This window comes from Paenibacillus sp. J22P15, from assembly GCF_056269345.1.
Genome location: NZ_JBWDNT010000021.1, coordinates 1 through 57,671, shown reverse-complemented (window position 1 = coordinate 57,671; position 57,671 = coordinate 1). Strand labels below are relative to the sequence as shown.

At 41.7% G+C, this 57,671-nt stretch carries 47 protein-coding genes and 1 pseudogene (1 of these 48 running past the window's edge); 13 read left to right on the top strand and 35 right to left on the bottom strand.

The genetic code is table 11. The annotated features are described in order from the left end of the window. Positions 1-240 carry the 3' portion of a carbohydrate ABC transporter permease gene (locus tag AC0YN6_RS26020; protein WP_475750588.1) on the top strand. The gene continues 633 nt to the left of window position 1, outside the view, so the window shows 240 of its 873 coding nt (coding positions 634-873); its start codon lies beyond the left edge, outside the window; it ends in the stop codon at positions 238-240. A gap of 81 nt (positions 241-321) precedes the next feature. Here the strand turns inward: AC0YN6_RS26020 and AC0YN6_RS26015 are convergent, their stop codons facing one another. From AC0YN6_RS26015 to AC0YN6_RS25985, 7 genes are all read right to left on the bottom strand, one after another. Beyond that, positions 322-711: a hypothetical protein gene (locus AC0YN6_RS26015; RefSeq protein WP_475750586.1), complete on the bottom strand. Its 390-nt coding sequence runs from the start codon at positions 709-711 to the stop codon at positions 322-324. A gap of 78 nt (positions 712-789) precedes the next feature. Next, positions 790-1,494 (bottom strand): ABC transporter ATP-binding protein, encoded by a 705-nt coding sequence (locus AC0YN6_RS26010; protein ID WP_475750584.1) that lies wholly within the window; start codon positions 1,492-1,494, stop codon positions 790-792. Further along, on the bottom strand, positions 1,494-2,591 hold the full coding sequence (locus AC0YN6_RS26005; protein WP_475750582.1) for an ABC transporter permease: 1,098 nt from the start codon (positions 2,589-2,591) through the stop codon (positions 1,494-1,496). The genes AC0YN6_RS26010 and AC0YN6_RS26005 overlap by 1 nt, the downstream gene beginning before the upstream one ends. Positions 2,592-2,772: 181 nt before the next feature. Further along, the gene (locus AC0YN6_RS26000; RefSeq protein ID WP_475750581.1) at positions 2,773-3,063 is read right to left on the bottom strand and encodes a hypothetical protein; all 291 of its coding nucleotides are present in this window, start codon (positions 3,061-3,063) and stop codon (positions 2,773-2,775) included. 57 nt (positions 3,064-3,120) lie between these two features. Further along, positions 3,121-4,266: a DEAD/DEAH box helicase gene (locus tag AC0YN6_RS25995; protein ID WP_475750622.1), complete on the bottom strand. Its 1,146-nt coding sequence runs from the start codon at positions 4,264-4,266 to the stop codon at positions 3,121-3,123. Positions 4,267-4,439: 173 nt separating this feature from the next. Beyond that, positions 4,440-4,916, bottom strand: coding sequence for a GNAT family N-acetyltransferase (locus AC0YN6_RS25990; protein WP_475750579.1), 477 nt, complete (start codon positions 4,914-4,916; stop codon positions 4,440-4,442). Positions 4,917-5,125: 209 nt separating this feature from the next. Next, entirely contained in the window at positions 5,126-5,248 is a 123-nt protein-coding gene (locus tag AC0YN6_RS25985) for a hypothetical protein (RefSeq protein ID WP_475750577.1), read from the bottom strand. A gap of 172 nt (positions 5,249-5,420) precedes the next feature. Here AC0YN6_RS25985 and AC0YN6_RS25980 point away from each other — a divergent pair, with 172 nt between their 5' ends. Then, positions 5,421-6,521 (top strand): GerAB/ArcD/ProY family transporter, encoded by a 1,101-nt coding sequence (locus AC0YN6_RS25980; RefSeq protein WP_475750576.1) that lies wholly within the window; start codon positions 5,421-5,423, stop codon positions 6,519-6,521. Positions 6,522-7,025: 504 nt separating this feature from the next. Here AC0YN6_RS25980 and AC0YN6_RS25975 read toward each other — a convergent pair. Continuing rightward, positions 7,026-7,880, bottom strand: coding sequence for a phytanoyl-CoA dioxygenase family protein (locus AC0YN6_RS25975; RefSeq protein ID WP_475750575.1), 855 nt, complete (start codon positions 7,878-7,880; stop codon positions 7,026-7,028). A 136-nt stretch (positions 7,881-8,016) separates the two neighbouring features. Between AC0YN6_RS25975 and AC0YN6_RS25970 the strand changes: the two genes are divergently transcribed. Together AC0YN6_RS25970 and AC0YN6_RS25965 are read left to right on the top strand one after the other, a co-directional pair. Beyond that, the gene (locus AC0YN6_RS25970) at positions 8,017-8,868 is read left to right on the top strand and encodes an AraC family transcriptional regulator (RefSeq protein ID WP_475750574.1); all 852 of its coding nucleotides are present in this window, start codon (positions 8,017-8,019) and stop codon (positions 8,866-8,868) included. A gap of 372 nt (positions 8,869-9,240) precedes the next feature. Continuing rightward, positions 9,241-9,621, top strand: a complete 381-nt coding sequence (locus AC0YN6_RS25965; RefSeq protein WP_475750573.1) for a hypothetical protein — start codon at positions 9,241-9,243, stop codon at positions 9,619-9,621. 90 nt (positions 9,622-9,711) lie between these two features. Here AC0YN6_RS25965 and AC0YN6_RS25960 read toward each other — a convergent pair. From AC0YN6_RS25960 to AC0YN6_RS25945, 4 genes and pseudogenes are all read right to left on the bottom strand, one after another. Then, positions 9,712-10,033: pseudogene (locus tag AC0YN6_RS25960) on the bottom strand (DDE-type integrase/transposase/recombinase); the annotation flags it as partial. A 38-nt stretch (positions 10,034-10,071) separates the two neighbouring features. Further along, positions 10,072-10,554, bottom strand: a complete 483-nt coding sequence (locus tag AC0YN6_RS25955; RefSeq protein WP_475750620.1) for a DinB family protein — start codon at positions 10,552-10,554, stop codon at positions 10,072-10,074. Between the two features lie 236 nt (positions 10,555-10,790). Continuing rightward, complete coding sequence (locus AC0YN6_RS25950; RefSeq protein WP_475750572.1) at positions 10,791-13,202, bottom strand: glycoside hydrolase family 38 N-terminal domain-containing protein; 2,412 nt, start codon at positions 13,200-13,202, stop codon at positions 10,791-10,793. 165 nt (positions 13,203-13,367) lie between these two features. Further along, positions 13,368-14,084: a GntR family transcriptional regulator gene (locus AC0YN6_RS25945; RefSeq protein WP_475750571.1), complete on the bottom strand. Its 717-nt coding sequence runs from the start codon at positions 14,082-14,084 to the stop codon at positions 13,368-13,370. Between the two features lie 101 nt (positions 14,085-14,185). Here AC0YN6_RS25945 and AC0YN6_RS25940 point away from each other — a divergent pair, with 101 nt between their 5' ends. Further along, complete coding sequence (locus AC0YN6_RS25940) at positions 14,186-14,647, top strand: UTRA domain-containing protein (RefSeq protein ID WP_475750618.1); 462 nt, start codon at positions 14,186-14,188, stop codon at positions 14,645-14,647. A 235-nt stretch (positions 14,648-14,882) separates the two neighbouring features. Here AC0YN6_RS25940 and AC0YN6_RS25935 read toward each other — a convergent pair whose 3' ends face one another. From AC0YN6_RS25935 to AC0YN6_RS25920, 4 genes are read right to left on the bottom strand one after another with little or no spacing between them, the layout of a single operon-like run. Next, positions 14,883-16,232, bottom strand: a complete 1,350-nt coding sequence (locus AC0YN6_RS25935; RefSeq protein ID WP_475750570.1) for an ABC transporter substrate-binding protein — start codon at positions 16,230-16,232, stop codon at positions 14,883-14,885. A 9-nt stretch (positions 16,233-16,241) separates the two neighbouring features. Continuing rightward, the gene (locus AC0YN6_RS25930; RefSeq protein ID WP_475750569.1) at positions 16,242-17,360 is read right to left on the bottom strand and encodes an efflux RND transporter periplasmic adaptor subunit; all 1,119 of its coding nucleotides are present in this window, start codon (positions 17,358-17,360) and stop codon (positions 16,242-16,244) included. 10 nt (positions 17,361-17,370) lie between these two features. Next, on the bottom strand, positions 17,371-18,228 hold the full coding sequence (locus AC0YN6_RS25925) for a carbohydrate ABC transporter permease (protein ID WP_475750567.1): 858 nt from the start codon (positions 18,226-18,228) through the stop codon (positions 17,371-17,373). A gap of 14 nt (positions 18,229-18,242) precedes the next feature. Then, positions 18,243-19,124, bottom strand: coding sequence for a carbohydrate ABC transporter permease (locus AC0YN6_RS25920; RefSeq protein ID WP_475750566.1), 882 nt, complete (start codon positions 19,122-19,124; stop codon positions 18,243-18,245). A gap of 141 nt (positions 19,125-19,265) precedes the next feature. On the opposite strand from AC0YN6_RS25920, the gene AC0YN6_RS25915 reads away from it, so the two are divergent. Beyond that, a complete protein-coding gene (locus AC0YN6_RS25915) occupies positions 19,266-19,955 on the top strand; it encodes a response regulator transcription factor (protein ID WP_475750564.1) in 690 nt (229 codons plus the stop codon). Continuing rightward, a complete protein-coding gene (locus tag AC0YN6_RS25910; RefSeq protein WP_475750562.1) occupies positions 19,942-21,096 on the top strand; it encodes a sensor histidine kinase in 1,155 nt (384 codons plus the stop codon). Before AC0YN6_RS25915 ends, AC0YN6_RS25910 begins: the two co-directional genes overlap by 14 nt. A gap of 157 nt (positions 21,097-21,253) precedes the next feature. On the opposite strand, the gene AC0YN6_RS25905 is transcribed toward AC0YN6_RS25910, so the two are convergent. Together AC0YN6_RS25905 and AC0YN6_RS25900 are read right to left on the bottom strand one after the other, a co-directional pair. Beyond that, a complete protein-coding gene (locus AC0YN6_RS25905; protein ID WP_475750560.1) occupies positions 21,254-21,907 on the bottom strand; it encodes a M48 family metallopeptidase in 654 nt (217 codons plus the stop codon). A gap of 49 nt (positions 21,908-21,956) precedes the next feature. Continuing rightward, positions 21,957-22,514: a GNAT family N-acetyltransferase gene (locus AC0YN6_RS25900; RefSeq protein WP_475750558.1), complete on the bottom strand. Its 558-nt coding sequence runs from the start codon at positions 22,512-22,514 to the stop codon at positions 21,957-21,959. Positions 22,515-22,656: 142 nt separating this feature from the next. Between AC0YN6_RS25900 and AC0YN6_RS25895 the strand changes: the two genes are divergently transcribed. Continuing rightward, on the top strand, positions 22,657-23,022 hold the full coding sequence (locus AC0YN6_RS25895; RefSeq protein WP_475750557.1) for an MmcQ/YjbR family DNA-binding protein: 366 nt from the start codon (positions 22,657-22,659) through the stop codon (positions 23,020-23,022). Between the two features lie 439 nt (positions 23,023-23,461). Here the strand turns inward: AC0YN6_RS25895 and AC0YN6_RS25890 are convergent, their stop codons facing one another. After that, positions 23,462-24,358: a helix-turn-helix domain-containing protein gene (locus AC0YN6_RS25890; RefSeq protein WP_475750555.1), complete on the bottom strand. Its 897-nt coding sequence runs from the start codon at positions 24,356-24,358 to the stop codon at positions 23,462-23,464. 169 nt (positions 24,359-24,527) lie between these two features. Here AC0YN6_RS25890 and AC0YN6_RS25885 point away from each other — a divergent pair, with 169 nt between their 5' ends. After that, positions 24,528-25,370 carry a phytanoyl-CoA dioxygenase family protein gene (locus tag AC0YN6_RS25885; RefSeq protein WP_475750553.1) on the top strand — a complete coding sequence of 281 codons (843 nt, stop codon included), beginning with the start codon at positions 24,528-24,530 and terminating at the stop codon, positions 25,368-25,370. 116 nt (positions 25,371-25,486) lie between these two features. On the opposite strand, the gene AC0YN6_RS25880 is transcribed toward AC0YN6_RS25885, so the two are convergent. From AC0YN6_RS25880 to AC0YN6_RS25845, 8 genes are all read right to left on the bottom strand, one after another. Beyond that, positions 25,487-27,076, bottom strand: a complete 1,590-nt coding sequence (locus tag AC0YN6_RS25880) for a methyl-accepting chemotaxis protein (RefSeq protein WP_475750551.1) — start codon at positions 27,074-27,076, stop codon at positions 25,487-25,489. Positions 27,077-27,125: 49 nt separating this feature from the next. Then, a complete protein-coding gene (locus tag AC0YN6_RS25875) occupies positions 27,126-27,572 on the bottom strand; it encodes a chemotaxis protein CheW (RefSeq protein ID WP_475750549.1) in 447 nt (148 codons plus the stop codon). 288 nt (positions 27,573-27,860) lie between these two features. Continuing rightward, positions 27,861-29,927: a hypothetical protein gene (locus tag AC0YN6_RS25870; RefSeq protein ID WP_475750547.1), complete on the bottom strand. Its 2,067-nt coding sequence runs from the start codon at positions 29,925-29,927 to the stop codon at positions 27,861-27,863. 122 nt (positions 29,928-30,049) lie between these two features. Continuing rightward, positions 30,050-33,904: a cohesin domain-containing protein gene (locus AC0YN6_RS25865; RefSeq protein ID WP_475750546.1), complete on the bottom strand. Its 3,855-nt coding sequence runs from the start codon at positions 33,902-33,904 to the stop codon at positions 30,050-30,052. Positions 33,905-34,093: 189 nt separating this feature from the next. Next, positions 34,094-35,941 carry a hypothetical protein gene (locus AC0YN6_RS25860; protein ID WP_475750544.1) on the bottom strand — a complete coding sequence of 616 codons (1,848 nt, stop codon included), beginning with the start codon at positions 35,939-35,941 and terminating at the stop codon, positions 34,094-34,096. 73 nt (positions 35,942-36,014) lie between these two features. Further along, positions 36,015-37,514 carry an ABC transporter substrate-binding protein gene (locus tag AC0YN6_RS25855; RefSeq protein ID WP_475750542.1) on the bottom strand — a complete coding sequence of 500 codons (1,500 nt, stop codon included), beginning with the start codon at positions 37,512-37,514 and terminating at the stop codon, positions 36,015-36,017. 73 nt (positions 37,515-37,587) lie between these two features. Further along, positions 37,588-38,481: a carbohydrate ABC transporter permease gene (locus AC0YN6_RS25850; RefSeq protein WP_475750541.1), complete on the bottom strand. Its 894-nt coding sequence runs from the start codon at positions 38,479-38,481 to the stop codon at positions 37,588-37,590. Between the two features lie 20 nt (positions 38,482-38,501). Continuing rightward, positions 38,502-39,425 (bottom strand): ABC transporter permease, encoded by a 924-nt coding sequence (locus AC0YN6_RS25845; protein ID WP_475750539.1) that lies wholly within the window; start codon positions 39,423-39,425, stop codon positions 38,502-38,504. A gap of 198 nt (positions 39,426-39,623) precedes the next feature. Between AC0YN6_RS25845 and AC0YN6_RS25840 the strand changes: the two genes are divergently transcribed. Further along, positions 39,624-42,002 carry an AraC family transcriptional regulator gene (locus AC0YN6_RS25840; RefSeq protein ID WP_475750537.1) on the top strand — a complete coding sequence of 793 codons (2,379 nt, stop codon included), beginning with the start codon at positions 39,624-39,626 and terminating at the stop codon, positions 42,000-42,002. 367 nt (positions 42,003-42,369) lie between these two features. Here AC0YN6_RS25840 and AC0YN6_RS25835 read toward each other — a convergent pair whose 3' ends face one another. The 5 genes from AC0YN6_RS25835 to AC0YN6_RS25815 all read right to left on the bottom strand — a co-directional run bounded on the left by AC0YN6_RS25835 (position 42,370) and on the right by AC0YN6_RS25815 (position 47,023). Then, a complete protein-coding gene (locus tag AC0YN6_RS25835) occupies positions 42,370-43,041 on the bottom strand; it encodes a hypothetical protein (protein WP_475750535.1) in 672 nt (223 codons plus the stop codon). After that, a complete protein-coding gene (locus AC0YN6_RS25830; RefSeq protein WP_475750533.1) occupies positions 43,038-43,913 on the bottom strand; it encodes an amidohydrolase family protein in 876 nt (291 codons plus the stop codon). The genes AC0YN6_RS25835 and AC0YN6_RS25830 overlap by 4 nt, the downstream gene beginning before the upstream one ends. Positions 43,914-43,966: 53 nt before the next feature. Next, positions 43,967-45,112 (bottom strand): glycoside hydrolase family 88 protein, encoded by a 1,146-nt coding sequence (locus tag AC0YN6_RS25825; RefSeq protein WP_475750532.1) that lies wholly within the window; start codon positions 45,110-45,112, stop codon positions 43,967-43,969. 14 nt (positions 45,113-45,126) lie between these two features. After that, positions 45,127-46,032: an aldo/keto reductase gene (locus AC0YN6_RS25820; RefSeq protein WP_475750530.1), complete on the bottom strand. Its 906-nt coding sequence runs from the start codon at positions 46,030-46,032 to the stop codon at positions 45,127-45,129. Between the two features lie 139 nt (positions 46,033-46,171). Beyond that, positions 46,172-47,023 (bottom strand): helix-turn-helix transcriptional regulator, encoded by an 852-nt coding sequence (locus AC0YN6_RS25815; protein ID WP_475750528.1) that lies wholly within the window; start codon positions 47,021-47,023, stop codon positions 46,172-46,174. 164 nt (positions 47,024-47,187) lie between these two features. Here AC0YN6_RS25815 and AC0YN6_RS25810 point away from each other — a divergent pair, with 164 nt between their 5' ends. The 3 genes from AC0YN6_RS25810 to AC0YN6_RS25800 all read left to right on the top strand — a co-directional run bounded on the left by AC0YN6_RS25810 (position 47,188) and on the right by AC0YN6_RS25800 (position 49,804). After that, complete coding sequence (locus AC0YN6_RS25810; RefSeq protein WP_475750526.1) at positions 47,188-48,009, top strand: phytanoyl-CoA dioxygenase family protein; 822 nt, start codon at positions 47,188-47,190, stop codon at positions 48,007-48,009. 184 nt (positions 48,010-48,193) lie between these two features. Further along, a complete protein-coding gene (locus AC0YN6_RS25805) occupies positions 48,194-49,072 on the top strand; it encodes a helix-turn-helix domain-containing protein (RefSeq protein WP_475750524.1) in 879 nt (292 codons plus the stop codon). A 180-nt stretch (positions 49,073-49,252) separates the two neighbouring features. Beyond that, on the top strand, positions 49,253-49,804 hold the full coding sequence (locus AC0YN6_RS25800) for a GbsR/MarR family transcriptional regulator (RefSeq protein WP_475750523.1): 552 nt from the start codon (positions 49,253-49,255) through the stop codon (positions 49,802-49,804). Positions 49,805-50,103: 299 nt separating this feature from the next. On the opposite strand, the gene AC0YN6_RS25795 is transcribed toward AC0YN6_RS25800, so the two are convergent. From AC0YN6_RS25795 to AC0YN6_RS25785, 3 genes are all read right to left on the bottom strand, one after another. Further along, on the bottom strand, positions 50,104-54,657 hold the full coding sequence (locus AC0YN6_RS25795) for a galactose-binding domain-containing protein (RefSeq protein ID WP_475750616.1): 4,554 nt from the start codon (positions 54,655-54,657) through the stop codon (positions 50,104-50,106). 679 nt (positions 54,658-55,336) lie between these two features. After that, a complete protein-coding gene (locus AC0YN6_RS25790; RefSeq protein ID WP_475750522.1) occupies positions 55,337-56,416 on the bottom strand; it encodes a HupE/UreJ family protein in 1,080 nt (359 codons plus the stop codon). 97 nt (positions 56,417-56,513) lie between these two features. Then, on the bottom strand, positions 56,514-57,671 hold a 1,158-nt coding region (locus tag AC0YN6_RS25785), incomplete at its 5' end, for an S-layer homology domain-containing protein (protein ID WP_475750520.1).

Here is a 57,671-nt window from a genome sequence, read left to right as displayed (position 1 = left end):
TATTTTGACGGTATCATCTATATGAAGGATGCCGAGAAGCTGCCTCTTGCAAGCTTCATGCAAACCATTATCGTTCAGAAGGATATGACTAAGCTAGATCCGCAAATGGTTGCCAATATGTCGCAGCGAACCATTAGCGCATCGCAGATCTTCATCGGTGCCTTGCCTATTCTGTTGGTCTATCCTTTCCTCCAACGTTACTTTGTCAAAGGTATTGTAATCGGTGCGGTAAAAGAATAACTTCTGTATATTATTTCAGCCAGAGCAAATATAAAAAGCAGCCCGCGTGGCTGCTTTTTATATTTGCTCTGGCTTTGTTGTTTATTTATTCGCAAATATTTTCTTGTCGAAAAATAAAATGATAACAAACAAGAAAATGGCTAGCAGCAATATGCACGCGGGGATAATAAATCCGAGCAATGTTGCTGTGTTTTCCATTTTATTGTACAATAACATCCCTAGTGGCATTAGGCCTCCGCCAATAAGACTTGACCAAGCATGTATTACAGCTGTCTTCTTCATGCTTAACTCTTTAAACACATAATAGAAGATACCATATGCAAAAAGTGTCAGCCAGCCGACAACAAGGATATGGGCATGGGCAGGAACCATCGTGTAATCCTGTCTGCCTGCAAGGTCGGTTCCCATTAATGCTCCAATTAACGCGTAAATTGCTGCAACACGCATTAGCCATTTACTGTAAACTCTCATATTCGATTCACCTCAATTAGTTGTTAACAATAATTATAACCTATAGTGCAGTTTTCATCAGCTATCAACGGTTACCCGTCATTTTGCTGCGATGACTTGCTTCTCTTTTTGCTCAAAGAGCATTCCATCCTTAATCGTTACGATACGATTACATAAATCCAACACACGCTCATCGTGTGTAACCATAACTGCAGCTTTGCCTTTTTGCTTAACCTCTGACGCGATTAGCTCTACCACCGCTCTGCCTCGTTTCGAATCAAGACTAGCAGTCGGTTCATCCGCTAATATAACGCCTGGATCATTCATGAGCGCCCGAGCAATCGCTACCCTTTGGCGTTCACCTCCGGACAGCTTCTCAGGATAATAATCCATACGATGAAGCAAGCCTACCTGCTCTAGCAGCGCTTTCGCCTTCTGCTTCGCTTGTCCACTATCTGTCCCTGCTAATTTTGACACGAGCAGCAGCTGGTCCATTACTTTCAAATAAGGAACAAGATTCGATGCTTGAAAAATAAACCCTAGATTTTTCACTCTAACCTCGCTCAATTCACGTGAGGATAAATTCGTAACATCCTTCTGATTAATGAGAATACGCCCGCTTGATGGAGAAAGTAACGCTCCTGCGATGGAGAGAAATGTGCTTTTACCGGAGCCTGATGGACCAACAACGGCAACAAATTCCCCTGCCTTGACGTTTAAAGAAACCTTTTGCAGTGCTGTAACAGCCGTTTCACCTTCACCATAAACCTTATTCACCTGTTCAAGAATGAGTTTTTCCTTCATTATTCAACCCTCCCAATCGCTTCAATGGCATCCACTTTAGCTATCCGACCTAGTGATAACAACGCACCGATAATCGAAACCAGAATAAGTAATCCGGAATATTGAGACAATATATCTATTCCTAATTCAAACGGCATACTCTCTGGCAAAATCGCACTCACGCCAAAGGTAAGTCCGATACTTATAGCAACCGCTCCAATTGCCAATAGTAATACTTGACCGATTAAATTGCTTGCAAGATAGGAGGTCTTGGCACCAATTGCTTTTAACACGCCGAACTGACTAATTTTTTGAAGCGTGATGACATAGAAGAAGACGGCTTGTATGAAAGCTGCAATGACAATCAAGAAAGCAATCATCATCGTCAATGAGCCTTGTTCTTCCTTGAAGCCAGGAATGCCTTGCACTGCTTCTTTTTTAGTAATGACTTCATCCTCAGATAAGCTCTGTTGCAGCGCTTCTTTATTTAGACTATCTGTTTTTACAACAATCGCATTATATGAAGCTGTTTTTTTGCCGAAAGTGGTTTGCATGAGCTTATTAAACTGTTCGATATCCATAAATACGACTGGCGTATGGCTGAATTTCTGATTGCTCGTGAATCCGACTACCTTCCACTCAATACCTAGCTCCTTATCCCCAAGCGTATCGCCTAGCTGAACGCCTTCTTCTTTAAGCGACGAGTCCACAACAACTTCATTGCTAGCTGCTATGCTCTTTCCCTCTGAAATATTCGGCATGACTTTCCCAGCGGGCTCGACACCAAATAAAGCGATATCCATCTTCTTCTTTGAATCATTCCGATATACCGATAACATCGTTTGAGCAAGCGGCTCAGCTTGTGTTATTCCATCTAACTGACGAACTTCATCCAGCTTCCCCGCAGCCAGCTCAGAGCGAGTCAGCTTATGCTCGGAATCAGCTTGCAAAACATAGAAATCGGCATCCATATTTTTCAGAGCAGAAGCATTATCAGATGAAAGCCCGTTCGCGAGTCCAGACACAATAAAGGTTAACCATGCGACGAGAACCATAATTAATCCAATTAAAAAATATCTGCCTTTCGCATATTTCAATTCGCGTATCGCTAGAAACATGTTCACACCATCTCCATTCCAACTGTTGATACCTGAAGTTTACGTTTGGAATATGAACAGAGCGTGAATGACTCATTACAAAGTGTATAGCACCTTCAGAAAACGCAAAAAAAGCTCAAGCACGTAATCGGCTCAAGCTTCAGCTTTCTTATAAACAACAGAGTTTTAACCCATCGATTGTTTATTTATTAGCGTTATATTCAGATGTCGCTGTATCAAGCATAGACTGCCAGTTAGCAAAATCCGTTTCTCTTGCAACATGCCGATCAAATAGCTCATCCGGTATGTTCTGAACATCTTCTCTCGTCTCTACCTGAAAGTTGCCCTTCTCTAGAAACGCATTAAAGCTTGTGAAGCCGGAATGCTTGCTCATAAATGATTCTTTAAACAAATCATCGAATGAGACATGATTCGGATCCTCTTGAATCGATTTCTGTCCTTGCAATTCCTTCAACAAATCTTCAAATGACATTGGCTTTTGCTTTCTCAGATGATCACCCCTAGGTTTAGTTATTATATTCCAACCCGCTTAGCTAATTAGCACCCCGTCAGAATGCTCAGTCACAACAGGAATGGTTTTGCGAATCATTTTCTCAATATCCTTCAAATACGGAACTTCATCTTCTTCGCAAAAAGAGATCGCGATTCCGCTTAATCCAGCTCTGCCTGTTCGACCAATTCGATGAACGTAAGTTTCCGAAATATTTGGAAGGTTAAAGTTGATAACATGTGAAAGCTCGTCAATATCAATTCCCCTTGCTGCGATATCTGTAGCTACTAGGACCCGCGTTGCGCCGCTTCTGAAATTGGTTAATGCATTCTGACGAGAGTTTTGAGATTTGTTCCCATGAATAGCTTGAGCGGAAATATTCACTTTAGTCAAACCGCGAACGACACGATCCGCACCATGCTTCGTACGCGTAAATACGAGTGCTGAAACAATCGATTTATCTTTCAACAGGTGATTCAATAAACCTTGCTTGTTTCCCTTATCTACAAAATAGACCGATTGCTCTATCCGATCCACAGTAGAGGACGCAGGAGTAATTTCCACTTTTGCCGGATTAACAAGCAGCGTTTTTACCAGCTTTGAAATCTCCGGAGGCATAGTAGCCGAGAAAAAGAGCGTTTGTCTCTTTTTTGGCATTTTCGCGATGATTCTTTTCACATCGTGGATGAAGCCCATATCGAGCATTCTGTCAGCTTCATCAAGCACTAATATTTGTACATATTGTAAATCGACAAACTTTTGATTGATTAGATCGATAAGTCTGCCTGGAGTGGCAATAATAACATCAGCACCTTGTTTGAGCGAACGTTCCTGTACCTTTTGTGAAACACCGCCCACGATTGCTACGCTGCGCAAGTCGGTAAATTGTCCATATGCGCGCATGTTTTCTTCAATCTGTAGAGCAAGCTCTCTTGTCGGTGTTAAAATCAAAGAGCGAATACGACGCTGTGCCTGAGGTTTAGTTGGCTGCTCGCTTAATAATTGAATAATGGGTAGAGCAAATGCGGCAGTTTTCCCTGTTCCGGTCTGAGCACAGCCAAACAAATCCCTACCCGCTAGTACCACGGGTATCGCCTGCTCCTGAATCGGTGTAGGCGTCGTATAATTTTCTTTGCCTAACGCTTTTAGTATCGCTGGGCTAAAATTTAATTCATTAAAAGTCATTTTTTCTCCTTCAATTGAAACCGTATATTCCAAATCATGCTGCATTTATAATCTCATAGCATCTCCAAAATCCGTTCCTTTAAGACATAACAAGTAACTATAGCATAAAAATAAGAAATAATCGACATAAACCTCTATCTTACAGACAGAGGCCTGTTCCTTTTTTCTATTTTTTAGTTAAAGGTCATCCATGGTGTAGTTCCCAAAACTTCAAAGTTCTGCTTATACCAAAAGTTTTTTGTTTGAGCTAGTGTGTACACATACATTTTTTTATTCGGATATTTCGCTTTGAGATAGTTAATAAAGGAAGCGGCATAACCCTTGCCTTCAAATTCTTTCAATACATCCAGCGCTTCTATAAAAACAAAATCCTTCTTGTTTTTGATCTCTATATAGAAGTCCTTCTCCAAATATTTCTCATCGTCGCTGAAATAATCTTTTTCCGCCTTCTGAATTAACTGCTTAGCGTTCGCGTATTCCCAAACGACACCATATCCAACCATTTGTTCTTCCGCTTCGATGACGTAAATTTGTTCTGGCAGTTCTGACCGATCCTTCGTGCTCAATTCACCAGCGTGATAAGAAGAATGGATTTCGCTTAATAAGTTCTGCATTTCTTGATCAAATGGTTTTGCAATAATAGTAGACATTTTCAATCTCCTTCTTGCTACTTAAAGCATTTATCGTATTCAAAGAAAAAAGAAGCAGGGCATCATTTCGTTCCCAGCTTCTCTTATTGTTTGTGTATGGTTTATTGACCTTAAATATCTTACCATAAATGATCGCCACTCACTAGTCGTTCTCGCTTCCATTTCTCGTCTAGAAGCGGCTGTCCTTAGCCTTTTATCAAATTATTCGACTATCGGCCCTTTTTCCGAAAATTTTGAACGGTATTCATAAGCTTTTGGCGCGCTTCCTTATTTTTCATTAAATAGGTGACACCCGCTCCAATTGCAGTAAGCAGCAGTTTTTTCTTACTCATCGTTACTACCTCCCTAAATTCCTCTTTGTATGGATATATCACCATGAATTAATATGCACATATATAATAATTTTCATCAAAACCTCAAAGGGATGAAGGAAGAAGAAGCGTATATAATCATAAGTAAATTCCAATAATAGAACCAGACCTGAATAAGAAAAAAGGTGATCAAATGCTTGAAAATGGTAAAATATCAAGTCGTCAATTGATGATTTTATGTTTTTTTGTAACGATTGGTGACGCTATCTTAGTTCTTCCAGCTATTCCAGCCGTTGTAGCCAAACAAGATACTTGGATTTCGGCCATTTTTAGCGTCGGAATTGGGTTGTTAGTGTTACTTTTATTCCTTGCTCTAAACAGACGGTCCCCTAACTATACATTGATAGAAATGAGTGAAAAAATTTTTGGGAAATGGATCGGAATGTTTATCTCTCTTCTATATGTATGTTATTTTTTACTCGTTGCTGGAGAGTATCTAAGGGAAATAGGTGATTTTTTTACGACTCAAATGATGCCCCAAACACCCATACTATCCTTCCTTATTCTTATTATGGGGATTGTCTTGATGGGAACCCGCCTTGGATTAGAACCTATGGCTCGATGCGCGGAAATCTTATTCCCTTTTTTTATATTGTTCTTATTGCCTATAATTGTCTTTCTTTTGCCTAGCGCTCAGATTGAAAACCTGCAACCTATCCTAGAAGATGGATTTAAACCAATACTCCGAGGATCATTAACTTTTATCACTTATCCTTTTTTAGAACTTGTTATTTTTTTAACGATTCTCCCATATGTATCTCAAAAAGCACAAGTGAAAAAGAGTTTAATTCTAGGGGCAATGTTAGGAGGACTTGTAATAATTCTTATTTCAACTGTTTCTATTCTTGTACTAGGTGCCGATCAAACCAGCAGGAATCTATACCCAATCTATACATTAGCTAAAAAGATAAATGTTGCCGATTTTATCACAAGAATAGAAGCTGTGTTAACATTTGCATGGTTTATTACAATTTTTTATAAACTTAGTCTGCTTTTTTATGCAGCAACATTAGGGCTGGCTCAAACTTTTAAATTAAATGAATATCGTTCACTTCTTTTTCCTTTAGGAATAATCGTAATCGTCTTATCAATCATTATTGCTCCAAACATCGTCTACTATAATAATGTGATTTCATACTTCCACCCATTCTATACCATGACCATGTGCCTGTTCATTCCGTTATTCATGATAATAATTACTGGAATTAAAAGAGTGACAAAAATAAGTGGATAGTTATGAAGTCAATTCGCATGATAAAGCACGAAAACCCGCATAGAAGATCCGCCAGCCGTATGCAGAGGACCAATGCATGAGCAAGATATACATTACAGAAAGATAACAATGTAGTTAAAAAAGGTTCGGTTCCAATAAAAGACTACATTGATTTGAAACCTGGGAAAGAATACAAGTTTACTCTGAATTAAGTCTCCAATATGGTCACCCTAGCTAAATTTCAAAGTTACAACTATAACAAAAAGGATGCCTGAATTGGCATCCTCTTTGTTAATCATTTGAAGTACACATTAATATCCTCAATGTTGATCTGCTTATCCGTAATCCTAACCCTTGAGTAGGAGTATCCCTCGTCCATAATACCGTTTTTCTTATTGTATCATAATGATGATAATTAAATTGTCCTGCCAGCCAGTTGTCATTGAACTATCGTTACCCGTTAGTTTAATGCTCATCCAATAGGTAATTTAGAAAGCAAACAGATATGCTATCTACTAATAACTTCTAATACGCTCCAATAGGTATATTCGACCATTTCTCTAACCACTGCTCATACGTTTCTACAGATTCGGGATTGTTAAGGCTTTGTGCTATAAAACCCTGAGCCTTCCCAGATGTCGTCGCTGTTGAAGTGGCTTCATAACGAATGTCCATGGACCATCGCACATGATCGGAGTTGTTAGGAAGAGCCCTATGAGGAAGTAGTTGATTAAAACAGAGTACATCTCCTGGTTCCATCTCTATTGAAAGACCCTTCAAATGCCTGGCATCTTCTTTGCTTAGCCCGAGGAATTCGGTTTCTTCATCAATTGCACCTTCTAATAATGTGTCTGTAAAAAAACCAGGGGCAACTTGCAAGCAACTGTTGGCTTCAGTCACCTTTTGCAATGGCATCCACATCGATAGGACGTGTACATTCTCAGCATCCCTGTAGTATTGGGCATCTTGATGCCAAGGTGTATCGGTCCACTTCTGATCCGGCAGCTTTGGTCTTGCATTAAAGACGCCATGAACAGAAAGTTCCGACGTACCTAGTAGATCCGAAGCCACTTTCAACATAACAGGATGTTTGAAGAAATTATACATATCCGGTCCGACAAGTTCTCTTCTAGGACTACGGCTATATTTAGGTTTACCAGCTATTCTCCATAGCTCGACAAGACGACGTTGAAAATCAAGATCCTCTTGTTTATCCTGCAACAGTCCTTCTTTGCTCCACTTCTCTACCAATTCATCAACCCATTTCATGAGGATCCCGGTAGCCATATCCAATAAATCTGATGGGATAACACCTTTCACATGCAAGTAATGATTCTTCCTGTAAAATTCGACTTGCTCATTCGTAAGTAAGATGGACATCGTAACATTTCTCCTTTTGATGTTGTTTAATATTATCGTAACGTCACGAAATCGCTACGGATACGACAGAATTAGCTTGAAATTTAACCATTTGTCGTTAATATTTAGTGTGGACGAAATAGGAGAGTGACGACATTTGGAACAGAAATTCATGATTAGTACAATGAAAAATCCCATCTCAATAGGAAATATCCATTTTACAACCGTAGAGCCAGGATGGTCGTATCATCTGCATAATCATAAAGGTTATGAACTTCTATATTGTCATTCAGGAACCTTCATGGAGTGGATTCATGGAGAATCTATAGAAATGAAGTGTGGAGATTGGTTATTGATTAGTCCAGGAGTTAACCACAGCACGATAAATGTATCCCAATATGCCCTTGCTTATTTTTCGATGCATTTTGACTTAGAGGATGTAAAAGTTCGAAACGAACTAAAAAATATGAATTTTGTTCATCTAAGAGGTCCCTTTTTCAATTTACAGAACTTGTTTACGGACATTCAGAGGGAGATCGGCGAAAGCTCGACGGAGAATGGCGATTTAACTACGATCCAAAATCTTATGATTCAATCCATGATTCTTCGGTTGTTAAAAGAATTACTGCAGCTGATATTGTTTCCTAATGATCGTATTGTTCTCAATAACAAGATTTTGAATATAGGAGAAATTGAACTAGCCAATACCATTGAACGCATGCTCCATGAATTCATGGATTCAACTATCACTATAAATGGAGTCGCTGAAGGATTGTATATTAGTAGAAGCCATTGCAATGAAGTATTTAAAAAGGTCTATGGTATCGCCCCTCGTCAGTATTTAAGTATGCTCAAAGTAAAAAAAGCGGAAGCTTTAATTCTGCACTCAGGACTTTCTATGGAAGCCATTGGCGAAAAGTTGGGCTTCTCGTGTTTAGGTAGCTTCAGCAGACAGTTCCGTCGTTGGACCGATCTGTCACCTCTGCAGTATAGGAATTCGCAGCGCTAGTAGTGAGAAATCCGAATATTACTGTTCCGTTAAACTGCCCGTTACCTTAATAAAATGAGCAGGTCACCTCAGCACCTGCTCATCAATACGTTATTCAACTATCGTATCCCGTTAGCGTAATGGGACGGTACCAGTCTAATTCTTTATTTGCTTTTAACAGCGAAGCGTTTAGATGGCTCAGGGTAGTCTGCCTGATTCCGCCCTCTTCGAATAGCCTCGAGCAGGTCATAGGAGCGTAGTGACGGCAGCTTAAATACCATTGGGATTTAGGGACGGTGAGCCGGGGGATTAGAATTCTTTCATCAAGAGTATTCAATATTCCAAAAATTTGTAAAATGACTTAAAATATCCTCAATGGGGGGAGGTGAAACAATGAACAAGTTTAAAAAATTAATTTTGCCAATGACATGCGTGTTTGCCATTTCTGCTGCCGTTCCATCTGCATCAGCCGGAGCTGGAACATGGGATTATATTGGCGAAGAAACTGTTTACCAGAGTGGCAGCAGCTGGGATTCTGGCGGAGGTAGTTGGAAGGTAACAAGTGACTCATACAATACAGTCTGCGTAAACTATGAGCTTTGGGAATATGATCCTTATGATCCAGATGACTATATAGGAAAGCGCACTGTCTGCCCTGGTAAGAGTAATGTATTTGATGTTAGCGGATTTACTGACGGTGGCGGTCAAGCCGAACTTTACGTGAAAAAAACGAATTATAAAAGTACTCCTACAAGAATGATTTATCACGACTGATCACAAACAAGCCCGTGCTTGAAATCAGAACGGCAGTCCTAAAACTGAACTGCACCCCGTCAAGTAGACAGAACAATAAATAAAAGTCAATTAAGCGGCCTTAGTCCTGTATTCCATCGGACTGAGGCCGTCTAGTTTTGCTTGTAACCGTTCGTTATTGTAAAAGTGGATATAGGCCTCAATGTCTCGCGCTTCCTGGTGCAGCTTGTAAGGCTAGTTTCAACGTCTGGAATACAAGTGGATTGTTATTGGAATACCCCATTACATAGGAAACGATGGATTTATCATGAACATCGAGAATAGCGCTTAAATACGCTTTCTGACCATGGCCGTATTTGAATTCCGTCACATCAGTTACCCACTTCTCATTTGGTGCTGTAGCTTGGAACTTGCGATTTAACAGGTTCTCGGCGAGCAGCTGCCTCAGCAAACTACTCCTTGTTTGTTTAACTATCGTTCCCCGTTAGTTGAACCAGGAAAGCCTAAGTCTCTGCCGATTACATTTGCTGAAACAGGTTCCAGCCCAAGTTCTCTGGTCCAAATGGATAATTGCCCTACATGATGAATTTCGTGTGCGATTACATGACGTAATACCTCACCCTTGACAAAAGTACTTCCTTCAATCCATGGAACGGTTACAACGTCGTTCTCAAATTCATCTGACCATGTAAATAAAAACGACTGATTTTCCTTATTCCAAGCTTCCGAAAGGTCTTTTATTTTTTCGATTGTCTGATAGTTCTCGAATGGTACTGGGGAATCTGGCTTACCCTGAACTCCGCGGAGCCAGCTATACTCTACATCTAAAATGTGAAAGAGTGTGTACAGAATGCTACCAGCCCCACCGTTTCGTTTACGCATTAATTCTCCGATTGGGATTTGCTTGCATAGTTCTAACCATTCATTTCTTACCATCCAGTTATAACGAAACATTTTTATCAAATCGTCCAATCCCACCTTCACTTGTTTACCAAGATTTCGTTTATATCGTTTAACCTTCTCCAACATGTCGTAAGCTCAATGCGAAATGCTATGAAGGTATATTGCGATGCGTTGATAAATAAAGAATAAGCGTAAGGATTCGAGCTGCAAATTATCGAATCCTTACGCTTTTTTGGTTCATATGAAGTTTAAGCAAAAAAGAGATGCACTATTTGTAACCTGTAGATCTATTGATAGGATTGGAATCCAAGCACAGAAGTATTCACTACCTTCGCCTGCTTCAGTACATCTGCAGCATGCGTGCTATCACTTAGCATCAGTGTATAACGATATTGATGGAAGCCTCCAAGATCCACTTTGAAATTAGTCTCCCAGAAGTTATTCATAATCCATGCATATACATGATCCGGATTGTGGACTCCCGGTTCACCAGCAAGCTTGATCTCATGCGACTTGATGTCGCCCAGCATGAGGAGTGGCGTATCTGGTGTAGCTACTGCAATGGAACCTTTAGAGGAACATAGGCATAGGCCATTCTGTACAGCATAGAAATCCGTACAGCTTCCAGGTATTTGGTCTATACGCGGACGTAGAACGGCTCCGGTCTTGTCGATCCACAATTCCTCATCTGATTCTCCAGTCGTGAATGGTAGGGCCAGATACAAATTCTCAGGATTCCACACACTATCCTTGTGGCAGCGGAAGTCTACATCTATTCTTGGAATATCCTTGAACGCTGTGATCAGAAGCGAGCAGAATGAGGTTCCTTCCAGGTCATAATGCATTTCAATTCTGGAATAAACGCTACCATCCTCTAGCACATCTACGCCTCGTAGCTTACCCTCATAACGACGAGTTGAAGTTGCTTTGCGGTTGCGTCCCATCCGTTTACGTTCATCGCACTGTGTTGTTGTAACATCGGTTACCTCATATATAGGAGTAAAGGCTCGGTAAGGAGCATCACTTCTTATCAATTCCTGATTCCGTCGTTTATCCAAGACCGAGTGTATTCCCTCACCTTGGGAGTATTGTATACGGAAAAAAGAATTTTCCAGGTAATAAGGTGTCACCACGCTACCTTTATTAAGCTGACGATTAAATGACGGAGAGAGATCATTTACTCCATCAATTCCTATTGGTGCATAATGACCTGAGGAAAGCAGCGGTGGAGCTTCTGTAATCCGAATGGAAAACTGTTTCTTCTCGTGAGGCTCCAAAGTAGCTAAGATATTCAGCGTCTTGCCACGAGAATAAGATCCTATTTGATACGGTACAGTCTGCTCAGTGGTATCATCCACAACTTCAAAGTGTTCATTATATAGCACTTCTAATTCGACTTGAATCATATCCGTAACGCTTATATCGTGCGGGTTCATCGCGATTATAGAAAGCTCGTTCTTAAAGGTAAATGGCGTCTCCCCATTAGCAAAGCTAATCTGATCGCAAGCACGTGAAGCATACTCATTGGCTTTCTGTGCATATAAACTTTTCCGCAAATCTAATTTGCTTACTCCTGGGTGCCATGGCTCGGAGACAGAGGACGAATACCCCCAAGTATGTTCAGCATAGAACATGAGATTGTAACTCGCTTTATCCAGCAATTCTTTGCTGCAGAACTGGAAATCAGGATCAAGCTTATGAGCCATATCGAGCTTGCGGCTAGCTTCACGATAATGCTGTACGACATTAGGAGTAGAGCCTATACCATCAGCCCACCAGTCCGTCCAGTCGCCGGAGTAGGTAGGAATCTCTTTGTTGTTGCTTTTTAGAATAGTGAAAAATTCATCCAATGTCACCATTTCCAGTCGGATCTGATCCCCATGAATACGGTTGTATTTTTTAACAAACTCAATAATTTTGGTATTAGGCGGTGCATTATCCGTCATTCTACCCGATATGCTAAGGGGAACAAAAGGATAAGGATGTCCTTCTTCTTGCAGCACTCGCACATAAGCTTCAATCCGCTGTTCAGCCTTATTGAACTTATCTAGAGGGGCAGAAGTGAAATTGTCGCGAATGGTATATTCGTATTCACCTACTTGCGTGATACCCAGTTCATTTCCAACCAGATAATGTTCACCGTTCCACACTAGCACTTTATTCCCTTTTGGTGACTGCCAGTAGAATGGTGTTTGTTTCTTAAATAAAGGATGGTAGCCGTGATGAGAATGGATGCAGGACATCAAGTGCTCGATTCCATGGTCTGCAAGCGCATCAGCGTACCCCCAGCTATAGCCGTTAATATCAGCAGTCATGCCGGATTTCATAGAAAGATTATAGCCTCGCATCGTCTCTACACTGCGGGCAAATGTATCACGAAGGACTCTTTCATCCACCAGATCCGTAAGATTTAAGTAATTTCCAGAGAGTCCAATCTCGCCAGATTGAATATATTTGATAAAATCATGGATCTCTTCTTGTGAAGCGTACTCCAAAAACTTCTCTACACACCAGAAGCTCTCACAATTCCATTTGAATCCAAGCCATTCTTCTTTTCCTTGATGTGCTGCATTTAGAATATCGATAGCTTCTTTAATAAAGTGAACATGATGCATTTCAATTTTTTCCTGATAATCCGTATACCCAATGTCAGTATGACTGTGATGGATCAAATAGATCGTAAATATATGTTCTGACATAGTGTCCTCCAAGACGTAATTTTATTTTAATGTAATAACATAAGCATTGTAACAACTTTCTAAACCGTTGTAAATCGCCATTTAGTACGGAATTATCTGCATGCAAAACAAGAGCAATCTCAGGTTATTGAACCTTTAGATTGCTCTATGATCAGAGTATTTATGCTAGTTTGAAACTTTTATAATAAACTTATTACGATCAGCGGGATAGAAACTTTCAGAGTATTCAACTACTCCCCCATCAGTATCATAGCCGGTAGAAGAGATAAAGTGAGCAGCAGAATTCTCTTTTGCCTCGAGTAGGCGTGCTGTTTTTCCATACAGCATCTTGATTTCCAATTCACGAATGACCTGAGTGACCGTGATCCCATGTTTGCTTAGTACTTCGTATAACGAAAACGATTCAAAGTCATAATTCATCAGATCAGGTACAAGATCATAAGGAATATATACGGTAGTCAGCACAACGGGTTTTTCTTCACTCGTAGGTTGCACATAACGTAGGCGTCGTAACAGAATGATTTTATCACCAGGAGAGATATTTAATTTGGAACAAACTAAATTATTTTTAGTTATCACTTTAAAATCCAACACGAAGGTTCGTGGGGTGAGTCCCTTACCCAACATTTCTTCATTGTAGCTTTCAATAAATTGTGAAGATTCTTGTACGAGTTTGGGCTTGGTTACAAATGTACCCCGGCCCTTCACTCGCGTCAGGTATCCTTCGTTAACCAACTTGAGCATGGCTGTGCGTACCGTAGGACGACTTACTTTGAATTGTGCACTAAGTTCTATTTCAGTAGGAAGCATATCGCCTTCCTTTAATTCATGGCTATTTATTTTATGCATGATGTCCTGGATAATTTGGTCGTACAAAGGCATGGTGTAAGCTCCTCTAAATGGCTATATGTCATTACATGTGATAGAATATCATCAAAAAATGAAGCGGCAATAAAGTTAGGGGATAGATATTTTTGTATCAGATGAAAACGAAGGAACCATTGTTTGTTGAGTGGCAGCGCCCGCTAATCAGCAGAGCGGATGAAGCCTTGGCTCTTGAATTTGATGTATCGGTTGGTTCAGATTTATGGAAAATAAAACGCTGTTTTCATACTGAAGATAAACAGGTAACCCCCGTTTATATCGAGACCTATTTTGCCAAGCGACTGGCTATTACCGATAACCTGCCTCCAGAGAACTGCCTTTTAAATAGATATCTTAAAGAAATATTGTTATGTCGGTTCAAAGTTGTAAACACATCACTTTCTATCATCACAGCTGATCAAGTGATTCATTCCATGATGCAATGTGGGTTGTATAGACCACTTCTTATTATACAGCAAAGTATTCAGGATAGAAGCGGTATGCTCTGTGTACAATATTCCTATGTTAATACACAAGAATGTAATTTGATATATGAATCCTCTGAGCTGACATTACTCTAAGACGAGAGTTATCGCAGCAGCCTCACTGGAGCTCATATCAAAATAAGTATTCATGTCGCGCTACTGTCTAAATGGCATTAGCAGCATAAACACCTCAAGCCCGCATTCAATTGAATGCAGGCTTGAGGTATTCTAGTGTAGGGAGATCTTCGAATTGGGATCTGCCTCTTCTTACATATCTAGACACATAAAATGTTACGTTTTAGCTGACTCTAATCGGATGAGGACGTTCTATTTACTCGTTAATGTAAGTGTTGACTCGGTTTTGAATCAGCTTGCTGACATCTTCAACTGATTTCTGACCGCTCATATAGGAATCGAATTCTTCAACCGCAATGGAAACGATCTTGAAATCGCTAGATAAATTTTTACTTGCTCCCTCTATGAGCTTATGCAATTCTTTAATCTTGCTTTCTACTGTATTAGCATCAACCTTCTGTCCAAGAAGTGTACCCGCTACTGCCTGCTGCTTGGCATCCTTGAACTGTTTCTCTACAACTCCCTTGTGCATCGCAAAGCCAAATACCGCCGGTGAAGATTGCATTTCCTCGGAAAGCATGAACTTAATAAAATTCCAAGCTTCATCTTGAACTTTAGACTTGCTGTTCATGCCTAAAGTGAAATTCGATTTAAATGGTGTTCCGTTATTTTGTCCAGTTACTGTTGGCTTTTGATAGATATTAAACTTTGGATCAAGGACTTGAGCTAGGCCTGTTGTTGGATCGAGAAGGTTAGCATTGTTAAACAAGGATTCGGAATATTGGTTCGTAAAGTCGGCACTAAACACACCTTCATCATACATCGATTTGATTTGCTTCATCATATCTCGAAACAGATCGGAATCGAAATTTGCTTGACCTTGATCAATGAGCTTATCATAATTATTCTCTATATACTCCGATAACAGGGCACCTGTGTATAAATTACCAAATGCCACAACATCTTCACCAACTTGTTCCTTAAACTTCTTTGAAATAGTTTTAAATTCACCCCATGTCCAGGTCTGATCATCAATTTTAATGTTAGCTTGCTCTAACAAGTCTTTATTGCCAGTAAATGCGTCAAGGGTAAATGAGAATGGCATTGCATATAAACCATCTCCATTCTGGGAGTATTTAAAGATATTTTGATAGTACTGATTTCGATCAAAGTCAGAATCTTTGTCCATCAGATCATAGAAGTTAACCAGCATGTTCTTGGCGACATATTTGTCCTTCGGCAGTTCATTCGTTACGATAATGTCTGCCCCTTTGCCAGACATCAGCTGCGTGCTGATCGTTTGTACATATTTCTCAATATCACCCTTCGTTAATGGTGCACTCGTTTGATTTTCCTCTATTTGAGGTGTAGCTTTATACTCCTTAGTTACAATGTTGATATCTGGACGAATTTTCTTATATTTCTCAATTGCTTCATCCAAATAAGGATGTGCTGACATTAGTGCAATCTCAATCGTTTTACCATTTTCCCCTGAGTTTTTGTCAGGTGTTTTACCTCCACCTGATCCCACATTGCTGCTAGAGCATCCCGATAACACGACTATCATTGCTAATAAGGCCAATACCAATCTTCTCTTCAAATTCATTCATTCCCTTCAATAAATTCGGATTCGATTACCTTCCTGAAGTGGTTCACTTGATTCAATAATGATCTCATCAAGTGAACTTAACCCGCTCACTGCTACGACTTCGTCCTCCGTTGAATCACCTGTTATAATATAAGCTTTTCGTGCATTGAACGTATTGCCGAGTGAGCTTTTCTTCTCCTCAACTACATAGACATAGCTTCCTGTCGCATCTTTATGAACCCATTTCTTTGGTAACACAAATCCTTTTTCTTTTGACTCCTTCTTTATATCTAGACTTACTTGTTCACCGCCTTTAAGACCATCATCGGAGACAGAAACGACAACCTGATAACTGGATTCATTGGGTGAATCTTCACTGGAATCTTCACCGTTTTCTTTAAATGCAGCTTTTATTTCTTGAATTGTACCGTTAACTATTTTATTGTCTTTTACCAATCGAACAGAAACCTGAGACCCAATCTCGAATAATGCCGTATTCCCCGAATCGACAGCAAATAAAAATTCTAAGCCCTTGCCACTATCCATAAGTGTCAATATTGCCCCACCTTGTGTGGCATTCATGCTGTCCTCTTCTATAAGCTTTGTGATTTTGCCATCAAAGGGGGCAGTCAGCGTTTGTTTGTCCGCCTTTTCTTTACGCAGCTTATTCAGTTTTCTTTGTGCCATTTCAAGATCCATATTATCCAGTTCAAGATCTCGCTTAGCTTTGACAATGACTTGCTCATCACCCTCTCTCAGCGCATTCACTAAGTTCTCCTTCAGCACCTCCCGAGTCATCTCTTGCTTCTTAAGCGCCATTTCCTCTTGATATAGCTGCTCGTCCAGATCTGAGCTGTCGAATGTCACGAGCTTTTGACCCTTCTTAACCTTTTCATTCTCTTTTACATGCACCTTCAAAATTTTGGAGCCACTCTCATTCATCAACTCCACCTGTTTACGAGGCGTTAAGACGCCGCTCCCGTTAACATGATGAACTAATGGTTTAGAAGCAAGCTTCTCTGTAATCACTTTGGGCAGCATCATCGTTTCGAGCGTGCTGCTAAATAAAGTCAGGCCAGCCAATATCGCAAAGAACAATATAAATAATGCAGCCGTTATACGTTGTCGCTTAGATATGCTTGTCATCTCATTCCACCTATCCTTTAATTCCAGAAAGCTCTATGCCCTCAATAAAATACTTTTCCGCAAGAAGAAACAAAAGAACCATAGGCATCATATACAAGACCGCAGCAGCAAAGGATACCCCAAACGCATCTTCCTGCAAGCGAGATAGAAATATGGACAAAGGCTGCAAAGCGGCATCCTGCAAAAATATAAGCGGCTGCTCCACCATATTCCAGTAATCTGCAAACAGCAGAACAACAAGCGCTGCCATGCCAGGTTTCACCATAGGCAGGACCATCGTAACAAAGGAACGGAAATAGCCTGCTCCGTCCATTTTTGCAGCCTCCATATATGCAGTTGGAATCTGGAGCATAAATTGTCTGAGCAGGAATACGCCAAACGCTGCAAATACTCCTGGTAAAATAATAGAGCTGGGACTATTAATAAGCCCCAATCGATCAGACATAATGTAATTCGGTACAAGTGTGACCTGAAACGGCATCAGCATCGTTATTAGATACACAATAAATAATGGCTCTCTGCCAGGAAATCGCAGCTTCGCAAACGCAAATGCCGCTAGTGTGGCGACCGCGACCTGACCTAGAATAATTGGAACGACCATAAATACAGAATTCCAAAACATATGAAGAAATTGCGAGGTTGAAATAAGCACCTTAAAAAACTGCTCGAATGAAACCCAATCTGGGATCAGCTTCAAATTCGCAAAATCATTTATCTGCGTACTGCCTAGCATGCCGTAATTCAGCATAATTTCCTTCTCCGTCATCACGGAGCTTACAATTGTCAGTAAAACAGGAAACAGCATAACAAGTGCGATTGCGGTTAAGAAGATAGTGAGCAGCAGTGTTCTTATCTGTTTCTTGTTCATCTACACACCTCCCTTTACTCCATAAATGAACGGAACTTTCTTTCAACGTTGAAGAGCATCAGCACAATGACTAAAATGCAGAGCACCAGCAAGCATGCTGCAGCTGACAGCTTCTGAATATCGAGAGATAAGAACATATTGTTCATATAATGCTGGAGCATATAGATGCTGTCATGTGGATAGTCACCCGCAACTAAATAGATTTCACGAAATACCTTGAATGAGTTCAGAATCGACATGAGCATAACTAAAAATCCTGTCGGTATTAAATAAATCAAGGTAATCTGCAGCTTACGAGCCCAGCTTGCTCCTTCTAGATTTGCTATCTCATAATATTGTTCAGGGATGTTTTGCAAACCGGCCAAGAAGAGAATTACGTTATAGCCAATGTTTTTCCATACATAGATAACTATAATGACTCCTTGCGCCCACTCTGATTTCATCCAATCGATCCGATCGATTCCAAGCCACTCTAACACATGATTAAAAAAACCATTCCAATCAAATAAAATCTGCCATACGAGCACAATTGAAGCGACTGGAACAACCAGCGGCAGCACATAAGAGGTGCGCAGCCAGTTTCGAAAGAAAACTCGTTTGTTAAGCAGCATGGCCAGAGCAAGTGACAATACAATAAGAATGGGAACACCAATAATAGTAAACCAGAACGTATTCCCCATTGCCTTTTGAAAGGATGAACTGGCGATTAGGCTTTGATAATTGGCAAGCGACAATCCTGCCTCTCCACTTGGATTCTCAAAAGAAAAAACAATGCTTTGACCAAACGGAATTAAATAAAATATAGCAAAACCAATCAAGCTCGGAGCAAGAAAGCAGAAAGCCACAAGAATCTCCTTGCGAGCCAAAATTGATATTCTCACAGCATCACCATCCATTTGCGTTTTTCAAAATATACTTTGTTGATCCATCTAAGCTTGGTGTAACCATCGTATAACAAACGATGTTAAATCCTTGTTAAGTGCTTAACATAGATTTAACTTGTTTTTAGGTACAATAGTAAAAGAGGTGATTTGCGAATGAGGATACTCATTGTAGAGGACGAGCTTGATTTGCAAGAAGCAATTGCAGAGGGGCTTAGAATAGATGGTTATGCAGTTGATACCTGTGACAACGGCGAAGCAGCTTACGAGCTTTTATATGCAATAAATTATGATTTGGTTGTTCTCGACTTAAACCTCCCGAAATGGGATGGGCTTGAGGTGTTAGCTAAGATCCGAGATGAACGGCCAGAATTAAAGGTACTGATTCTCAGTGCAAGAGGTAGTGTTACTGACAAAGTAAAAGGCTTAGACTTAGGCGCAAATGATTACTTAGCGAAGCCATTTGACTTTGCTGAGTTGGAAGCAAGAATACGAAATTTGTTAAGACGTAAGTTTGTACAAGAAAGTATTATGCTGTCCTGCGGTACAATTAAAGTCGATTTATCAAAGCGTGTTGCTCATGCTAATAAAGAAGAGATATCACTAACAAAAAAAGAATTTGCATTGCTTGAGTATTTCTTGCTTAACAAGGATAGAGTGGTTAGCCAAGAAGAATTGATTGAGCATATCTGGGATCAGAATGCGGATAGCTTTAGCGGTGCTATACGGGTTCATATTGCGACATTACGTAAAAAGTTGAGGGCTGTTTTAAACTACGACCCAATAGGAACGAAAATTGGAGAGGGATATTTGTTATCAGATAAGGAAGGTGATGCTAATGCTTAAAAAAATGCCAATTCGATTGCGACTTACGGTTATGACCGTTGCACTATTAACTGTTTGTTGTGTAGGCCTTACCTTAATACTTAATTTATCTGCGTATTCAATGGTTGCAAGTATTGAAGCAATTGCGGTATTACCGGCAAAAGAAATCGGCGATGATGGACAGGTTGATGGAATCCCTCATTTACCGTCAAGTAGCATAATCACTCCCGTTCCATCTGATGAATCTGAGCAAGCAAGAATGAATTTTAAAATTAAAAGTATTAATTATATGATTTTGGTTATTGTTGGAGGCGGATTGTTAACCTACTATATTTCGGGTAAGGCATTAAAACCGCTTAATACACTAAATGGTCAAGTGAAGAACATAAATGTGCATAACTTATCTGAAACATTATCTGTGCCGCCTACAAAGGATGAAATTGCAGAGCTTACTGTAACATTTAATGAAATGACGGATAAGCTAAACAATGCTTTTATGATGCAAGGAAGATTTTCAGCGAATGCTGCACACGAGCTTAGGACACCTCTTGCTGTTTTGCAAACAAAGGTTGATGTATTTAAGAAGAAAAAAGAACATACAAACGAGGAATATGATGCTCTTATTTCCATTATTGAAAAACAAACCTATCGCTTGAGAGACCTTGTCGGCAACCTGTTAGAAATGACAAATATGAACGATAACGGAGAGCAAAGCAGCATTTGCGTAAAGGATATTTTTGAAGATATTATTTCCGAGCTTTCTCACATAGCTAAAGACAAAAAGGTTACGATGTCCTTAAATTGTGATAATAGCATTGTTACTGGTAACATCGACTTATTGTATCGTGCGTTTTACAACCTCGTGGAAAACGGAATAAAGTACAATATTGAAGGCGGAAGCGTTGAGGTTAATGTATACAGACTAAGTAGAGAACAGATTTCGATCAAAATTAAAGATACAGGCATCGGTATTACCGATAATAACAAAAAAAATATATTTGAGCCTTTTTATCGTGTGGACAAATCACGCTCCCGCGAAGTGGCTGGTGCGGGCTTAGGGCTTTCGATTGTTGACAGTATTATCAAAAAGCATAAGGGTACGCTTACGGTTACTGATAATAAAAATGGAGGAACTTGCTTTAATGTAATCTTAAATATATAGCCGTTTCAATTCGATCGAAGAATACCTTCGAAGTCAGCAAAATGAGGAAGAAAGACAGCGAGTGCAAGCGAAACTAACGAGATCAACGAATTGGCGAAAAAGGGACGGAGCAATCTTCATCTGCTCCGTCCCTTCCCTATTGCCATGCTCTGACTTTCTAAAGTGTCATCGCTTGCCCATACCGCGCCAGATACTCTTCCTTCTCTTTATAATCCGGCATAATACTGCCTACACGTCTCCAAAATGAGCGATCATGATTCATATGATGTAGATGACATAACTCATGAATGATTACATAATCAATCACTTCAATCGGTGCCATAGCTAGACGATAATTAAAGGTCAATTTTTTAGTCGAGCTGCAGCTTCCCCACTTCGTTCTCGACTCTTCAATCTCGATGGATTTAGGCTTCACTTTCAGCTGAGTTTGATATATTTTTATACGTTCACCGATAATCTTCTTACAGCTTGCAAAATAGAACTTCTTGAGATTAATTTTTAGTTCCTCTTCATTTAACCCGCTAGTCTCGATTAACTCATGAAGCAAATACTCTTTCCCCAGATGAAGGAACCTACCTTCGTCCTGATACTCTCTTGTTTTCGTCGTTTCTCGAGCTTTCGCAATATATTGCAACTTCTCCAGAATCCTTTTGCCATGCTGTTTCACAGCTTTCATTACGAGCTCTGTGCTTGTGCCATTCGGCACCTTCACGGTAATGAACCCGGCTGAATCGATTTGAATTGAAATCTTCTCTCGATTTCCGTATTGAACATTACATTCTATGATATTGTTCTCAAATTGTATTTTCATACCAACCATCGTTTCTGTTAGGTTATTTCATCTATTGCCACGATTGCCGCTATAGCGACACGCTAAGCTTCTCGTATTTATTAAATTCCCCCATTGGATTAGACGCTGATCCTTTATATTCATAGCCGCAGCTTAGGTAGAATGCATTCAGCTTCGGGTTATTCGCGATACAATCAAGTCGAATGCGGTCTTTACCCGTAAAATGAATACCAGAACTCGCCCAGTCTACAATGGCTTCACCTATATTTTTGCCTGCCGCTTCGCGGTTAATATTAAGTCGGTGCAGGTAGACGGAGCGCTCATGCCCCTCATCTCCCCATAACTCACGATCCCATGCGCTCTCCTGCTGCATGAGCATTACCATGCCTGCTAACAGGCTTCCTTGCATAAATATATACACTTCACCGCGTTTAATGGCTTCCGGTGTCTGATGTGAATCTTCACCGCGCAGCAAGCCGTTCCACTGTGTTGAGCCTTTGCTTTTCAACCACTCGGCCGTCTGGATAAGCAGCTGTAATACCGCATCGGTATCCTCAGGTTTCGCTTGAAATACTTTAATATCCGGTTCGATAACGCCTATATGATCTGTACGGGTAAATAACGACATGATGATTGACCTCCAAACAATTTTAATCATCTTCTATTATACCCTTTTCTATTTCAGATTCATCGCCTTGCGTCAGAGAGTTTGAAATTAGCTGCCTGAGTTGTAAAATGGTATTAACCATCTTCACAGGAGGAACGAAGCCATGAACATACAGACGTTAGTCAGCTACAGCCTGTCCAAAAAAGGAGCAAAGGAAGAATATCCTTTCGGAGATGAAGTTCTAGTGATCAAGGTCGCTTCAAAAATGTTTGCTCTAATTGCTGAACGCAATGATCATATGAGCATTAGTTTAAAATGCGATCCTTTTATTGCTGAAAGCCTAAGACAGCAGTACTCCGCGATTACTCCCGGTTACCACTTAAACAAAAGCCATTGGAACACCATTCTATTAGATGGTTCTATTACAGAAGAAGAATTTATCGGCATGATTGATCAGTCCTATGAGCTCGTTTTTAAAGGTTTGAAAAAATCGGAGAAAGATGCCGTCTTGAGCAGTTTAATTAGTTAATTCTCATTTTTTCATTTGCGAATCACTATGAGCTTTTGTTATTTTTCGGTTAAAATGCAGCACAATTTGTCTCGACAGTGGATACCCCGTACATCCTCAATTTTTGCGATAAAAAATTGTTAAGAGCAGTAGCAACCTTCGTACTACGTTGTAGTTTATGCAATAGAAAATACTCAAGAGCAGCAGTGCTCTTGCTACATTGTAGTTTGTGCAATAGAATGGCCTACTGCTCCCTCATATACCGCTTTTATGGCGCTTTCTATTGCATTTGTGCAACGTAGCTCTCCATTCAAGGTCTCATGTTAGCTTTCTATTGCACTTTCTACAGTAAGTATCTCATGCTCTGCTTTTGCTTATAAGCTCATTAACATTCGCCGTCTCAAAAGGGGTAAACTTTTTAAGTGTTTCAACGCCAAACTGCATATAAAATATATAGATATCAAAAGATAGTCTCATTGGGGCGTTGACCCCTGCTGTATTCCCCGGGAGACATCCCTAATTTCTTTTTGAACGCTTTAGAGAAATGATGAATATCCGAAAACCCGCAATAGCTTGCAATCTGCTCTTGTGTCAGCTTGGTTGTAAGCAGCAGTTCACAAGCGTGACTAATACGTGTTTTTAACAAATACTGATGTGGAGTCATGCCATACTGCATTTTAAATACATCGTTAAATCTTGAAGTAGATAAATTAGCTCTTCTCGCCATATCAACTACCGATAGAGGCTCGCTAAGGTTAAATGAAAAATAGGAAGTAATCCAGTTCAATGCTTGCGGCGACATTTGCTTCACATGATTAGCGGGCATGTAATCCTCCAATACGAAGGTGATCAATTCCATCATCCGAGTTTGTGCCTTCAGCTGCATAATGGGATCTTTATACTGCCAAAACTCCACCACTTGCAGAAACGTATCTCGAAATTTAGTGGGATGACTCAGCCCCAGCTTCACAGGAATTTGAGTATGGAACACCTCGTTCATACTCGGCTGCATAAGGTGCTGATACGGGGTCAAATCCATTTGCCCTGCACGTGTCGGGAAGCTTTGATCACTGCTCTCATTGTAGAAAATATCAAAATGTGCAAAAGGTGTTACCGTATTCGTTACCCCTTCCAATCGATTCACACTACCCGGCTGAATGAAACAGAATTCACCCTTTTCGAATGGATATTCCACCCCATCAACAGTGAATAAGCAATCGCCTTCCTGTACATAAATAAGTAAATAATCAAGTAAGCGGCGTTCCGGATGTAACCAGGGTTTTCTTAGCGCAAAATCACACTCTCGTATATAGGGCACGATCCGATAATTCATCATTGAATCTGAACTGAAATTCATAAACATCGTCATCCTTTACTCATTATTACACATAGAGTATCACAAATTGTTAGAATATACAGTTGTTTTTGACAAACTTATTTGAAGCTTTGACAAAGCCAGAAGCAACTAAAACCCTTACACTATATTTATTGCAACAGTGGAACTGAGGCATAACTAAGGAGGAATTATGATGAACGACAATCAAATGATAAACAAGCTGCCCCAGTTTGAAGAAAGCTATCCTCTAGATCAGGAGCAAATCGATTCTTATCAAAAAGATGGACATATTTTTTTGAAAAATGTCGCAACGCCAGAAATAATAGAGGCCTATGAGCCGATCCTTAGCGACTTGGTATTTGAACGCAATTACCATGATAAACCGGTCTCTGAAAGAGATACTTATGGTAAAGCTTTTATTCAAGTAGGCAACCTTTGGGAGTTGAGTGAGGCTGCAGCCGCTTTCACGCTGGCTAAGCGCTTTGCTAAGATTGCAGCAGATTTGATGGGTGTGGACGGAGTCCGACTTTACCATGATCAAGCATTATTCAAAGAGCCGGGCGGCGGACATACCCCATGGCATCAAGACCAAATTTATTGGCCCTTTGATACGAAAAATACAATTACGATGTGGATGCCGCTTGTTCCCGTTCCAGCGGAAGTCGGTACGATGACTTTCGCATCCGGCACAAATCATTTAGGTTATGTCAGCAGACAAGAAATTTCCGACGAGTCGCATAAAACTCTTGCCCAATTCATTGAAGGCCGCAATATTCCACAAGTGAATTACGGTGGCATGTCGGCTGGAGACGCTACCTTCCATGCTGGCTGGACGATGCATAGCGCACCAGGCAATCCGACAGATCATATGCGCAAGGTGATGACAGTCATCTACTATGCTGACGGTTCGCTTGTTGGTGAACCGGACAGTACGCCTAGACGCAACGATCTTGCAAACTATCTGCCAGGCTGTACGCCGGGCGGAATCGCAGCAAGCGTGAAAAACCCGCTGCTATATAAGAGAGAACTGTAATTCAGACTCGAACGCTACTATGTTTTAGAGTCATCTCAGTACAAAAAAAGAGGAGCTCATCGCTCCTCTTTGTTATTTAATCCTATGCAACCAAACTACGAGATTAAAAAATTGGATTATCGGGTTTTAAAAACCGCTACAGCAGCATTCATTTCCTCTGCCAGTCGAGCAAGAGATTGAGCTGCAGAAGCTGTCTCCTCGCTGGCTGCAGAAGCTTCCTCTGTCGTTGCTGAGATACTGTCAATTGAAAGAAGCACCTCCGACGATTGCGAAGCCTGCTGCTCGCTGGCTGCAGCAATTTCCGCGACCATGAGATTTGATTTGTCAATGATCGCCAAAATACTTTCAAACGATTCTCCTGTTTTTTGAGAAGAGGTAACGGCTTCCTCCACTGCTTTTACACTATGCAATGTGTTTGTCTGCATCCCTTGAATGATGGACGTGATCTGCTTCGTCGCTTCGCTGCTGCGTTCAGCCAGTTTACGAACCTCGTCCGCTACTACAGCAAAGCCACGTCCCTGATCTCCTGCTCTGGCCGCTTCAATGGCTGCGTTCAAGGCGAGCAGATTGGTCTGATCTGCAATATCGTCAATTACTTGAATAATATTGCCAATTCTTTTCGAGTCTTCCTCTAAGCGGGATATCTGCTGGTTTAGCACATCTATGCCTTTCATCGAATGATCTACGACATTACCGCCTTCCCGTGCAATTTCCATCGTTCGATTCGATAATTCAGATGCCTGTTCTGCGCTTATTGCCACCGTATTAATACCAATGGACAGTTCCTTGAACAGTTCGTTCATCGTTTGAGCTGAATGAGCTTGATGGTTGCTCCCGCTGGCAATTTCTTCTGTGCTTGCGGAAATTTGCTGTGCTGCTGCTGCCAGATTTTCGGATGCTGCGAGAATATTGTTCACGGTTCCTCTGAATGCAGCCAGCATCGCGTTGAAGGAACGGTTTAACTGACCGACTTCGTCGTTCCCGTTGTAATCGCCCTCTACGGTCAAATCGCCCGCTTCTGCTTTATCCATTAATCCAAGTAAATTTCCGATAGGTTTCGCAATCATATTTGCGATTGTCAGACCAAGTACAATAAAGAGAAGCGCGGCGATGATAACGGAAATAATCAAGACAGTCGCAGCAGTTGTGGCGCTTAGACGGTTTTCCTGATTGATCGTCTCTGCCTTTTTACTGGAGTAGTCCGACAATTGACCCAAAGCAGAAGTTGCATCGTTGAACAAACTCTCACCTTTGGAAATCCACAAATTGTACGCTTCATCATTTTTATTTATAGCCCCAAGCTCAACCATTTTGTCTTGAACGACACTATATTCAGCGAATTTTCCTTTAATTTTCTTGAGCAGGTCGATTTGTGTTTGATCTAAATTGGATTGCTCGATAATGGGAAGCCTTTGTTGGATATCTGCATTTCTTTGAGCGATGTTTTCTTTCAGTTTTTTATTCCGTTCCATATCCTTGTTGATAGATAACTCCATAACCCAAGCGATGTTAGAGCGCATATTAAAGCGGATCAAGTTTTCGGATTCAAGCGGCTTCAAGAGGTCTTTATACATAATTTCTGAATTTTTCGCCATTCGGTTCATGTAATTGTAGCTGATCAGGCTCGTAGCAAGCAGCATCACCAGAGCTAGTCCGATAATGGTAAAAATTTTGTAAACCAACTTCCAATTCTGAAAAAAATTCATGGTGTGCCTCCCGTTAACCGTTAATGTTAATATTATTTTGTCACATTCTTCATCTCGCCAAATTGCATGACAGTTGAAGCAGAACTTGATCCAGCTTCAAAACCCCGACCAAGCCGTCATCCGATAACCCGATTCCTTCAAAATAGTTGCCGTTAATACCCCCTATACGATCCGGCGGAGGTTGTATATCCGAAAACCTGGTTACTTTATTCACTTGATCCACAATAATACCGACAGTATCCTCCTGGTAATAAACCACTATAATCCGTTTAGATTTGGTGTATTCCTCTTCATGAATATGAAATAAATGATGGAGACTAATCACTGGTATGATGTTCCCTCTTAGATTGATGATCCCTTTCACATATGGCATTACGTTGGGAATTCGCGTAATATCCTGCATCTTGATAATTTCGTGAATATCTTGTATGCGAATAGCATACTTTTCGTTATTGATTCTGAACTCTATGTACTGTTTCTGTTGCACGGACTGCATCGTCCCCCTCCCCCTCAAAAATAAAATGTATTCGTTTTCATGGAGAGTCGTTCAAACAATACAACACAAAAAAAATGTTGCCGCATACTTCGGCAACCAGACAATCCCGTCTTTCTTGCGAAAGAGTTAGACTCACGGCTTTGCGATCCCATTCACCTCCACATAAAATCTGATGTTGATCTAAGAAGCTTAAGTGGCTGCAGGATGGGCAGATTATATCAAAAAAAGCGAAGCGCTTTGTTGAATAAGTATCAAATGATTGTTCTAATGTTCCAAATGAGAACACTCTCACAGCTCAGCTTGTTCTAATGAGAAATGAAGCGCGATTTCCGTCTTTGCATCCTTGCTGATCCATTGCGCGAGACGGTAGTTGCCATTTCGATTCGGCATCAGCGCAGGAAGAAGTTCTAGCTCGACTTCGTCAGATTCAACAACTGGCTTAATTGAATAGATTACATTCGCATAACAGACCGAAAGCTTATTCCCCTCAATCCGGATGACCGTCTCATCGGTACCGTTAGACACAAGAACCGGAACCGTCACCCCAATTCCGGATAATTCCGTATTGTCTGCTGCGTCCACAGTCCATGCCGTTGTCACTCCTTCTTGTGCAATCCGATAAGCTTCCGTAATCACCGCTACACCTTCGATACCAGGTCTTGGCACCATATCAGCAACACCTCGCAAATAGGCTGGTTGCAGATCATCATCTGGTGTACGCAAATCCATATCATTTAAAAGCTGAAGTCCCGTAGATTCATAACGTATTTTAAAAGCTAACTCATCATTGTCTTCACACTCATGCTCAAGCGAAGCATTCCAATGTAGTTTTTCAGAGTTCAATGGTTTCCCGTACTCATTCAAGGAAGCAAATGTTTCGTGCTTTCTTCTCCCAAAGCCAGCCAACCTGTGCCAGGTACCATGACCGTCTCTCCAGGTCAGGCCGATAGCTGCTGGCGTATGGGGACGTGGAATGATTTGTTTGGCCACAAAATAATTCAAGTGAATATTGCCATCGAGCCCAGCGATCCCCATTGAGAGAGCCGTCTCCTCTAAACAATCCGCTTTATGAAGCCGCACCCATCCGGTTGCGTCATGGCCCATTTGTGCAGCTGTATCCATAACAAGATGATAAGCACCTTGTCGAGGCGCCGAAGTGGCATATATCCGGTTGAATGTCTCTATTAGCACCACATATCCGCCCAGATCAGCCGGTGTTGCCTTTTCGGATATGCTCTCGTCAGCGCTTTCATAACACGAAGCTGCAATTTGAGCAGCATACAAGCTGTATGTCGAATAATAGACATAGAACTCCCACCCGTTACGGAGTTCACTATCAAACCGATTTTTCAACAAACGAAATTCAATAGGATCCTCCATCCAGCGAAGAACTGATCTCATCGCTTTTCGAGCAGCGCGCTTGAAGATGCCTGCCCATTCTAGTTCTCCTTCTTTTGCGTAAAGCGCAGCTTCTCGTTCGCAGAGATTGGCAAAGGTCAGTTCGTTCCAAATAATCTGGTTACTCCTGCCTCCACAGCTTGTTCCCCCAGTCGTAGACTGCATAAACAACATCGTTTGTGCGCCTTTGCGGAGTTGTGATTCTAGAAATACCTTCCATTCACCATTATAACCAGCATCTATTAACCCGCTAAGCTGTTGGCGAGCAGCCAAATCGTAAGCGACCGGGAGATTGGGATCGCGATATAACCCTTCACGTGTAAAACGCGTCATTTGCGGTTTCAAATATTTATCGATGAATGACATAGAATCCGTGAACCCTTCGTTTAGCCTCATCATTTCGCCATGCATGGCATAAGTAGCCCAGTTACGAATGGTACGAATGTCAGGAAAGTTTCGAAGCGTTTGGCAATACGTGACTTCAGGTTCAACGTTTGACAAGCTCGCTTTCCAAGCATCTCTCCGCTCTGTATCTACCATAGGCGATAAAAGTTGATATGCCCGAACGAGCATGTGCGTAGTGAAATCGGCATGATCGTCAGGCACTTTATTCTCACCCAAACAAGTGCTGGCCCAGTCCATCGCGAGCAAAATCTGTTCTCTAAGATCCTTGCAGCGACCATTGGCTAATAGAATGGCTCCGGCTTTAACAAACGAAGCGGATGCATATTCGTGTTCTTTCCCATCGCCAGGATCCAGTATTCCTCCGTATTCACTTAAATATGGGGCGAATTGACGAACTCTCGCTTCAGAAAAGTCCAAATAGATGTCACGTGTTAATCCGGTTTCTTCAAGACCATCTAGCTTGACCTTTTCTTTAAACGCATCGATGACTTTCTGTATAGGGTTTGACCCGGATAAACTTTCTAAATAGTCCAGTTCGTTTGCTGTAAACATGCTGTACCTCCTATATTACGGGTATGTAAAAAATACTAGAGTCGGTAGAAATACACCGACTCTAGTAACTCTGCTGCATTTAATTTATTGTCGTAAGTCTATTACACTACTCGGCCTAACTACTATTCCAAAATCTTCTTCGCAATCGCTGCAAGGTCTCTAATGTCAATTATTTTATTATTGTCGATGTCAGCCGTCTTAATCTGGTTCCAATCCGCACTCTTATCGTCCTTGCCATAATGAGCAGCTGCGAACGCAAGATCTCCAATTGTGTGCTTATTGTCCCCATTTGAATCGCCCGGCACTCCAGGAGGAGCCGTCGTCACTTCAACGTTTAAGGAAACTGGTTGTGCTGCGAACTCTCTTCCCTGCTCGTCACCAAGCAGAGCCTCGGTTACAGTAATTATGCCGGCAGTCGTCTGTGCCACGCTTTTCGCTTTGAAAGAAAGCTTTACAAGCTCAGCACTTCCGCTTACCGCATTGTCCGCTCCGCGGCTTGCAAGGATCAGCCTGATTTTGCCCGGGCTCACCTTCTCCGACAAAATATCCACATCTGTTTTCATCGCCGTAGACGATACATACTCGAACAGAGCTGTGTCGTATTCAATCGTGATGTCCTGTCCATAGACGCTTGATGTAATGTTGTTTAAACCAAAATTCACAGTGAAGGGCTGCTCTGCAAGTACTGTGCTTGATCCTTTCAAAACAGCTGTTGGTTGTTCTTCTTTCATATGAACCTGCAGCGTAACCGTAGTGGTAAGGCTGCCATATGTCGCCGTAATAACGCTTTCACCTTCTTTAAGCGCAGTAATCAATCCACCGACTGACACGGTTGCAATATCGGTTTGACTGCTGGTAAACTGTGAGCTGCCCGTCACATCCACTGGTACATCGCTTTCCGGAAGGAAGGCGGATACTTTCATCTGTTTCGTTTCACCGATACTCAGATCGCTAAGTGTCCCCAGTTCGATGCGTTCATAGGGGGTAATTACTCTAACATCATCGAAATAGACGTTGGAAATCGTTGCATCTCCCGCCCACCAATCGCCCATTGATACTTGATTGAATGCGGTCACACCCGTCTGGGAAGCTATCAGGACATCGTCGATATACATATCCACCTGTGTCCCTGAACTGTAATCCCATTTAAATTCATGCCATCCGGCCGTTCTCACAATATTTGTAGCCGATACCGCACCATCGATCCGCTTCGCATAATGGGTCTTTGATGCGTGTTCATGAATGCCGATTCCTCTCGCTGCAGCGCCTCCCCCATCGACATAAGCCAGTACTTTACGTACATCACCTAACGTATCATAAAATTTGAGGGTAACAATTTTATTTTGGTTCTCTTTGAAAGGATGTGTAATAGCAACCGTGTCCTGGTTTACTTTAAAGCTCTTCTCACCGCTATATGCCTTTTCCGTACTTATAGCTGGTTTGCCTTTTACGGTCTCCCAATGGATTAGACCATCCTCGAATCCGTCAAATCCATCTGTGAAATTAAGATTGGATTCATAAATTTTAAGCGTTATCGTATCACTTACCGTGACACCATCGATCAGTACAGTCACAGTAATTTTTGCGTCACCTGGAGCTTTCGCACGAACGACACCGTTTTGCCCGACTTCGGCTATATTAGGATGATCGCTGCTAAATGTCATTTGGCCCTGTGGAGCTATATAGCGACCGGTCGCTGCCCCCCCCATTACCCACAGCGTTGTACTATCGTCTACTTTGAGAGTTTTAGTTGGAGAATACAAAGATACTTGTGCAAGCACGTTGTCATCCTGTGTTCCTTTGTTCAGTCCAATCCTGTCAAACGGTATCGCTTCGAAGCCAGGAATTTGGGTAAATACAGGCGCATCTTCGCGAAGATTAAAATTCCCGTTTTCTGAATCAATAAATCCGATATCTTCGCTAGTAATCCAATTGCCTTGAACGTATCCTTTAGCAGCTGCATTATCGGTAATAGACATTCCGCCTGATTTATAAACCACATTTTTTTGTACCGAATTATATTTAGCTTCACAAGGAGCATCCGTCAGTACAGTCTCTAAATTCGGAAAATAAGTAAGCCATGGCTCTTCGTTATAAGGTACCTTCTTCAAATTCACTGGCAAAGACCCGCCAGCCGCACAGTGATAACTTGCCCAGCCTAATCCACGTTCATCGAGCTGTAGTGAAGCTCTATTGTTCAGTATGAGATTGTTTTCTACGATATTATTTCGTCCCCCGCCAACCAACATGCCGAAGTCGACATTCGATAAAATATTGCCGTAGATCGTGATTCCACTCAACATATCATCCAAATAAATGCCTATCTCATAGGCACCAGCTGCATTACCAATATTATGAATATAGTTGTATCGAATGATTGTTCCCTGTGCTGACCAGTCGCGTCCACCGTATATGGCGCCTGCATCGCCTGTCTCATTCACGACATTATAAATCTCGTTAAATTCAATAACGTGATTGTTACCGACAAACTGAATAGCTTCATGGGGCGCGTTATAAATCAAATTATTAGCTACGCGATTACCTACACCAAAAAGGTTTACAGCCGGAGTATACGTCCGCTGGATCCGACTAAAATCATGGAATTTATTATTCACTGCATAATTGTTACCGGATGTCAGCGTCGCACGATCACCGCCATCTAACCAGATCCCGCCTTTTCCAGTACCAGAAATTTCACTGTTAGTTACTCCATTAAAATGACCATCAAGGATAGATACAGCCTTATCTCCGATTTTCATAAATGTAGAATCAGTAATGACATTGTTCGAGCCGCCTTTCATCTCGATCGCTGATCCACGCGTTAATCCAAATTTAATGCCTTGGAATGTCGTGTTCGAAACTTCATTCATCGTAACAAGAGGGGCATCTAGTAGTGAAATTTCAATCTCACTGCCTGCTAGCTCACTCGGAGGATATAAGTATAATGTGCCGCTGTTGCGATCCAGGTAATATTCACCCGGCACGTCAAGCTCCTCCAAAATATTGAAATAATAATAACGCTGCCCTTTTTTCACTGAATATACGCTGGCCTTCGTTGTACTTATTTGTTTGGTCACCTTATTAATATCTTTTATTTGCAGCGTTCCATCAGCCCAGTCCCAGAACCAGTAGCCGAACATCCATATATCACTGACATCCGCCCATTTACTTGGTCGATCATCAGCGTATCGAAAGGTTGCTCCATGATCATAAATCGGAGGTAAAGGACGTACGTTGTACTCTTGGCCTGAATTTCGGGGATCTGCACCCGGGTCATCTACCTGCCCGATACGAAGAAATCCGTCGCCATCGCCTTTGTTTGGATAGCGTGACACCGTTAATACGTCCTCATTGAAAAACAACTCCGGCGGCTCTGGAGCGGTTGGCAACCCGAATCCGCTTTGTATGATTTCTCCGAAATCAGTAAATCCTTGTGAACGCAAATCATACTGATAAACGTGATCGACCGCTGATTCTGAAAGTCGCTCTCGTACTGCCACATCTGTGACAGGTTTAAAAGCATCTGTATCCATCGTTGCTCCACCAAGGATCGATACTTCTTCGCCTGGATATGCTCGATATACGATTGGCGCTTCATCCGTTCCAGAGTCCTGTTCATTCAACTCGAACGAATGGGTCCGCGGATATATTCCTCCGCGCAAATATACAGTTACACCACCCGCAGGTAATTGTCCTGCTGATTTCAGCTCACGGATTGCCTCCCGAGCTCCTTCCAATGTAGCGAATGGCGAACCGATTGTTCCATCTCCAGTCCCGTCGTTACCATTTAACGATACATAGAACTCAGCGCCTGCTGTTCCATTATTGGAACCGCTGCCATTATCAGCTGCATAAAAACTCGTTTCTGCGGCATTCACTTCAGCGCTAGGGGCAGCTACAGACAATGGTGCGATAATTATGGCACTCAACAGCAATTTCATTAAACGACTCTTCCAGCCACTTGTGTTCCCCTTCATTTACACTCGCTCCTCTTTGATAATCTTGTGTGTTCAGGTTGACCAGAACAGAACAATCCAAACATTATAAAGTCGTGAGCCATGCTGCCATTCCTTTACTACTTTCCTCCCTTCTTCGAAAACCGAGCTATTTATGCGATAGGAAGTCCGCAATCAAGGTCTCACGGACTAACCTGTGCCGCCGCAAAATTACATTTCAAAGAGAAACTCGGACATCATCTCCCGTTCCACCTGCGTGCGATTCAACACGATTCGGTAAAACAGATTTCCTTTTTTATAATGTGAATCTATCAAAATGTGCTCGATCTCCAATTGCCAATGCTGCGGTTCGTAGACCAAGGTCACAGTATTCATCTGTATTCGCCCGAAATCAATCTCCAAAGGCAGGACTGAGCTTATGAAAATCTCTTGATAAGATTCAGGAGTTGTTTTAAATAGAGCTTTATCCTTAATAACCAACTGCGGCGTCTTGTCGACTGGACGATTCCATATAAATTCACGAGTAAGGAGTTCCAATGATGAACATGCATAAGCTTTCGTTAAATCCATGACAAGTTGAATATGATCAATCGATATTTGGCTGGATAAAATTTCAGAATGATATGATTTCCCAAAGCCTTGTCTACAACCATCTACAATCGGAACCGAATGTCCATGAGATCCTGCATTGATCATCTCGTACCGATAGCTGGGCTGGAAATATTGCTTGGTATAGAGTCCAATTCCTAGATCCGCCAATATGTTCTTACCATCGACATGTAAAATAAAATGCCCCAGATCATTATGATTGTGCGGCTCTTCATTATGTCCGCCTTTAACAGCAAAAGCAGTGACTCCACCACTCGCATCTCTCACTTTGGAAATTACCCATTGATTCCCCGTGAAAATTCGCTCTTGAACTCGCTCTATGTTATCCGTTGATAACAACGATTCCGTGCTTGATGATGCCCAAAGCATTCGCCTTGTAGAATCCAACCAATTTCCAGTAACCGGTTCAAATTGATACTCCTTAGAAGGAAGCTGTAGGGATGGTACATACTGCTGCAATCGATGAATAAGTCCTGTATTGAACACTACTTCGTCAGGTGAATCGGAGAAATTGACGACCTTGCCTCCCGTTAACATGCAAAATTGCGGAAATTGTGTGATTCGTTCAACTTTCTTATCCGTAAGGAGAGAGATTTGCCCACAAGTACGTTCTTTCAACAATTCTGCGAAATAGACAAAGTAAGAAAATCCAAATTGCCAATAGGCCGGTCCTTCCGGTGTCGCACCTTGTTCGTCAAAGCCTGAGAAGAAATTCCTCAGAACCCCAATCACACGCCATAGCATTCCTGCCAGCTTCTCACTATCTTCGATCATATAGATAGCCGTTGCTCCTATACTGGCAGAGCAAACTGCCGGCCAATTGTTTGTTTTCAATTCCCAGTTTTGCGGAGTGGGATCCTGGAAATAGACTTGAAATATACGCTTATCGATCTCCTCCTTCACACGATGAACCACCCATGGATGCAATCTATCCTTGAGCAAATGCACCGTTTCCGCTAATGTGAATGCGGTTATACCAGACAAAAGGTCTACTGTTTCACGAGGGGGGGTTGGTTGATCCCAGATGCCGTTCGGATAATCATTGTGGTAGAGTCCGACATGCGCTGGTAAGACCCACGTATATTCGTTACATACATTCCAGATGGCATTCTCAAGTCCTGACTTCCATTCTTGCTTATTCTCAGTCATCGCAAGCATGCTGAACGCATGGATTCCCGCATACAAGTGATCTCGCTGTGTCTGAAATATTGCTCTGTCTCCTGTATCACCAAATAAAGTAAACTCCGAAAAAAGCGGTGATCGGACAGGGTTTTCTATCAAATCTGCTGCTTGCTTCTCCAGAGAACGCCAGAAATCCGAGTAGTTAACATCCTCCCTGATTTGTCTCCAATTATCAGAAGCATTTGCTTCTGCATAAAGTGTACAGTGTTGATGCTGCGTCTCCTCCAACGCATTCTTGAGCTGCCTAAATGTTAATTGCTGAAGCATTTCAATCATCCTTCCCTGAGAAAAGTAATGGGGAACCACATCATGCTGGATCCCCATTTATCTTATTCAAAGCTTATTTTTGTATCTGTCTCCATTCGTCAACTTGCTTTTGAAGCTCAGTCAACACTTTATCGTGACCCGCTGCTTTTCGTTTATCCATCATCGCCTTCATGGTTTTGTCCACATCATCAAGTCCGTTTACGAGAATAGGCGAATACTCGGCTGTAATTGCATTTAATTGAGCGACTTCATTTTCAACATTTTTACGGTCAAATGTGAATGAGATCGCAGGGTCAATGGCAGAAGAATCATTCAGCTTCTTTGTTTGCTCCCAAACGTCATCTACTTGCCCTGGTACGACAAAGCTATTAAGTTCGTTGCCAAATAACCAGCCAGGTACAGAATACGAATCAGCTATGACTTCAATACGATTATCTGAAACCTTCGTGTAATCCTGCCCCGCGATACCGAATTTGAGCAAGTTGAACAACTCTTTATTCGTATCAATTAAATTAATTAGCATCATCGCACGTTCTGGGTTTTTCGATGTCGCGCTAACCGCATTCAACGTACTGGTAACAGCCGATTTACTGATAACAGATGGGCCTGTTGAAACATTAACAACATCAAACCCATATGATGTTTTTTGCTCGGCATCTACTCCTGGTTTTTGACGGCTATATCGACTGAATACTTTTCCTGCCTTAATTAAAGATAGCTCATCCTTAATCGTGGCAACATCCTGCGGGAAGAAGCCCTTCTCATACCATTCTCTCATTTGCTTAAACTGGTTTGTCATCTGCTCAGGTTGGAAATAAACTTTCCATGTTTGTGTATCAAGTGCAAATCCAAAACCAGGTGATCCCTCAAGCTGCGGTGCATACTCCATAAACGAACCTGGAATACCTGCTCTAATTGCAGAAACATCTGGCTCACCATCTTTAATCGTCTGGAACATTGAATCCAGATCATTCAGCGACTTCACATTGCTAACATCGAGATTATACTTATCGACAAGATCCTTCTTAAACCATATACCAGGTTGATCCCCCATAATTTGGTTGTTTGGAATACCGTACGTTTTACCACTCACCTTAACCGCATCCCAAACCTCTTTCTTAAACATGTTTTGCAAATCAGGGTAATTCGCCAGCATGTCGTCTAAAGCAATATAGGCACCTTTACTTACATTGTTAAAATAGTTATTCGTCCAGCTTGCAGTGAAAGAGATATCATATTCTTCTCCTGAAGACATGACTAGCTGCATCTTTTTCTCGTAATCGCCTGGATTGATAAATTTGAATTCTAGCGTTGCATTAATTTTGTCATTGATAATTTCATTCGCCTTTTCCATAACCGAAGCCATGTTTTTCGGCTCAGCGCTTCGAAGATACCAAACTAACTTTACTGGTTTTAACTCATCCGCTTCTTGGGTCGCTTCTGGTTGCGTGTTGGTTGTGTTGGTACTGGTATTGTTCGGAGTATCTGTCTTTGACGAACAACCTGCTAATAGCATCCCCACTGTCATAATTACAGTTAAAGCCACGCTCATACTGCGTTTTCTTCTTTCCATGTACAACCCTCCATGATTATATGTTTATCTTAAAACTAGCATTTGAAATGCTAGTCTTAATTCGTATTCAGGGCTAACCTTTTACAGCGCCCACTGTCAATCCTTTGGCAAAGTACTTTTGAAAGAATGGAAAAACAACCAGCATCGGTAATATCGCTAATATACACATGGCCATTCTAGTTGATTCTGTAGGCAGATCAGCTAGCATTGTTGCATCTACTTGCCCGCCGCTTGTCATATTTCTCAATATCTCTTGAATATTGCTCATCATGACCTGCAGTAAGTATTGCAGTGGATATAAGGACTGATTATCGATGAATAGAAGCGCATTGAACCATGAGTTCCAGTAGACGAGCAGCTGCATTAGACCAATTGTTGCCAAGACTGGCGTAGATAGTGGAATAATCATTGTAATGTAGATTCTCATTTCACCTGCACCATCGATTTTGGCCGATTCCACTAAAGAGTCTGGCAGTTGCTTGAAGAAAGTTCGCATCAGAAACATATACCAGATATTGCCGAGCAAAGGAAGAATCAATGCCGCATACGTATTTTGCACATGGAAAAACTTCGTCATTAGTATATAGAAGGGAACAATCCCTCCACTAAATAGTGTTGTAAAAAACAAGTAGAACGTAATGAAGCTGCTGTATTTAAAACTTGACCTCGACAAGGCATATGCGCACATAGAGATCATCAATACAGACAATAGCGTACCGACTACTGACGTGAGTATCGTAACTTTGTATGCATTTACAATGGTTAAGGGATTATCGAATATATAGCGGTAAGCTTGAAAATCAATCTTAATCGGAATTAAGCGGTAACCAAAGCTTGAGATATCTTGTTCGTTGGATAATGAAATCGCCAAAATGGACCATAACGGAACAAGAAACAATGCAGATACAGCGATGAAAAACAAATGAAGCGGCAGCATAGACAACCGGTATGACCTAATACGAGCCATTTCCTCTCCTCCCCTTTTATCTAAAATAATGAATTGTCAGCATTTACTTTACGTACCAAGGCATTCGCTCCGAGAACGAGCAGTAATCCTAGAACAGATTTCGTCAATCCAGCTGCACTAGACATCCCAATATTTCCAGAATCAATTAATGCTCTGAATATATAAGTGTCCACAACGTCGGTTGAGCTGAGTATGGTCGGCGAATTCATAGGAAGCTGGTAGAACAAGCCGAAGTCGGCTGTAAAGATATGTCCTATTGCTAAGATTGTTAAGATCGTCATAAGCGGATACAAAAAAGGTATGGAGATTTTAGTGAGAATCTGCCACTTGTTCGCTCCATCCATTTTGGCTGCCTCATAATAAGTAGGATCAATGCCTAAGAGCCCTGCATAATAAATGATGGCGCTGATCCCTATCTCTTTCCACATATTAGCTAGCGGCATGATGTAGATCCAGGGACTCGACATATTGTACCAATCTACTGTTCCTAGTCCCAGATCAGCTAACCATTGATTTAACATCCCGGATCTTGGATTTAAAAAAGCATAGGCCATGTAGGCGACCACTACCCATGATAAGAAATGAGGATAGAACATGACCGACTGATAAACTTTGAGCAGCTTCTTACTCGATATTTCGTACAATAGTAAGGCTACTAAGACTGATACCAGCAAATTAAGAACAATAAACGTTGAATTATATCCTAACGTGTTACGAACAATTCGCCAGAGATCAGGAGACTCAAATAAAAACTTAAAGTTGCTTAAGCCCACCCAGTCACTGCCTAGAATACCCTTGTTGAACTGGTACCTTTTGAAAGCAACGATCGCGCCAAACATAGGTACATAACAGAAAATAAATACGTAAATAACGAGCGGTAAAGTCAGAGCAAGTAAAACTTTGTTTTTGCCAAAATCCTTTCGCCATTCTCTGAGCTGCATCATTCGAATCATCCTCCTTCTGGCATTCATCGTAACGCATAAAGTTTCCATTAAGAAAGATACAAAAACCAAGAAATGGTTTAAATATAAGGTTTAAATTATGTGAATGAGTTCAATCTGGACAAAACCAATTCCAAATGCATTGCCTTTACACTATAATAAACAGTATTCAGTGAGGTTATTGTATGAAGGGAGCGCCGCATGAAAAAGAGGTTTTTTCCTACTAGTCAGCTTTATTTCTATAGCATGTTTACTAAAATTACTTTCTTGCTTACTTTAATCATGTTCGCACTCATTTTGTTTCTACACTTCAACTTTACAAGCTTCAGTATCGGACTTATCAATTCGTCGAATCAGAAATTGATGAACCAGATTTATCAAAACGCGCTGCAAATTAATAACTCTGTAAGAACCTATACAACCGCTATTTTTAATAACCCCAATACAGCTAAATTAATGCTAAGTGAAGACATTTCTGTTGTTGATGAACTTAACAGCATTAATTCTATTGATACCGCTTTAGGAAGTGCGCCATTTATTTATTCTGCCTACGTATACAACGGAAAAACGAATACTTACTATGCGATTGGACCGAATACGGTCATTCGGAAAGATCAATTTTACGATTCGGAACTCGTTCAAATGTTTAAGGATCCGAAGAGTATACTGTCTTACACAACTTTTCCTAGGAAAATTCCAGTTTCAGAATTGAATCCACAGAAATTTGAGAACGTATTTTCTTACATACTGCCTGAATATTTTCCCGATAGACAGTTAAAAAATGCGCTGGTCATTAATGTACGAATGGATTGGATTTTCAATTCGCTGGCTTCCTATCAAGAATCTGATTCCTTAGACGGTAATAATATTTTAATCATGGATCATAAGGGGAACGTCATTGCGAATTCTAGTCAAGAAAAAGACTTATTCTTAAGCAGCTTATCGGGCGAACCTTTGGTTTCGCACATATTAAACTCACCCAATAAATCAGGCGTGTTCACAGAAGATTATAGAGGCACTTCATCCATCATTACTTACATTTCTTACGAAACTTCGCCTTGGATTTTGGTTAACATTACGCCTTACAAATATATTGCTGGAACCGTTAGTAAAGTGAAAGCGATTACAGTAACCATTGGAATGGCTATGCTCATTATCTGCCTCATCATGGGCTTTTTACTCTCGAAAAATCTCTACAACCCTGTGCGAAATCTTAGAATGACAATTGGTCGTCTAAATAAAAATCTGACACCGAACCTTGACCATAACAATGAATTCGAATACATCACGGATTCCATTCAGAGCACCCATTATCATCTGACATCTCTAGAAGATTTTCGAAAAACAAATCTTTTCACATTGAAACAAAATTATTTGAAAGATCTCCTCTTGAGTAGAAATATGAAAGAAGTGGACTATGAAACGTTTTTCAAACAGCACAATGTTAACTTTGATCCAAAAAATAGTATCGCAATTATTCTGTTCAAAATAGATCATTATGCAGCCTTTCATGCTAATTACAGCTCCAAAGATCAATCCTTATTGAAATACTCGCTTCTAAATATTGCAAACGAAATCGTGCATCCAGCTTACCAATGCGAATCTATTGATGCGGGAAGTGATCAAGTTGTTACTTTATTAAACATAGAGATAAACATCGAGGACGAACGAGATTCCATAACTCATATGGAGCATCTGAAGAGCTTGGTACAAGAGATTCAGAGTGTGTATGCCCAATACTGCGCCATAAGCGTTTCAGCATTTATTAGCGAGCCCGTAGCCTCGATTATGAGCGTTCGCGCCTTATATGAGAAAACACTTGATCTATCTCATTATCGTATTAAATACGGACATTCGTGCCTTCTAACACAACAATCTATGAATAAAACGAAGTGGCCTGATTTCAATATCAATACCGCTTCTGTACATCATTTCCTAGACTGTATTCAGAAAGCAAAATTAGAAGAGGCTAAAACTGCCTATTGGAATCTGATTCAGGAACTGAGCGACTGCAGTTACAATATCATCATGTTTACGTTATCTCATTTGTCCTCAAGCATATTTAATATGGTGAACCTTATGGAGAAGAATGGAACCGTCTCCTTTGGTCTTGACTTCGTTTCTTTTGACAATAAATTCAAATCCCTTGAAGTATTCGATCAAATTAATACAGAGTTCATTGCACTAGTAGGGGAGATTGTATGCAAAATTGAACAAAACCGAAACGAAAAATCGGACATTGTCGTTTCCAACGCAATGCGGTTCATTGAAACGCACTATATGGACAATTCCTTATCCTCGAGTGTAGTAGCCGATCAATTTAAATTAACTTCTGCTTATTTAGGCAAACTGTTCCGTGAATATTCTTCTCGATCGATCGCCGAATACATATCTGAAATCCGTCTCGTTAAAGCATCGGAAATGCTCAAGCAATCATCATTGAATGTAGATGAGATTATCGACAAAATTGGCTGGGAAAATAAAAAACATTTCTTCACCTTGTTTAAAAAACGTTTTGGAACAACCCCTACAGAATATCGACTTAAGTCCAAAGTAAGCGATATTCAGGAAATTTCTTAGTAAACACTTATCCTTATATCGGATTCATTAGTCACTAAAAAGGGGCTGTCCCAAAAGGGGTAAACTTTTTAAGTTATTACGATTGCGTCGCATTGAACTATCACGAAAACGGCCATGCGGGTCTAAGCCCGCATGGCCGTTTTTGGATTTTTATCGATCGCTAATTTCTTTAGCAGATTGTAGGCAAGGAAAGCCAAGGTTCAACCAAACGGAGCAGGTCGAATGATTCTGGAGAAGCGCCAGCGGTCGCCTTTGTTCGCGGATTCCTTCCTCGGCCAATTCATTCCAGGAATCCGCGAACAACAGCGATCGGAAGAACGTTCGACTGCCTAGTGAATTTGGGAACCACATTTGTTCTGAATAAAAATCACATAATTCGCTCCATTTTACGCCACAACTGAAGCTCCTCTGGTACGTCTTCCCATGGCTCGAAATGAGGATGCATGACCTCATGCCAGTTGTTCGGAGAATTGCTTGTTGTCAGCAAGCCTTGATGTTTGCTTGTGCTGACTCTAGCAGGCAACTCATGATAAGAGAATAAGAACCTTCCGAGAGAGCCGATCATATACGTTTGATTAAAGCTCCCCGGTAATTCCTCCTGCCTCTGATAATGATAAAAGATATAGCTCGATACCATCTCCGGTTTCAATTTGGCAATTGAGCCTATACGCTCGGTGATCGGAATGCTGCTGGAACAAGAATCGGTGTCTTCGGGCACCCCGTCATGGAAGACATCGATCATTGGGAGCGAAAGCCTGTATAACGCCCTTTGAGGACAGCGATCCTGCTGAGGTTCTAGCGGCCATTTTTCCAGGCAATGTTCGAGAGTCGTCGGCCAATCCCAAACTGGCATGCTCGAAATATCTTCTACCTCTGCATATGTACAAACATATAGCTCGCAGGAGAACACGGAAACATGCGATAGCCCCATCGCTTCCCATCTTTTAAGCAGTGTGCTTGCATTTTCCTTAACGCTTTGCTGGAATTCTCTCTCCATTCCTTTGCGAATTTGAGAGTAATAGAGAAGTCTTTGTATCATGCATCGTTATCCCCTCTGCCAAAATAAAAGGCCTTGGCATTGTAACTACGAACGCTTGCACGCTCCTTTTCGTTCCAATTGTCAGGAAGCAGCCGCTCGAATAATTGTAGAACATCGTTGTAGGTGCCAGCCATCAATGCTACCGGCCAATCACTCCCAAACATAATTCGTTTAGGGCCAAATCGATCCGCAGTATGACGAATGTAAGGCTCAAGAAGCTCGTGATTCATACCGCCTATGGGTGTAATCATGCCTGACCATTTGCAATACACATTTGGGAAACCGGAAAGCTCATCCATATACGCCGACCAAGGCTCTAATTCACCGTCACGAATAGGCGGTGCACCTAGATGGTTAATAACGGCCTTTAAGTGAGGTACGTACCTCAGGATATTAATTACTGCAGGCATGTTATCAGATCCGATAAGTAGGTCGATTGTAAAATTATCCTTCTCCAACAGACGAAGATGCTCGATCATACGATGCGGCACTTCTTCTTTGCACCGCTCGAAGACGGAGCGGTCCAACCTAATCCCAACGAATTGCGGGTTGTTACGGAATTTACTATATTCGTCAACGAATGAATCTGCGAACAGATCCAACCAACCTACGACACCGAGGATACGCTGATCATAACATGCCAGTTCAAGCAGAAATTCCGTTTCAGCTGCGGTCGGTGCCGCCTGTACGGCAATAAATCCATGTATGATGTCGGCAGCAGCTGACATATCCGAAGGTAAATAATTTTGGTAAAGAACTGGATTGCTAGGCTTAAGCCAATGATAATCACCACGCTCTAGCTTCCAGAAATGGACATGGCTATCGAGATACGAAACTTCATCTCCAGTAAATGATTGATGATTAGAAGTCATGGATTACATTCTCCTCATAATTACTCCCTATACTTATCATTGGATGCTGCCTCCTACCAGAATGTATCTTGTATGCCGCGCAGCTTACAGACCGCTTCAGCGAAGAAATAGTCTCCATAGATGATTGGCACATTAACATACGTTTCCTTCGGCCTATTGGCCGTCCCCATTGTTAGAATAGCTTCCTCACTTAAATCATCCCAAGCCGTATATTTATCATTTAATTTGTAAATTAGCTTCTCGGCTGCACGGCGATATAATGCTGACTCACCCTCAGGTACCAACAAACTCAACTCCAGCATTCCACTTGCTGCACAGGCTGAAGCGCTAGAGTCCATAGCCATCCCTTCTTCCCATGGAGCACGGAAATCCCAAGGCGGCAAACCGTCATCAGGAACATTCGCGATAAAAAAATGTGCTGCGCGTTTAGCTGCATCGAGATATCTTTCATCTCCTGTATAGCGTGCGCTAAGCGCCATGCCGTATAACGCCCACGCGGTTCCGCGTGACCATGCCGAGTCCGGCGAGTAGCCTTGTCCGCCCAGTGCTTCTTGCCTCTCTCCGGTCTCTGGATCAAAACAGATAATATGGTGTGACGACCCATCCGGACGAAGAAATTCACGTAAAGTCGTATCCGCATGAAGGGCAGCCACATGCCGAAACCGAGGATCACCTGACTCCTCACTTGCCCAATAAAGCAGCGGAAGATTCATCATGCAGTCAATAATCGCCCAGCCAACCCGCTCTGGTTGGTTCCAAGCACGAATAAACCGGCCTCTCGCATTGAAGCGCCCCACCAGATGACTCGCTGCCGTCATGGCCCGCCGTTTCGAGCTTTCGCACCCAAGTAGCTTGTACTGTGCCACGGAAGATAAGCTCCACATAAACCCTACGTCATGATGAAGCGCGTAAAAGTCGATAAGCACGGTATCCATCTGTGCTTCGATCTGAGCAGCTGTTTCTTTGAGCTGTTCATCCTTAATCTCTCGATAAACCATCCACATCAGACCAGGCCAGAATCCATTGGTCCACCAATCCGTTTCTTCTCTATTATATTTTCCGTTATCCGAGATATATGGAAAATCAGCACCGATTGAGTGATTCATTCGTTTCACTTTTCCAATTATTTTATGCCAAACTTCATCTACCCACTGCGTACTCGATGCATCCGCTCCAACGCTTGCGTCTACCTTAGACATTCTTAAACATCCCCTTACCATGCTAATGGCTGCCCTGGAAATAAAGAAAGCAACCTATCCATCAGATCTTGAGGCAAGCCAACACCGTCGCAATAGCTGGCATTAAGAGCTAGTGAGCGTAACGAAGTCGTTCCAGTTAATGTAACTGTAATGTCTGGGCTAGAGAGGCTGAACCGCATCGCAGGTTCAACCAAGCCTTTGGGTTCCGTTTTCCGAAGGAAGGCTAACTCCTTCATTCGACGCTCTGCTTCATGAATAAGAGGCGAATCCGTCTTTAAAAATGGCGCCGGAGCCTCTGCAAGAAGCCCCATGCCGAGTACGCTTCCGTTAATAACGGATACGCCATGTTTACGGGCAGTCGGCAGAAGCTCATCCATGGCAGAATAATCGATGAGCATATAACGATTGAACGTCTGCACCGAGTCGATATGTCCTGACCGAATAAAGGGCAGCAGCAGACTAGGATTAAAGGCATTAACTCCAATGGCTCGGACCTTCCCTTGCTCCTTCAATTTAAGAAAAGCGGGGATCGTTTCGTTCATTCCCATTTCCATGTTCGTCTCGACAAGTTCGTGCATTTGAATGAGATCCAAATAATCCGTACCAAGGCGCTTAAGACTTTCCTCCACAGAACGAATCGTATTATCGTACGTATACGGTACACCGCGCATAACGGCTTTACTGGCAAGGAATACTTTCTCCCTTTGGTCTCGCAGCGCCTTCCCAATTCGTCGTTCGCTTTCTCCTTTACCATATAACGGAGCTGTATCAATAAAGTTTATACCGAGTTCTAAAGCACGATCTATCACTTCTATTACTTGCTCATCTGTGACCGGACCATAATCCCCGCCAAGCGGAGCGCCCCCAAGACCTAGTTTCGAAACCCGAATTCCCGTTTTGCCAAACGTCGTATACTCCACTACATTCACATCCTCATTGTTTCGTTTTTAGTAACGGATACTATGATTGTAGTTCATTAGGACTCAATTTAGTTTTGCTTGATGGCACCAAAATGTTGTTATTTTGCACAAATCGGAAGTTAGAATCGAAGTCTCTTCTTCAAAAAATTAGCTTACTCGGTTTCAAGTGATGGCGGTAGGCTGAAGGTGCTGCATTGTAATGAACTTTAAAAAGCTTACTGAAATGATAAACGTCCGTGAACCCAAGCGTATCGGCGATCTCTGATACGGATAATGGGGTTTCTGTTAGCAACGTCGCAGCTCGTTCCAGCCGCAATCGGGTAATGCTTTCTTTTAAAGAATAGCCGGTATTCAATTTGAAAAGATGGCTGATATAACGAGAGTTCAAGGCAAACGTCTCTGCTAGTTCGTTATAGTCAATTCGTTGGTCGATTCGGTCTCTCACATAGTTCGTTACACTCTGAATAATTTTCTGTTGACGAAGCTTGGCTTCACTCCATTCCTCCTGAGAAGCATGTGCTTTATATAGGAGAAGAAGAACATGCTTCATTAAGGAATGGAACTCCTCCTCCATCCAAACATCCTTCCTATCAAGAATGCTCAATAGTTGATTTAAGTGCTGCTCGAATGCAAAGGAATCCTGAACACGAGTAAACCTCGAAGGCAGATCTTCGGAATGAAAAGCTTGCTGGGTAAGAGAATGGGTTACGCTAAAATGATGGTAGATAACGTTTAGCCGATCTTCGGGATTTTGTGTCGCATGTATACGATCCATCGGACGGGTTAGGAAACACGTTCCTTTGTTTATAGAAAAGCATTCGTCGTTAACATTCATTGAGCCCGTGCCTGAAATGACGTACCAAAGATCCCAATCCTGTGGAAGGAGACGAGGATTCCAAGACCAACCCGGCTCACACTTAACTTTTCCCGAGTTATAACTACACTTGATCAACGCGTGTTGGAGAAAATCGGTCGGCGGTTGAATATCCATTTTTCACGCTCCATTTCATATTCATGCTTTGCGTCACAATTGATTTCAAGCAAATTCACTATGTATTTATATACAAATCCTTTATAACTAGAGATATTTGGTTTCGAAATACTAAATGGTATATTTGAAATGTAAAAAGTTCATATAAGGAGTCGATATAAGCTATGAAATGGCAGACAGACGAAGAGATTTCTAAGTTCATGTACAAGTATGATCAGATATACACGCCTATTCAAAACGTTCATCAATTTTCGAATGAACAGGTAGTTGAGTACAAAGATACAGGTTTTTTCTCAATTGATCCTCTATTTAGCTCTAAGGAAGTTATGGAAGCTGCCGATGGACTTATGAACTTATTGTTGAAAGATGTGAAAGGAGCTAAATTACAATTTGCAAAACCGCAAGATCAACTGCATACGGACTTGGATAGAGAGCTAGCCATTCGAAAGATATATGATTTCATAGATGAAGAATCCTTGTATGCAATTGCTTATCACCCCACTTTATTAGGGGTCTTAGAGAAAGTACTAGGTGAAAAGCCAGTGCTTGTTCAGCACATGGCATTAATGAAACCGCCACATGGAGGCGGTGAAAAGCCATGGCATCAGGATATGGCCTATGGTCCTCTCGCTTTTAACAAGTCAGTAATAGGAGTATGGATTGCTTTAGATGAGGCAACGATAGACAACGGATGTATGCACATCATTCCAGGCTCTCAGAAGGAAGGATTCATTCCACATTACGCCGAGAGGGATTGGCAGATCTGTGACAGCAGTGTGCAGGTAGATAAAGATGTCGCGGTGCCCTTGTCCCCTGGAGGTACGTTGTTTTTCCATGGACTGGTCCATCATGGCACGCCATCCAATCAGTCCCAGAAGGGACGCCGCGCATTGCAATTTCATTATGCTCCTGAATCAGCTTTGAAGATGTCCTCACAGGAATACAAACGTGCCTTCACCAATGAAATGACAGATGCGCAATGCTAAATTATTATAATTAAACATAAGAGAGAGCAATTACTAACTCACATGTGAAATAGTTGTTCTCTTTCTATTATATTAAATCAATAGGTTTCAAAGTTACACTGTGTTGAATAGAATTGTTGTTTTCTTAGCATGATTCATTGGGGCATGTTACACTATTCTGAGTTGATCATCAGGAGGCATACATATGATGAAATTCTTTGAAGATGTAGCATTACATGAAATTCCCTATCGCTTTAGCTATCGCAAGATAACGACCGACAATTACAAAGGATTTTACCATTTTCATCAAGGAATGGAGTTTTTATATGTGCATCAAGGCGCCGGACAAATTGTTATAAATCGCAAAGTATATGCCATTCAATCTGGCGCCTTCCTCTATCTGCAGCCGTATCAACTACATCACATTCAAGTTGAGGTTCATCCAGATACCCCATTTGAACGAACAATCATCTCCTTTGAGCCCTCTATATTTGAATCCTATTTCAGTTCATTCCCACACTTGAATGCTTATTTTCATTATTTGTGGAAAAATGAACTCGAAGAGCAAGCACTCTATCAAATTGACAACAATAGCTTTATCAGCCAATTATTTCAGCATCATTATGTTGGTTTTTCTAAGTACCAGCTCGATGCAAAACAGCAGAACTTCGCCTTACTGCTACTGCAGATTTTTCAATTTCTCCTTGCAACAGCATTTGGAAATCCAATTGAGCATGGATTACACCCACAACGACAACTTCGTTATTCTGAAAAAATCATGAATTGGCTTGAAGGACATTATTCAGAAGAAATTTCACTAGATAAGTTAGCGGAAATTTTGCATTTATCCGAATCTTATGTATCCCGTATCTTTAAACAAGAAACAGGTGTTAAATTGATGGATTATATTCTCGCTAGACGAATCCGACAAGCCTGTGTGCTTTTAAGAACTAGCAACAAAGGGATCGAGCAAATCAGCATTGAGGTGGGAATGAACAATTTCCCTTATTTTTGCCAGGCTTTCAAAAAGCTCGTAGGAACGACACCAATGAAATATAGAAAAAAGCTGCAACATCTAGATTAATTAACAAACTACCATGAAGAAATAAATAACTTCATGCGCTTTTTATTCGCTGGATCATAATCATTCCTTTCTCGCATCCGCCATTATTATTTTGTATACTATTAATAGAGGAAAGAAGAATATTAACAATTCTGATGGACGATAAAAGTCAGCAATATGAGCGAGGATGTGAACAATTTTTTGTCTCAAAATGTGGAGAATCAGATAAAGGAACAACGACTGCGCATCAGACAACATGTGATTGAAGCTATTGCTGAATCGATGGATTTGTACGGTGCAACTCATTCGTCGGGGCAATTATACGGGATTATGTTTTTTGAGGATCGCCCAATGACGCTTGAAGAGATGAAGACGCGCATGAATATGAGCAAAAGCAACATGAGCTATGCAGTTCGATCGCTGATGGAGTCCCAAATGGTCTTGAAATTGGAGGAAAAACAGGAACGTAAAGATTTGTATGTGGCAGAGACAAACTTTTTTCTAGCTTTTCAAAACTTCTTTGCTACGAAGCTCCAGCGTGAAGTTGATGGAATGACAGGAGCCATTAACAGTGTTCTTCCCGAACTAACAGAACTCATCCTTGATGAACAGACTCCGGACGAAGAACGGCAGGCCGCCCTTCAAGACTTGCATAAACTCCGACATGGGCTCAAATATTATGAATGGCTAGAGCAATTTATCAACGATCTGAAGCAAGGCGAATATTTTAAACAGCCTTCTCAACATGATTGATCAATATATATAAACATTCCGAAATTTCAAACCTCATTCAGTAACCAATAAAAAAAGAGATGGTGTCGAATGAACGCCATCCCAAATATAGCCGTCATTACCCACCGCCATTTCGCCTTTTGAACAAAAGTACTGTCAAAAGCAACGCCAGTCTATATGCAAGTAGTCTTTTTATCATTGGACAATTCGCCATTTCTGTACTCGTCATAAGTAAAGAGGGGAGAATATAGATCTCCCCTCTCATTTCAATTACCAGCCCATTCTAAATTTCGCTAAAGCAAACATAATTACGGGTTTATTTACTGCAAGATTGCTTTAGCTGCGATTGCAAGGTCTACAATGTCCACCTTGCCGTCTTTATTGACATCCGCTTTCGCATTCCAGCCCACCTGGTCTTGTTGTTTGCCGTAAGCCGCTGCAACAATAGCCAAGTCTCCAATAGAAATTTTTCCATCCCCATTGACATCCGCATTGATTTTCTTGGTGTTAAACACATGAATGGCCGCTTCCAATGCAGCTTTCGCGATATCCACCTGCTGCTGAGTGGCATTCGGATCGTTTGCTGTCGCTTTGGCCTCAGTGATTGCCGACTGCAATTGCGCTTTGGATCCAATCACATACAGACCGTCATCATTTCCTTCCACTGCAGCATTGTGCTTAGCTTGAGCGCTTGTGATCGAAGCATTCAAGAGTGATTTATCCACAGGTATACTAATTTGTACTTCATGGGAGGCTCCGCCGACCTGCAGCTCATTCCCCTCAGCATTGGCAATCTCAACATTGTCGACAGTAATTATCGTTGCCTCCGCTGCAGATTTGGCTGTAAATTTGAAAGTCATCAAATCGCCTTCGGCAAGTACCCCTTGGTTTGCTTCCACGCTGGCAGCAATAAACCGAATTTGCCCCGGCGCTATCTCCCTTTGGTCAATGACTTGGAATCCATCTTTCAGCGATGTAACCGAATCGAATTGCAAATTCGCTGGATCATAGTGCAGCGTCAAATCTTGGGCATACATCGACTGGTAGACGCTTTGCGTAACGTTGCTTAATCCCATCGTTACATCGAATGTTTGGCCAGTGCTCACCTGCTGTAAACCTGTCAATATAGACTGAGGCATTGCTGCCGGCAGCACAGTCACGCTGATGCTAGTTGTCAATGTTACGTTGTTTGGATTTGTCACACCTACAGGCAAGGTTACCGTTCCATTTACCATGAAGGTCTGTTCTATCTTTAGAGATGGATCATAGTTTGCAGCATCTACATTCCATGTCACATTGGCATTCTTACTTCCTCCATCGGTAACCAGTTCCACGGTGGAAGGCAAGCCAAGGGCTGCTGCAGTCTTTTCTGTTCCGTTAGCCAATCCTTGGATGGCTGCGGGCTCTGTTATGCTCGTTAACGTCACAGGTTGAACGACTTCGAATGTCTTGCGATCCACTACCGTATAACCGTCATTGAGCAGAAAGAGCACATCATACATACCTGGGGCCAACCCACTGGTTAAACTCACTCTCCCGTTACCAGAACTTAAATATTTCCAGTTGATCGATACACCGGCACCTGGAGGAACAGCTCCGGTTCTGTAGATGCCGGCCCAATCCTTCCCGTTTGATGCTGCTCCAAAATAGGATAGGGTAATGGCTTCCCCTCTCATGTACTGGGCTTTGTCTAGGATTAAAGATCTTTCTCCAGCTGCAAGAACAGTTACGTTAATGCTTGTTGTCAATGGAACGTTGTTCGGGTTATCAACTCTGAAAGGCAGGGTTACGGTCCCTGGCACCGAGAAGGTCTGCACCGTCTTGATAGCCGGATCGTAGCTAACGCCGCTTAAATCCCAATTCACACTTGTGTCCACATTTCCTCCATCGGTAACCAGTTCCACGGTGGAAGGCAAGCCAAGGGCTGCTGCAGTCTTTTCTGTTCCGTTAGCCAATCCTTGGATGGCCGCGGGTTCTGTTATGCTCGTTAACGTCACAGGTTGAGGTGCGTAGACTTCAACTTCAGCTAAAGACAAATTATTTTTACCGGTTAGCTGAATTTTGACATATCTGCCGACGGCGCCGCCCGCATTGACGGTCGTACTTGGATTCGGCTGCGTTGTCTGATGGTTCGACCAAACGACAGTTTGATTATGGTCCAATAGCAGCACGTTATAGTCACTAAGCCGATTGCCGCAGCAATCCGTTCTGTTGAAAATGTTAATATTGCCCACGTTGTAATTGCCACCCAAGTCTACCATCCACCAAGCCCCTTGCTCACTTTCCGTGTGCGTAACAGAATTCGCAGCATAATTACCATTCGTATTGCCGTCGACTGCACGGTCTGCGACTCCTCCAGATGCAGTTGAGCTTTGAGTTGCCGTCATTCCAGGTAGCTTATTAACAGTTACTCTAATGCTTGATGTCAAAGGCACGTTATTGGGATTTTTCACCCCAGTTGGCAAAGTTACCGTTCCATTGACAGTGAAGGTCTGTGTAGTCTTTACAGCGGGATCATAGTTTGAAGCCTCTACATTCCATGTCACCTCGGCGTACCCAAAACCTTCATCGGTAACCAAGGATACTGTCCCTGGCAATCCAAGGGCATCCGCTGTCTTCGCCGTTCCGATTACTGCCTCTGTTATGTCAGCAGGCGCAGTGATGCTTTCTAAATTACCACTGTTAGTCATAAGGTCCATGTCCTGCGACGAACGGTTATACATGGAATCGTCGGCGAATACCCTGATTAGATATGGAGTAGTCGGCGTCAAACCTGTAAACTTATATTGCCTGTATTCATCGAATGGTTTGTCTAACGGCAGCGAAAGGCTGTTAAACGATTTGTCCACTTTCCCGGTAAGCTTGTTAATAAGCTGAATATTATATTCCAAAACGCGTACATTGTCATTTGCTTGCTTGATTGTAAAAGCAACTTCGTTGTTATTGTAAGAATCGATCTTAATACCCTCATCAAACTGCGGAGCTATGAGTTCTCTTATATCGCTCCTGCTATAGGTAAAGGCCTCTTTGCCTTCACCAACGATTTTTACAGAAGGTATGCCTACATATTCATCTGTAGCTAAATTATACTGTTTGACGATCATTTTTGAACCGTAAACCTCTACGAAATTCACGATGCGAGGTGTGGTTTTATAGTTGATATACGAGCCTTCTATATATCCGCCGTACGGACCTCCATCAATATAACTGGAATAGGAACTCGCACCGCTGTCGAGATATGTAGCCGCACCTTGATAGTGAGAACGTTCGTCGGTCGGGTCGTATTGTGTATGGCCTGACATATATACCACCTGCGAAAAATTATTGTCGGCAATATATTTACCTACAGCATTACTCCCCGAGCTGCTCCATCCCGATCCCCACACGGTTCCGCTTATCGGGTAGTGAGAAGATACAAATATGGGTTTGGTTGGATCGTAATCCGCTTCACTTTTAATTTGGTTGAGGAAATTGGTGGATTTCCCCACCGTATTGGCGTTGTTATAATTTCCGTCAAAACCTACAAAATTATATCCTTTTACCTTTACCCTATAAGAATCGTTAAAGAAATTGTTATCGTATGATTTCGTTGACTCGTTCCACGCACCTGCCGAACCGATAGGTATTAAATTTTGGGAACCGCCCATATCATGGTTGCCTCTTACCATATAAAACTTCGTATTGTCTAACAAACCCTCATTTGTAAGTTTAGTGTGTATGTCTGTCAGGTGTTGCATCCACACATATTCATTAGCATTGTTACCGCCGGTAACGTCGCCAGGAATAAAGATTACATCAGCCTGTGGGAATAGTCTCAGTTCTGTTCTGTAGCCTTTTTCAATTTGTGCTATTTTTGCGGGATTAGAACTGATTTCCGGGTCACTGTCTATAATCATATTTAATCCGGCTGGAGTTAATGTTTTATTGCTTTTTTGATAGATGAATAGGGCGCTGTTTAGTTCACGTTCGTAATAATTGATAGTCTCCTGTGTATATAATTTTACTTTTTGCGTTGTTGCAACCGCAGTTGCCGTATTCAAAACCTTTTTCAAATAATCAAAATCGGTTTCGCTGATGCCGCTGCCAAGACCGTCTGCTACTATTGTATTTGCTTCTGATATAATGTCGTTAAGCGCCTTCATATCTACTTTATTTACACCGTAACTCTTATAATTCGCTTGAACCATATCACTGCTTAATGCGCCTTTCCAAACATTCAGATCAGCGATATCGAATGAATTACCGCCATTTTTGCCCATTCCGTCGCTGCCTATATTTAATGGGTTTGGTGTATCTAAAGTTCCTACCCCCAGCGAAGTTTCAGTCATTTTGTAACCATCAATATACAACGATCCGAGCATTTTCTCTCTGTCTACAACAAATGTCACGTAACGCCAATCCGAAGCATCAAACGTGTTGCGCCCAAAATTTACTGATGTGGTCGGGAATCCTAAATTCATATTGACCGAATTGGCTGATGTATAAATCGCCCAGCCTTCGTTAGAGCTCTTAGTAAAATCCTTGTTTGATAATATGACCTGATTAGTTTTAGTGTCGCCCTTATACCAGAAGGATGTGGTAAAACTGTCATTACCAAACTTCAAGCTATCATTCGTACCGACATAATTGTCGTCTCCGCTTTCTAAGTGCAAAGCTTTGGTCCCGGGTAATACACCGTCTACATAACTATAATTTCCATTAGCTTTCAAATCTTCTTGATTTGCATCGTCCTTTAAATTATTATCGAATTTCATCGATGCAATAAGGGGGTTGGCATTGTCGATTTGGACTACGTCATTATCTGATGTTACTGCGCTGACCGTATTCGATAACATAACGAACATCATCGTTAATACGAGGGTAAAGGATAACATTCTTTTCACTACAGAAAACCTCCATATTTTAATTGTTTTAAGAGTCTGTTCGAAAAGCTCGTAAAATTGAGTAAACGTGAGTTGCAGGCTAGGTGTAATTTCATCGGTATCCTTAGGCATCGAGAAGGTGCCGACTCTCACTAGATTATACTAATCACCCTCAATCCGACGATCACGACGATATCTTCAGCCACGTATCGACATGATCATACAAAGTCTATTGCGATAATAAACGGCCATTTCAATCCGTAAGCACCACCCCCAAAAAAATTGTCTCATCCCTATGGAAAACAATTGCATATCGGAATCGATCGACTCCTCTAACACTTCGGGGATGTTGAGCTTTGGCCTAAAAGCGATCTTCGCATTAGAATACCCTTGCATTTGTGTTCAATTTTTTTTTTACAACATCTATATTTTCAGGATAATTGCCATTTTTCTATTTACGTACAAAATTAATTGTACAATATAACCATTATTAATAGGTTAATTTTGTGTAAAACTATAAAGAAGATTTTGTAAAAAATGAACATCCCTGCAAGTAATTCACTTACCAAACCTGAACCTAAAAATTATTCCAACACATACTGTGAACACGGATCAGATATGATCTCTTCAAATAAAAAAAAGAGCTAGCAAAAATTCCGCTAACTCTGGTGTGGATCAATTCATATCCTAATTACAATCTTTGAATCAACCAATAAAATGCCAGCATAAAAATAAGGATAGACGTTGAAATCATCATTTTACGATACCATGGGAACTTTCGCAGCCAAATTAAGAGGGGCAGTAATAGGCATAAGATCATCAGTTGGCCCGTTTCTACACCTAAATTGAACATCAGGAGAGTGCCAATCATATTGTTCTTTGGAAGTCCCGTTTCGGCCAATGCCCCGGCGAAGCCCATACCGTGAATCAGGCCAAATATGGCTGTCATTACCCAACGCCATTTCGCCTTTTGAACAAAAATATTTTCCACTGCTACATAACAGATCGTCAGGGCAATCAAGGCTTCGATCCAGTACGGGATGACCTTAATGAGGCCCGTCGCCACCATGAACAGTGTAATGCTGTGAGCAATTGTAAAAGCAGTCACAATTTTCAACGCATCCCTGAAGCGAGATGCGATTAATACTAAGGATAACAAAAACAGTAAATGATCAAAACCGATCAAAATGTGTTCGATTCCTAGTACAAAGTATTTCCACAAAACAGCGCCAAGCTTAGGCTGGGGAAGGTCCTGTGCTGGGTCTTGGGGAAGGTTGATCAGAAAATCTTTATTTGTTCTATCAATTACTTCCTGCTGGAAATATTCCCCGTCATGAATCATGAGTACACTTGTAAGAGGAGGCGCATCGTCAAACACCACATTGTAATGAAGATTAAATTGTTCGATTTCTTCATCGGCGGTGAACGTCAGATGAAATTCTATGCCTCTTATGGTACCCTTATTCGCCATGCTCATCGAATCAAATTCCATCGTTAAGGGCTTCGAATCCACATCTATGCGAAGACCTTTCTGTAGAATGGATTCGATTTCTTGCGAGAACTGTTCCTCGTTCACCAGATTATCCAAGTCAGTACCGAATTGTTGAATCAAGTCTCTCTGATCAATAAAAAGATCATAGAGAATCTCGTTCCCTTCAATGTTTAAATCCGAGTAATTCATACTTAGGGAATGCGCAAATGTCGTTGTGGCAGTCCCAAAAAACAATAAGATCATTAAGATGAACATGGACAGAAATGAACGCTGCTTCATAGTGGAACCTCTTCTCATGAAATGCTAGTATTACAATCTGCAATATAGTTAATGCCGTTACGAACGGATATTATGCAACTTGAACATACTGCTCGACTTAATTCAAGCTGTCCAAGAGTGTTTTCACTTCAGGGTTAAGGTTCAATACGTTCAGCACGATCGTAAGCGCCTCTGCGCGTGTGGAGTTGCCCTTCGGATCAAATAAGCCATTGCCCTTGCCGCTGATGATGCCCGCTTTTGCCGCATCCTTGATTTGATTCGCTGCATAAGAGCTTGCGCTTGCTATATCCGCAAAGTTGCCTTTGGAAGCATCTTTGTCCACTTTACTTAAGTCCACAATACGGGATAGAATTATAACCATTTCTTCACGGTTAATCGTTTTGTTCGGCTTGAACGTCCCGTCATTATATCCGGTAATCACTCCTGCACTAGCAAGCTTCTTAATGGCGTCTTTACCCCAGTGGCTGTTAATATCGTTCAGAACTACCGACTGATTGCCGCCACCGTTGATATCGAATACACGAGAAATGATCGCTGCAAATTCGGCGCGTGTAATGCTTCCGTTCGGATGGAACGTTCCATCCCCATACCCTTCGATAAAGTTCAGTTTCACGAACGTACCGATGTTTTTTTCGCCCCAATGACCTTTAATGTCAGCCATTTTAACCTTTATACCAGATTTATTAGCTTCCGCTACTTTGGACGAGATTGTATTAACCAATTTTGTTATATTAACAATACCGCTCTTGAATACAGCAGGTTTCGTAGCTTTTATATTCACCGATTCCTTGCTTTTGCTTGAAACTTCAGTAGTTGCGAGCTGCGAATTCACCATTTTCACGCTGTCCAGTACAATATCGGCCTTACCCTGACTAGCTGCATGAAATGTCAGCGTAGCCAATGTTACATCCCCGTTCTGGCCTGCAGCATTACCTATTTGCGTATGCGCGATTTGAATCTTATTTCCGTTCACAATAGGATTCACGGCAAAGCCGCTGCCTTTGGTAACACCCTTCACAAACTTCAAGCGGCTGGTATCATAGGTTAAATTGAGTTCATATGCGTACAAGTCACTTAATTTCTTTCCGCTCACCGTCACTTGAAAGTCATCGCCTGCGGATATGCTCTTATCCGAAATGGACAGCGAAAAGCTAGGGCCCGAGCTTGCCTGAGTAACGGCTTGGGGAAGTACGAGTACTGTCAAAAGCAACGCCAGACTAAATGCAAGTAGTTTTTTTATCATTGGACAATTCGC

Coding starts and splice junctions, on each gene's coding strand:
- AC0YN6_RS25975 (WP_475750575.1), bottom strand. CDS start 7,880: ATGTCCATCTTACTTACGAATGAGCAAGTCGAATTTTACAGGAAGAAT.
- AC0YN6_RS25830 (WP_475750533.1), bottom strand. CDS start 43,913: ATGACTTCTAATCATCAATCATTTACTGGAGATGAAGTTTCGTATCTC.
- AC0YN6_RS25990 (WP_475750579.1), bottom strand. CDS start 4,916: ATGTCTACTATTATTGCAAAACCATTTGATCAAGAAATGCAGAACTTA.
- AC0YN6_RS26000 (WP_475750581.1), bottom strand. CDS start 3,063: ATGTCATTTGAAGATTTGTTGAAGGAATTGCAAGGACAGAAATCGATT.
- AC0YN6_RS25790 (WP_475750522.1), bottom strand. CDS start 56,416: ATGAAGCAGCGTTCATTTCTGTCCATGTTCATCTTAATGATCTTATTG.
- AC0YN6_RS25995 (WP_475750622.1), bottom strand. CDS start 4,266: ATGACTTTTAATGAATTAAATTTTAGCCCAGCGATACTAAAAGCGTTA.
- AC0YN6_RS25845 (WP_475750539.1), bottom strand. CDS start 39,425: ATGATGCAGCTCAGAGAATGGCGAAAGGATTTTGGCAAAAACAAAGTT.
- AC0YN6_RS25865 (WP_475750546.1), bottom strand. CDS start 33,904: ATGAAGGGGAACACAAGTGGCTGGAAGAGTCGTTTAATGAAATTGCTG.
- AC0YN6_RS25840 (WP_475750537.1), top strand. CDS start 39,624: ATGAAAAAGAGGTTTTTTCCTACTAGTCAGCTTTATTTCTATAGCATG.
- AC0YN6_RS25860 (WP_475750544.1), bottom strand. CDS start 35,941: ATGCTTCAGCAATTAACATTTAGGCAGCTCAAGAATGCGTTGGAGGAG.
- AC0YN6_RS25825 (WP_475750532.1), bottom strand. CDS start 45,112: ATGTCTAAGGTAGACGCAAGCGTTGGAGCGGATGCATCGAGTACGCAG.
- AC0YN6_RS25815 (WP_475750528.1), bottom strand. CDS start 47,023: ATGGATATTCAACCGCCGACCGATTTTCTCCAACACGCGTTGATCAAG.
- AC0YN6_RS25855 (WP_475750542.1), bottom strand. CDS start 37,514: ATGGAAAGAAGAAAACGCAGTATGAGCGTGGCTTTAACTGTAATTATG.
- AC0YN6_RS25955 (WP_475750620.1), bottom strand. CDS start 10,554: ATGTTTCGTTATAACTGGATGGTAAGAAATGAATGGTTAGAACTATGC.
- AC0YN6_RS25835 (WP_475750535.1), bottom strand. CDS start 43,041: ATGATACAAAGACTTCTCTATTACTCTCAAATTCGCAAAGGAATGGAG.
- AC0YN6_RS25810 (WP_475750526.1), top strand. CDS start 47,188: ATGAAATGGCAGACAGACGAAGAGATTTCTAAGTTCATGTACAAGTAT.
- AC0YN6_RS25795 (WP_475750616.1), bottom strand. CDS start 54,657: ATGTTATCCTTTACCCTCGTATTAACGATGATGTTCGTTATGTTATCG.
- AC0YN6_RS25890 (WP_475750555.1), bottom strand. CDS start 24,358: ATGAATTTCAGTTCAGATTCAATGATGAATTATCGGATCGTGCCCTAT.
- AC0YN6_RS25980 (WP_475750576.1), top strand. CDS start 5,421: ATGCTTGAAAATGGTAAAATATCAAGTCGTCAATTGATGATTTTATGT.
- AC0YN6_RS25920 (WP_475750566.1), bottom strand. CDS start 19,124: ATGGATGGTGATGCTGTGAGAATATCAATTTTGGCTCGCAAGGAGATT.
- AC0YN6_RS25805 (WP_475750524.1), top strand. CDS start 48,194: ATGATGAAATTCTTTGAAGATGTAGCATTACATGAAATTCCCTATCGC.
- AC0YN6_RS26005 (WP_475750582.1), bottom strand. CDS start 2,591: ATGTTTCTAGCGATACGCGAATTGAAATATGCGAAAGGCAGATATTTT.
- AC0YN6_RS26010 (WP_475750584.1), bottom strand. CDS start 1,494: ATGAAGGAAAAACTCATTCTTGAACAGGTGAATAAGGTTTATGGTGAA.
- AC0YN6_RS26015 (WP_475750586.1), bottom strand. CDS start 711: ATGAGAGTTTACAGTAAATGGCTAATGCGTGTTGCAGCAATTTACGCG.
- AC0YN6_RS25925 (WP_475750567.1), bottom strand. CDS start 18,228: ATGAACAAGAAACAGATAAGAACACTGCTGCTCACTATCTTCTTAACC.
- AC0YN6_RS25905 (WP_475750560.1), bottom strand. CDS start 21,907: ATGAAAATACAATTTGAGAACAATATCATAGAATGTAATGTTCAATAC.
- AC0YN6_RS25935 (WP_475750570.1), bottom strand. CDS start 16,232: ATGAATTTGAAGAGAAGATTGGTATTGGCCTTATTAGCAATGATAGTC.
- AC0YN6_RS25945 (WP_475750571.1), bottom strand. CDS start 14,084: ATGCCTTTGTACGACCAAATTATCCAGGACATCATGCATAAAATAAAT.
- AC0YN6_RS25985 (WP_475750577.1), bottom strand. CDS start 5,248: ATGAGTAAGAAAAAACTGCTGCTTACTGCAATTGGAGCGGGTGTCACC.
- AC0YN6_RS25965 (WP_475750573.1), top strand. CDS start 9,241: ATGAACAAGTTTAAAAAATTAATTTTGCCAATGACATGCGTGTTTGCC.
- AC0YN6_RS25915 (WP_475750564.1), top strand. CDS start 19,266: ATGAGGATACTCATTGTAGAGGACGAGCTTGATTTGCAAGAAGCAATT.
- AC0YN6_RS25880 (WP_475750551.1), bottom strand. CDS start 27,076: ATGAATTTTTTTCAGAATTGGAAGTTGGTTTACAAAATTTTTACCATT.
- AC0YN6_RS25875 (WP_475750549.1), bottom strand. CDS start 27,572: ATGCAGTCCGTGCAACAGAAACAGTACATAGAGTTCAGAATCAATAAC.
- AC0YN6_RS25940 (WP_475750618.1), top strand. CDS start 14,186: ATGAAAACGAAGGAACCATTGTTTGTTGAGTGGCAGCGCCCGCTAATC.
- AC0YN6_RS25910 (WP_475750562.1), top strand. CDS start 19,942: ATGCTAATGCTTAAAAAAATGCCAATTCGATTGCGACTTACGGTTATG.
- AC0YN6_RS25895 (WP_475750557.1), top strand. CDS start 22,657: ATGAACATACAGACGTTAGTCAGCTACAGCCTGTCCAAAAAAGGAGCA.
- AC0YN6_RS25885 (WP_475750553.1), top strand. CDS start 24,528: ATGATGAACGACAATCAAATGATAAACAAGCTGCCCCAGTTTGAAGAA.
- AC0YN6_RS25850 (WP_475750541.1), bottom strand. CDS start 38,481: ATGGCTCGTATTAGGTCATACCGGTTGTCTATGCTGCCGCTTCATTTG.
- AC0YN6_RS25930 (WP_475750569.1), bottom strand. CDS start 17,360: ATGACAAGCATATCTAAGCGACAACGTATAACGGCTGCATTATTTATA.
- AC0YN6_RS25870 (WP_475750547.1), bottom strand. CDS start 29,927: ATGTTTACAGCAAACGAACTGGACTATTTAGAAAGTTTATCCGGGTCA.
- AC0YN6_RS25900 (WP_475750558.1), bottom strand. CDS start 22,514: ATGTCGTTATTTACCCGTACAGATCATATAGGCGTTATCGAACCGGAT.
- AC0YN6_RS25950 (WP_475750572.1), bottom strand. CDS start 13,202: ATGTCAGAACATATATTTACGATCTATTTGATCCATCACAGTCATACT.